Source organism: Sphingopyxis sp. YR583 (assembly GCF_900108295.1).
Classification (GTDB): Bacteria; Pseudomonadota; Alphaproteobacteria; order Sphingomonadales; family Sphingomonadaceae; genus Sphingopyxis.
This window is the reverse complement of the sequence record NZ_FNWK01000001.1, coordinates 515,614-571,593: the sequence shown is the minus strand read 5'-3', so window position 1 is coordinate 571,593 and position 55,980 is coordinate 515,614. Positions and strand designations below refer to the sequence as shown.

53 protein-coding genes and 3 tRNA genes (2 of these 56 cut by a window edge) are annotated in these 55,980 nt (G+C 63.0%); 26 read left to right on the top strand and 30 right to left on the bottom strand.

Annotated elements, in window-relative coordinates; all coding sequences use genetic code 11:
• From BLW56_RS02585 to BLW56_RS02575, 3 genes are all read left to right on the top strand, one after another.
• Positions 1 to 956, top strand: partial view of a FecR family protein gene (locus tag BLW56_RS02585; RefSeq protein WP_093509090.1) — the 3' portion only. The gene continues 4 nt to the left of window position 1, outside the view; the window shows 956 of its 960 coding nt (coding positions 5-960); the start codon falls outside the window, past its left edge; the stop codon is at positions 954 to 956.
• Positions 957 to 1,055: 99 nt separating this feature from the next.
• Entirely contained in the window at positions 1,056 to 4,484 is a 3,429-nt protein-coding gene (locus BLW56_RS02580) for a TonB-dependent receptor (protein ID WP_093509089.1), read from the top strand.
• 90 nt (positions 4,485 to 4,574) lie between these two features.
• Complete coding sequence (locus tag BLW56_RS02575; RefSeq protein ID WP_177175765.1) at positions 4,575 to 7,274, top strand: insulinase family protein; 2,700 nt, start codon at positions 4,575 to 4,577, stop codon at positions 7,272 to 7,274.
• 64 nt (positions 7,275 to 7,338) lie between these two features.
• Here BLW56_RS02575 and BLW56_RS02570 read toward each other — a convergent pair whose 3' ends face one another.
• Complete coding sequence (locus tag BLW56_RS02570; RefSeq protein WP_093509087.1) at positions 7,339 to 7,626, bottom strand: phytanoyl-CoA dioxygenase family protein; 288 nt, start codon at positions 7,624 to 7,626, stop codon at positions 7,339 to 7,341.
• Between the two features lie 388 nt (positions 7,627 to 8,014).
• Here BLW56_RS02570 and BLW56_RS02565 point away from each other — a divergent pair, with 388 nt between their 5' ends.
• The 4 genes from BLW56_RS02565 (at position 8,015) to BLW56_RS02550 (ending at position 11,857) form a co-directional block, all read left to right on the top strand.
• Positions 8,015 to 9,007, top strand: coding sequence for an ArdC family protein (locus tag BLW56_RS02565; protein WP_093509086.1), 993 nt, complete (start codon positions 8,015 to 8,017; stop codon positions 9,005 to 9,007).
• On the top strand, positions 9,004 to 9,423 hold the full coding sequence (locus BLW56_RS02560; protein WP_093509085.1) for a DUF2958 domain-containing protein: 420 nt from the start codon (positions 9,004 to 9,006) through the stop codon (positions 9,421 to 9,423). The genes BLW56_RS02565 and BLW56_RS02560 overlap by 4 nt, the downstream gene beginning before the upstream one ends.
• Positions 9,424 to 9,516: 93 nt before the next feature.
• Positions 9,517 to 11,241, top strand: a complete 1,725-nt coding sequence (locus tag BLW56_RS02555; RefSeq protein ID WP_093509084.1) for a ParB/RepB/Spo0J family partition protein — start codon at positions 9,517 to 9,519, stop codon at positions 11,239 to 11,241.
• A 160-nt stretch (positions 11,242 to 11,401) separates the two neighbouring features.
• Positions 11,402 to 11,857, top strand: coding sequence for a MucR family transcriptional regulator (locus BLW56_RS02550; protein WP_093509083.1), 456 nt, complete (start codon positions 11,402 to 11,404; stop codon positions 11,855 to 11,857).
• Here BLW56_RS02550 and BLW56_RS20290 read toward each other — a convergent pair.
• A complete protein-coding gene (locus BLW56_RS20290; protein ID WP_143043332.1) occupies positions 11,854 to 12,075 on the bottom strand; it encodes a hypothetical protein in 222 nt (73 codons plus the stop codon). The genes BLW56_RS02550 and BLW56_RS20290 overlap by 4 nt on opposite strands.
• 361 nt (positions 12,076 to 12,436) lie before the next feature.
• On the opposite strand from BLW56_RS20290, the gene BLW56_RS02540 reads away from it, so the two are divergent.
• The 6 genes from BLW56_RS02540 to rlxS all read left to right on the top strand — a co-directional run bounded on the left by BLW56_RS02540 (position 12,437) and on the right by rlxS (position 15,910).
• Entirely contained in the window at positions 12,437 to 12,760 is a 324-nt protein-coding gene (locus tag BLW56_RS02540) for a DUF736 domain-containing protein (RefSeq protein WP_093509081.1), read from the top strand.
• Between the two features lie 244 nt (positions 12,761 to 13,004).
• Complete coding sequence (locus BLW56_RS20505; RefSeq protein ID WP_177175764.1) at positions 13,005 to 13,142, top strand: hypothetical protein; 138 nt, start codon at positions 13,005 to 13,007, stop codon at positions 13,140 to 13,142.
• Positions 13,143 to 13,300: 158 nt separating this feature from the next.
• A complete protein-coding gene (locus BLW56_RS02535; RefSeq protein WP_177175763.1) occupies positions 13,301 to 13,510 on the top strand; it encodes a hypothetical protein in 210 nt (69 codons plus the stop codon).
• A gap of 10 nt (positions 13,511 to 13,520) precedes the next feature.
• A tRNA-Leu gene (locus BLW56_RS02530) sits at positions 13,521 to 13,605 on the top strand.
• 12 nt (positions 13,606 to 13,617) lie between these two features.
• A tRNA-Ile gene (locus BLW56_RS02525) sits at positions 13,618 to 13,693 on the top strand.
• A gap of 234 nt (positions 13,694 to 13,927) precedes the next feature.
• Positions 13,928 to 15,910: a relaxase/mobilization nuclease RlxS gene (rlxS, locus tag BLW56_RS02520; protein WP_093509079.1), complete on the top strand. Its 1,983-nt coding sequence runs from the start codon at positions 13,928 to 13,930 to the stop codon at positions 15,908 to 15,910.
• A 289-nt stretch (positions 15,911 to 16,199) separates the two neighbouring features.
• Here the strand turns inward: rlxS and BLW56_RS02515 are convergent, their stop codons facing one another.
• Positions 16,200 to 16,811 (bottom strand): TonB-dependent receptor domain-containing protein, encoded by a 612-nt coding sequence (locus BLW56_RS02515; protein WP_256203263.1) that lies wholly within the window; start codon positions 16,809 to 16,811, stop codon positions 16,200 to 16,202.
• 38 nt (positions 16,812 to 16,849) lie between these two features.
• Between BLW56_RS02515 and BLW56_RS02510 the strand changes: the two genes are divergently transcribed.
• Positions 16,850 to 17,458, top strand: coding sequence for a hypothetical protein (locus BLW56_RS02510; protein WP_093509078.1), 609 nt, complete (start codon positions 16,850 to 16,852; stop codon positions 17,456 to 17,458).
• Between the two features lie 155 nt (positions 17,459 to 17,613).
• Here BLW56_RS02510 and BLW56_RS20285 read toward each other — a convergent pair whose 3' ends face one another.
• Positions 17,614 to 19,230 carry an RNA-directed DNA polymerase gene (locus tag BLW56_RS20285; protein WP_143043330.1) on the bottom strand — a complete coding sequence of 539 codons (1,617 nt, stop codon included), beginning with the start codon at positions 19,228 to 19,230 and terminating at the stop codon, positions 17,614 to 17,616.
• Between the two features lie 400 nt (positions 19,231 to 19,630).
• Here BLW56_RS20285 and BLW56_RS02495 point away from each other — a divergent pair, with 400 nt between their 5' ends.
• From BLW56_RS02495 to BLW56_RS02475, 5 genes are all read left to right on the top strand, one after another.
• Entirely contained in the window at positions 19,631 to 20,809 is a 1,179-nt protein-coding gene (locus BLW56_RS02495) for a TrbG/VirB9 family P-type conjugative transfer protein (RefSeq protein WP_093509075.1), read from the top strand.
• Positions 20,806 to 21,975 (top strand): TrbI/VirB10 family protein, encoded by a 1,170-nt coding sequence (locus tag BLW56_RS02490; RefSeq protein ID WP_093509074.1) that lies wholly within the window; start codon positions 20,806 to 20,808, stop codon positions 21,973 to 21,975. The genes BLW56_RS02495 and BLW56_RS02490 overlap by 4 nt, the downstream gene beginning before the upstream one ends.
• On the top strand, positions 21,975 to 22,202 hold the full coding sequence (locus BLW56_RS02485) for a DUF2274 domain-containing protein (RefSeq protein WP_093509073.1): 228 nt from the start codon (positions 21,975 to 21,977) through the stop codon (positions 22,200 to 22,202). The genes BLW56_RS02490 and BLW56_RS02485 overlap by 1 nt, the downstream gene beginning before the upstream one ends.
• 171 nt (positions 22,203 to 22,373) lie before the next feature.
• On the top strand, positions 22,374 to 22,586 hold the full coding sequence (locus BLW56_RS02480) for a DUF6961 family protein (protein WP_093509072.1): 213 nt from the start codon (positions 22,374 to 22,376) through the stop codon (positions 22,584 to 22,586).
• A 96-nt stretch (positions 22,587 to 22,682) separates the two neighbouring features.
• A complete protein-coding gene (locus tag BLW56_RS02475) occupies positions 22,683 to 25,013 on the top strand; it encodes a bifunctional diguanylate cyclase/phosphodiesterase (protein WP_093509071.1) in 2,331 nt (776 codons plus the stop codon).
• Here the strand turns inward: BLW56_RS02475 and BLW56_RS02470 are convergent, their stop codons facing one another.
• The 13 genes from BLW56_RS02470 to BLW56_RS02410 form a co-directional block, all read right to left on the bottom strand.
• Positions 25,014 to 25,325 (bottom strand): excalibur calcium-binding domain-containing protein, encoded by a 312-nt coding sequence (locus BLW56_RS02470; protein ID WP_093509070.1) that lies wholly within the window; start codon positions 25,323 to 25,325, stop codon positions 25,014 to 25,016.
• Positions 25,326 to 25,410: 85 nt separating this feature from the next.
• Positions 25,411 to 25,689, bottom strand: coding sequence for a DUF3892 domain-containing protein (locus BLW56_RS02465; RefSeq protein ID WP_093509069.1), 279 nt, complete (start codon positions 25,687 to 25,689; stop codon positions 25,411 to 25,413).
• A 7-nt stretch (positions 25,690 to 25,696) separates the two neighbouring features.
• Positions 25,697 to 26,194, bottom strand: a complete 498-nt coding sequence (locus BLW56_RS20500) for a hypothetical protein (protein ID WP_218140477.1) — start codon at positions 26,192 to 26,194, stop codon at positions 25,697 to 25,699.
• Positions 26,191 to 26,577, bottom strand: a complete 387-nt coding sequence (locus BLW56_RS20760) for a JAB domain-containing protein (RefSeq protein ID WP_256203408.1) — start codon at positions 26,575 to 26,577, stop codon at positions 26,191 to 26,193. The genes BLW56_RS20500 and BLW56_RS20760 overlap by 4 nt, the downstream gene beginning before the upstream one ends.
• 137 nt (positions 26,578 to 26,714) lie before the next feature.
• Positions 26,715 to 27,200 carry a hypothetical protein gene (locus BLW56_RS20755; protein ID WP_256203432.1) on the bottom strand — a complete coding sequence of 162 codons (486 nt, stop codon included), beginning with the start codon at positions 27,198 to 27,200 and terminating at the stop codon, positions 26,715 to 26,717.
• 50 nt (positions 27,201 to 27,250) lie between these two features.
• Positions 27,251 to 27,595 carry a hypothetical protein gene (locus BLW56_RS02450; protein WP_093509067.1) on the bottom strand — a complete coding sequence of 115 codons (345 nt, stop codon included), beginning with the start codon at positions 27,593 to 27,595 and terminating at the stop codon, positions 27,251 to 27,253.
• 60 nt (positions 27,596 to 27,655) lie between these two features.
• Entirely contained in the window at positions 27,656 to 28,216 is a 561-nt protein-coding gene (locus BLW56_RS02445; protein WP_093509066.1) for a LuxR C-terminal-related transcriptional regulator, read from the bottom strand.
• Between the two features lie 394 nt (positions 28,217 to 28,610).
• Complete coding sequence (locus BLW56_RS20280; RefSeq protein ID WP_256203407.1) at positions 28,611 to 29,168, bottom strand: MarR family winged helix-turn-helix transcriptional regulator; 558 nt, start codon at positions 29,166 to 29,168, stop codon at positions 28,611 to 28,613.
• Positions 29,169 to 29,313: 145 nt separating this feature from the next.
• Positions 29,314 to 30,297: a Csu type fimbrial protein gene (locus BLW56_RS02430; protein ID WP_093509063.1), complete on the bottom strand. Its 984-nt coding sequence runs from the start codon at positions 30,295 to 30,297 to the stop codon at positions 29,314 to 29,316.
• Positions 30,282 to 32,636 (bottom strand): fimbria/pilus outer membrane usher protein, encoded by a 2,355-nt coding sequence (locus BLW56_RS02425; RefSeq protein ID WP_093509062.1) that lies wholly within the window; start codon positions 32,634 to 32,636, stop codon positions 30,282 to 30,284. The genes BLW56_RS02430 and BLW56_RS02425 overlap by 16 nt, the downstream gene beginning before the upstream one ends.
• 4 nt (positions 32,637 to 32,640) lie before the next feature.
• A complete protein-coding gene (locus BLW56_RS02420; RefSeq protein WP_093509061.1) occupies positions 32,641 to 33,381 on the bottom strand; it encodes a fimbrial biogenesis chaperone in 741 nt (246 codons plus the stop codon).
• A 13-nt stretch (positions 33,382 to 33,394) separates the two neighbouring features.
• Positions 33,395 to 33,952, bottom strand: a complete 558-nt coding sequence (locus tag BLW56_RS02415) for a Csu type fimbrial protein (protein ID WP_177175761.1) — start codon at positions 33,950 to 33,952, stop codon at positions 33,395 to 33,397.
• Positions 33,953 to 33,998: 46 nt separating this feature from the next.
• Positions 33,999 to 34,550, bottom strand: coding sequence for a Csu type fimbrial protein (locus BLW56_RS02410; protein WP_093509059.1), 552 nt, complete (start codon positions 34,548 to 34,550; stop codon positions 33,999 to 34,001).
• 629 nt (positions 34,551 to 35,179) lie between these two features.
• Between BLW56_RS02410 and BLW56_RS02405 the strand changes: the two genes are divergently transcribed.
• A complete protein-coding gene (locus tag BLW56_RS02405; protein WP_093509058.1) occupies positions 35,180 to 35,413 on the top strand; it encodes a helix-turn-helix domain-containing protein in 234 nt (77 codons plus the stop codon).
• Here BLW56_RS02405 and BLW56_RS02400 read toward each other — a convergent pair.
• The 4 genes from BLW56_RS02400 to moaA all read right to left on the bottom strand — a co-directional run bounded on the left by BLW56_RS02400 (position 35,404) and on the right by moaA (position 38,766).
• The gene (locus BLW56_RS02400) at positions 35,404 to 36,636 is read right to left on the bottom strand and encodes a tyrosine-type recombinase/integrase (RefSeq protein ID WP_093509057.1); all 1,233 of its coding nucleotides are present in this window, start codon (positions 36,634 to 36,636) and stop codon (positions 35,404 to 35,406) included. The genes BLW56_RS02405 and BLW56_RS02400 overlap by 10 nt on opposite strands.
• Before the next feature lie 156 nt (positions 36,637 to 36,792).
• Positions 36,793 to 36,867: transfer RNA gene (locus BLW56_RS02395), tRNA-Asn, on the bottom strand.
• A 61-nt stretch (positions 36,868 to 36,928) separates the two neighbouring features.
• Positions 36,929 to 37,699, bottom strand: a complete 771-nt coding sequence (locus BLW56_RS02390) for an NAD kinase (protein WP_093509056.1) — start codon at positions 37,697 to 37,699, stop codon at positions 36,929 to 36,931.
• A 44-nt stretch (positions 37,700 to 37,743) separates the two neighbouring features.
• Positions 37,744 to 38,766 carry a GTP 3',8-cyclase MoaA gene (gene moaA / locus BLW56_RS02385; protein ID WP_371262198.1) on the bottom strand — a complete coding sequence of 341 codons (1,023 nt, stop codon included), beginning with the start codon at positions 38,764 to 38,766 and terminating at the stop codon, positions 37,744 to 37,746.
• A gap of 53 nt (positions 38,767 to 38,819) precedes the next feature.
• Here moaA and BLW56_RS02380 point away from each other — a divergent pair, with 53 nt between their 5' ends.
• Positions 38,820 to 40,019: a GGDEF domain-containing phosphodiesterase gene (locus BLW56_RS02380; RefSeq protein ID WP_093509055.1), complete on the top strand. Its 1,200-nt coding sequence runs from the start codon at positions 38,820 to 38,822 to the stop codon at positions 40,017 to 40,019.
• Here the strand turns inward: BLW56_RS02380 and mfd are convergent.
• Both mfd and BLW56_RS02370 read right to left on the bottom strand, forming a co-directional pair.
• Positions 40,016 to 43,510, bottom strand: a complete 3,495-nt coding sequence (mfd, locus tag BLW56_RS02375; protein ID WP_093509054.1) for a transcription-repair coupling factor — start codon at positions 43,508 to 43,510, stop codon at positions 40,016 to 40,018. The two genes, BLW56_RS02380 and mfd, sit on opposite strands and share 4 nt — an antisense overlap.
• The gene (locus BLW56_RS02370) at positions 43,507 to 43,773 is read right to left on the bottom strand and encodes an FAD assembly factor SdhE (RefSeq protein ID WP_093509053.1); all 267 of its coding nucleotides are present in this window, start codon (positions 43,771 to 43,773) and stop codon (positions 43,507 to 43,509) included. The genes mfd and BLW56_RS02370 overlap by 4 nt, the downstream gene beginning before the upstream one ends.
• 74 nt (positions 43,774 to 43,847) lie before the next feature.
• Between BLW56_RS02370 and recG the strand changes: the two genes are divergently transcribed.
• Positions 43,848 to 45,914 (top strand): ATP-dependent DNA helicase RecG, encoded by a 2,067-nt coding sequence (recG, locus tag BLW56_RS02365; protein WP_093509052.1) that lies wholly within the window; start codon positions 43,848 to 43,850, stop codon positions 45,912 to 45,914.
• Here the strand turns inward: recG and BLW56_RS02360 are convergent.
• Complete coding sequence (locus BLW56_RS02360; RefSeq protein WP_093509051.1) at positions 45,911 to 46,252, bottom strand: PilZ domain-containing protein; 342 nt, start codon at positions 46,250 to 46,252, stop codon at positions 45,911 to 45,913. The genes recG and BLW56_RS02360 overlap by 4 nt on opposite strands.
• A gap of 74 nt (positions 46,253 to 46,326) precedes the next feature.
• The gene (gene tyrS, locus BLW56_RS02355; protein WP_093509050.1) at positions 46,327 to 47,553 is read right to left on the bottom strand and encodes a tyrosine--tRNA ligase; all 1,227 of its coding nucleotides are present in this window, start codon (positions 47,551 to 47,553) and stop codon (positions 46,327 to 46,329) included.
• A 41-nt stretch (positions 47,554 to 47,594) separates the two neighbouring features.
• On the opposite strand from tyrS, the gene BLW56_RS02350 reads away from it, so the two are divergent.
• From BLW56_RS02350 to BLW56_RS02340, 3 genes are read left to right on the top strand one after another with little or no spacing between them, the layout of a single operon-like run.
• A complete protein-coding gene (locus BLW56_RS02350) occupies positions 47,595 to 48,143 on the top strand; it encodes a DOMON-like domain-containing protein (RefSeq protein WP_093509049.1) in 549 nt (182 codons plus the stop codon).
• Positions 48,144 to 48,145: 2 nt separating this feature from the next.
• On the top strand, positions 48,146 to 49,345 hold the full coding sequence (locus tag BLW56_RS02345; RefSeq protein WP_093510746.1) for an exo-beta-N-acetylmuramidase NamZ family protein: 1,200 nt from the start codon (positions 48,146 to 48,148) through the stop codon (positions 49,343 to 49,345).
• 14 nt (positions 49,346 to 49,359) lie between these two features.
• Positions 49,360 to 50,604 (top strand): M24 family metallopeptidase, encoded by a 1,245-nt coding sequence (locus BLW56_RS02340; protein ID WP_093510747.1) that lies wholly within the window; start codon positions 49,360 to 49,362, stop codon positions 50,602 to 50,604.
• On the opposite strand, the gene BLW56_RS02335 is transcribed toward BLW56_RS02340, so the two are convergent.
• From BLW56_RS02335 to BLW56_RS02325, 3 genes are read right to left on the bottom strand one after another with little or no spacing between them, the layout of a single operon-like run.
• Complete coding sequence (locus tag BLW56_RS02335; protein WP_093509048.1) at positions 50,601 to 51,449, bottom strand: DUF817 domain-containing protein; 849 nt, start codon at positions 51,447 to 51,449, stop codon at positions 50,601 to 50,603. The genes BLW56_RS02340 and BLW56_RS02335 overlap by 4 nt on opposite strands.
• Positions 51,442 to 52,248 carry a lipid II flippase Amj family protein gene (locus tag BLW56_RS02330; protein ID WP_093509047.1) on the bottom strand — a complete coding sequence of 269 codons (807 nt, stop codon included), beginning with the start codon at positions 52,246 to 52,248 and terminating at the stop codon, positions 51,442 to 51,444. Before BLW56_RS02330 ends, BLW56_RS02335 begins: the two co-directional genes overlap by 8 nt.
• Before the next feature lie 31 nt (positions 52,249 to 52,279).
• Positions 52,280 to 53,458 (bottom strand): vWA domain-containing protein, encoded by a 1,179-nt coding sequence (locus BLW56_RS02325; protein WP_093509046.1) that lies wholly within the window; start codon positions 53,456 to 53,458, stop codon positions 52,280 to 52,282.
• A gap of 129 nt (positions 53,459 to 53,587) precedes the next feature.
• Here BLW56_RS02325 and BLW56_RS02320 point away from each other — a divergent pair, with 129 nt between their 5' ends.
• Positions 53,588 to 54,985, top strand: coding sequence for a methyl-accepting chemotaxis protein (locus tag BLW56_RS02320; protein ID WP_093509045.1), 1,398 nt, complete (start codon positions 53,588 to 53,590; stop codon positions 54,983 to 54,985).
• 8 nt (positions 54,986 to 54,993) lie between these two features.
• On the opposite strand, the gene BLW56_RS02315 is transcribed toward BLW56_RS02320, so the two are convergent.
• Both BLW56_RS02315 and BLW56_RS02310 read right to left on the bottom strand, forming a co-directional pair.
• Complete coding sequence (locus tag BLW56_RS02315) at positions 54,994 to 55,839, bottom strand: AAA family ATPase (protein WP_093509044.1); 846 nt, start codon at positions 55,837 to 55,839, stop codon at positions 54,994 to 54,996.
• Positions 55,840 to 55,930: 91 nt separating this feature from the next.
• On the bottom strand, positions 55,931 to 55,980 hold the 3' portion of the coding sequence (locus BLW56_RS02310) for a DUF6975 family protein (RefSeq protein ID WP_093509043.1). 622 nt of this gene lie beyond the right edge of the window; only the last 50 of its 672 coding nucleotides appear in the window; its start codon lies off the right edge, out of view; its stop codon occupies positions 55,931 to 55,933.

Sequence of the window (55,980 nt, the reverse complement as noted above, 5' to 3'; positions counted from 1 at the left end):
AGTTCAACGACGACGTAAGGGAAGAAGCTGCGAATTGGTTCGCTGCCCTTCGTCGTGGACCAATGACGGTCGAGGAGCGCACTGACTATGACGAATGGCGTCAGAGCCCGGTCAATCAGGCCGCACTGAACTCAATGCACGAGCTATGGGGAGAGCTTGCCGCGCTTAATCCCGAAGCCGTCAAACCGCAGCGGAGCCCGGCGCGGGCTTCCAGGCGTTGGTTGCCGGTCGCTGCCAGCGTCGCTCTGATGCTCGGTGCTGGCACGATCTACCTCGCTTGGCCTGGTACAGAGCCGACCGCTACCCAGATTGCGACGGCTGTGGGCGAGCAGCGCACGACGACCATGCCAGATGGCAGTGTCATCACAGCGAATGTCGCTACAAGGCTCGCCTTTGCCGATAAGCATCATGAGCGGATCGTTGATCTGGGCGAGGGCGAAGCCGTCTTTTTTGTCCGCAAGGACAAATCTCGGCCCTTCCTTGTGCGGACCGAAGATTATGAGGTGCGCGCCGTCGGTACGGCGTTCAATGTCCGAAATCGTGAAGGGCTGCTTGACGTCGCGGTTATTGAAGGAATCGTTGCGATCAAGGCTCTGTCAGGCCCACGTGAGGGGCAGGAGATCGCTCGGATCACGGCTGGTAAGCGCGTCTCGTTGGGTAACGCGGCCGCGCTTCCGCCATCGACGCCGATCTTGGCCGCTGCTATCCCGTCGGAAGGCATTGCCGAATGGCGCACGCGCACGCTCGATTACGAGGACGCCCCAATCTCGCGCGTTGTTGAAGACCTCAACCTCTTCTTTCCGCGGCAGGTCAAACTTGCCGATCCGAAGCTTGGAGATCAGCGAGTGACTATCCGGCTTCAGGTGGAAGATCGTGAGCGCGCGCTCGCAACTCTGGCGGATCTTCTGGGTCTCAAGGTGAACAAAGGTCGCGATCAGGAAACTCTCTCCGAATGAGCTGCGGCAAATTTCTTACAAAAATGTTTCGGGCGGCCACGTAGGGCGCGCGGGTCAGACGTCACTCCTACCAGACCACACAATAATGGGGGGTAAGAGATGAGGAAAGCGGGCTTTAAAAGTGGGCGTTTGCGTCTGGCGGCGGCAATCAGCACGGCGGCTGTCGCTGTGGCAACGACAACGCCGGCTGCATATGCGCAGGGCGCAACGCAGCGTTTCGATATTCCTGAACAGCAGCTCAGCAAGGCGCTTCTCCAACTTGGACGCCAAGCACGCATCTCGATCGCGGCACCCACCACTATGACAAAAGGGCGAATGAGCAAACCGGTGTCGGGGGACATGACGGCTCGCGAAGCGCTTGAGCGCTTGCTCGCGGGGTCGGGCCTCCAGTTTACCTTCACGTCCGCAAATGCGGTACGGGTGACGCAAGCGGGAAACGCTTCCGGCGCCGCTAACGGTGGCGCGCAGCAGGTGCGAGCCGGGCAAGGGCAGGGTGTACTCGTCGGCTCGGTACGTGATTACAGGACAGGGGCTGCTCTCAAGGGCGCGCGGATCGAGGTAGTGGAAACCGGCGAGAGTACGGCGACGGGCGATCTCGGAGACTTCCGCTTTGCGCGGCTGCCGACCGGCGAGGTGACGCTGCGGATTACCTACTTGGGCTTCCCAGAGCAGACGGAAACCGTGTCGGTTGTAGGTGGGCTTGCCAATCGGACTGATATCTATCTGGGATCGGGCGCGACGACCGAGATCGTGGTCATCGGCCAAGTGTCGGCACGGGCTCAGGCGCTCAATCAGGAGCGCGCGCGCGAAAATACGTCGACGATCATTTCCGATGACTTGACGGGTCAGTTTGACGGCACAACAATTTCCGATGCCCTTCGGCGTGCGTCAGGGGTAGCCTTCATCCCGAACGGCGATACGGGTGAGGGCGCCAATGTCATTGTCCGTGGACTCGCTCCGGATTTTAACACGGTAACCTTCAACGGCGTGCGTCTCCCCGAGGGTGGCGGCTTGGGGCGTTCGCCTTCTTTAGACAATATTCTCGCCGACTCGGTATCCAAGATCACGATCAACAAGACGCTGCTTCCGAGCCAAGATGGCTCGGGAACCGGCGGCCTCGTGGAAATCGAGACAAAAACGCCGCTTGATCGTCCGCCGACCTACGTCAGTGTTTCCCTTGATCACGCGCGTTCGGGCAAGGAGTTCGTTGAAGATACATCGATGTCAGGGACCGCATCAGTGCGCTTTGGGGCCGACAAAAATTTCGGCATCAGCGTCTCGGCGCAATATCGTGACAAAACGCTTCGTAGCTATTCAGTTAGCCCGTCCAGCGTTCTCCTTGAGTATTTGCCTCTACGCGACGACAATAACGAGCCTGCCCAATCTTTCGATTTCATCGATCCTAGGCGGACGCAGCCGTATGATGCCTCGGCGACTACCTTCTACGCGAGCACTTTGGGTGTGGGTAGCAGCGAGAATAGGATCAAAAATCTCTCTCTGAATGCCGCAGCCGCGTGGGATATCGGGTCACACACGCTGCTAAATCTCGATTTATTCTATAGTAGAGCGAAAACAGATACGGCAGGCACAAACGGAATTTTCGTAACAAATTCCGGCTATGAACTGTTGCCGGTTGACGAGCTCAACGGCGAGCAGCGGTATGCTGCTGTATGGCAAGGCGCCGACGGACGCCTTACTGGCAGTGTCGCCCGGTCGGTTGGCTTCTCTAAGCGTTCATCCGAAACATTAGTCCTCAATTTCAAGGGTGAAACCAATGTCGATTCTTGGCAGATAAAATATCGTGGGGGATATACAAAGGGTGAAAGAAAGATTCCTTACGCCGCGGGTATCAGCAATCAATCGCTGTCATTATCTTTTTCTCCTGACATGCTATTGCCCACCATCTCGGGTAATCGGATTGCCGGCAGGATCGTCTCGGCGTTTGCACCAGCTTCGCTCAATGCCGTCGACGGGCCGGGCCTCACTGAAGAAGGCTTTAACCTTTTAAATAATTTTCAATCTATTAACCATTTTGCGACTCAGTTCAATGCTTCTGCCGGCAAGAATGAGCGAGTGATGATCGCAGGCGACGTCAAGCGCGAATTCGATGGGAGTGCGCTGCAATACATTCAGGTCGGCGCATTTTACGAGGATTCTTCCAATTCTTTCGATACTTTGGAATCAACACGTTGGATTGGATTTGTCCCACTTTCAAGTCTTGGAATTGAACTCGATGACGGTGAGGTTAATCCACGGTATGGTAATTTTCGTCAACTGGATGTTGCCAGTGCAAAGGCGCACTTCCTGAAGTTGTACCAAGGTGGCAGTGCAACCGGACTCAACAAAAGGTCATCGATCATTGATCCACGGACGCTTGAGGACGGGACGAGTGAGCAAAACCTAGCGGCCTATCTGCAGTCGGCCATGCAACTAGGAAAATTCGATGTTATCGGCGGATTTCGTCTTGAGCGCTTCAATACCTCTTCAACCAGTTTGTACGGCGCAGACATATTTGACGAGTCTGGCATCGAAGATATTGCGTTTACGGAAGCAAACCGTAGGCTCGAGACGCTGAGCGCCTCGACGACCAATATCCTTCCACGCCTAATGATAAATTTCCGGCCCATGGAGAATGTTGTAGCGCGCTTTGGATATTACACATCAATCGCTCGCCCAAGAATAGATTTACTGAATAGTCAGATACAATCTACTCTACTTCAGCAACCAATATATGGCCCGAATGGAAATCAGCCATATCTTCTGGTTGTTCAGGGAAATCCGGATCTTAAATCTGCTACCACCCAAAATTTTGATATATCTCTTGAATGGTATTTCGATAACGTTGGTGCGGTAAAAATTGGGGCGTTTTATAAGCCGACGAAAAATTCGATTTTTTCAAATCCTTTCATAGTAAGTGAAGAAGTTCTGTCAGATATTTTGCCGAATGATCCTCGATATGACGATCCAAATATCTATGTGAGATTCGAAAAACCTGAAAATTCAAAATATAAATCATGGATATGGGGGCTAGAGGCTTCGGTGGAGCGCCGCCTTGATTTCCTTGGTGAGGCGTTGAAAGATTTTCGTATATATGCTAACGCAGTGTATACAAAAAGTAGAATTACTTCTACATTCTTTTATGCTCTTTCTCCGACAAATAGTGTAGTAATAGATGATCTCCGATACCCAAGTAATCCGAAATTTTCGGGTACTGTATCTGCGCGATACACTAAGGGAAGGCTTGACGCCAATTTGACTTACACATGGCAGGGTCGTCAGACAGGCGCTGGAGTTGCCCGAGGTGATTTCACGAATGCGATTTCAACTCTGGATGCGCGAGTCCAGTTTGAAACCAAATTGCTCGGGTCCGACCTGCGCTTGTTTCTCGAAGGTGCTGATCTGCTGCATGGCACAGGTTATGCCAAGGTGTCCTTTTCAAACCAATTTGGTCCCGACGCTGGCTATCGCTACGCTGAGGGTTACACCGGAGGTCGGACGTTGCGTGCCGGAATGACGGTCAGTTTCTGATGCGAGATAACGGAGAGAGGGAGTCCCTCTCCCTCTCTCCTTAGCGCATTTCCTGAGGACCGATTCCGAAAACACCCGTTGGAGATTATGATGAAGCGCTTCTTTCTAGCGATGCTTCTGTCCGCACTCACACCTTTGCAGGCCGCAGTAGCGTACAAAGATGCTCGAAAGGCTGAAGGGGATACGGCGCAGGAGATCTCTAATGAAAGACGTGTTGGGCTACTCGCCAACGGGTTTCAATATGTCGTCGAGCGGACGAAGGGCGACGGTCAAGAAGTTACAATTAAATTGGTCGTTCGTGCGGGAACGAACTCGGAGGATGTGAATGAGGCCGGCTTCGCTCATTGGGTAGAGCACGCCGTCGCAGCGCCTCCGGAAGGTGTGACTAGGCGAGATACGCTGCGGTTTCTTGAACGCGCTTCACCAAGCTTCACAGCTCAAACATCGTCCACTCACGCGCATTACACATTGCGATTTCAATCGAAAAATCCAGAAGATCTGGATCGCGCAATCGATGAGATTTACCGAATGGCATCGGTTCGTCTGACCGATGAAACGATTGCTGCTGAACGAAATCCAGTCCTCCGAGAAATGAGTGGTCTGCCCAACGAAGTGACCAACCGAAACCGCGAAGTAGCTCGGCAGATTTTTGGCAGTCAATATTTCGAAAGGGTTTTGGCTTCGCGGGAACGGACAATAAACGGTCGACCCGAAGACGTCAGAGCTTTCCATAATCGTTGGTATCGTCCTGATCGCATGATGCTGATCGTCGCGGGAGCGGTCGACGTGAATCGAACACGAGTGGAAATCGAAAAGCGATTTGGATCATTGCCAAAGCCTCTGGTTCACCTCGTCGAACCTGATTTCCCGTTGCATTTTTCCGATCATCCAAGGGTTTTAAATATCGACCCGAACATCGCCCCAACTCCGCAGTGGCAACTTGTAAATCTTATCCCGGATGTCGGTGAAATCGATTCAGATTCTCTTCGATCATGGGCGATCACGGCCATCATAAAAGAGGCGATGTTGAACCGTAGCAGCTATCTGAACTACAGCGGTGCGACTAAATCCAGCATTACATATTATGATCCCATTGAGTACGATCTGAATTATCACGCTGCGGGTGTTGTCGCTAACATCGATGCAACGTCTTCTGACGCGGCTATCAAGGATTTGGAAGCAACTATAACCGCGCTGGCGCAGCTCCGCCTTTATGGTTTCGGTGCCAATGAGTTCGAACGAGCCCGGCAAAAGGCTCGGCTTTATGCGACGCTTGTCGTTAGTGAGTCGGCGAGCCTTTCGACAGAATACGCCAGTGATTTTTCCGAAGGCCGATCCTTCCGGCCTATGGCGTCGAATGACAATAAAATTGCGGCACTCACTTCGGTTAGTCTTTCTGACGTTAATGACCGCGTGGGAGAAATCCTTGGGCCTGAAAGCGCGCTCTATCTGGCGGCAAGCTCAGGCGATGCAGAAGACTTACGAAGCGCTGAAGGCATTTTGCGTGTCGGGCTACCGCGGGAAGCCCCAGCGCTTGGAAAAATTCCATATGTTGCGAGCATTGCCGAGCCGGTGCCAGCGGCGAAGGTTCGCAGTATTGCAAGACAGGCAGATGGCGCCGCGGAAATATTTGAGATCCACGGGGGACCAAGAATTATTTTCGTGCGATCATCAGAGGGCGGACAGGCGCCGACCGTTCGCCTGGCCGTCTTCGATTTTTCAACTGGGCCGGGGCAATCTCTTTCCGTATCTCCTCATCGGCGAAATTTATACGCGGACATAAATTTCCATCCTGTTGGTGCCGATCGATGGGCAAGCGAGCAATTCTCGCGGGATAGGAACTTTCAGGCCAGCGCTATTATTGGGGAGGGCTATGCTGCACTTGATGTCATGGTTGCGAGAGAAAATGCAGAAGCCGCGTTTCAGTTCATCCGGGCAATATTAACGTCAAGGAGACCGAAAGACGAAATCCTGTTTGCGGATGTTAACGGTGAAGATCGAGGTGATCGCCGCTGCGAAAGCTTTCTAGGGCGCTCAGCCGGTCCGCAGGACGTCGTCGCTTTGAAAAGATATGTTACTTCCGTGCAGGCGAGTTCGATCCTCGTTGTTGGTAATCTACCTACAGATGAAGTCGAGACCTTGATCCGAAGTTACTTCGGCGATTTAAAGGTGTCACGTCAGCCGGCGGTTCAACGACCCCAGACGGACCCGAGTATAGCGCAGGCGTGCGATTTTGTTCCTACAGGTCCGAACCTTTCTGCAACACGTCGTTTTCTTTTTCAGAGCGATGTCGCGGATAATATGAAGAACCGGATGATCGTTGCGATATTGGGTGAAATCGCTCGGGCTCGCTTCAGCCAGCGTTTGAGAACCGATCTTTCGATCAGCTATTATCAGTCTGCCGGCGGAAGCGTTTCCGACATCGGGAGAAGAGATGGGATAGGCAAGGCGCGTATTTCAGCAAATTTCGATGCCGATGTGAAGCAATTCGAAAAGGCCAAAAAAGAAGCTAATGGGATTTTTTCATCTCTTGCTTTGGGAGTCATTGAAGAATCAGAAATAGACGATGCGACAGCTATTGTCAGAAGTAAGATTTCGTCACTTTCAAACACGGGAGAGCAATTCCGATGCATGAAGTCGTTATTGGTTAATCACTCCCTTGGAACGTGTGATGCGAGCGATCAGCGCAAAATTTTGGATGCCATTGTCAAGGATGACCTCTTGGGGCTGGCAAAAAAAATCTTTGGTCAGCCGGTCTATGTCGTTCAGAAAAATAACGAGGATAGCTGACGATCATTCCCACGAGCGGATGTTCGCTGCGGTTCGCACCGGCGCCATGCAGTGTCGAGCCGAGCTAGATCAACGCATCGCCCATCTTAAGGCTTGGTGCGATTAAGGGGGCTGCTTCGGTGATGCCCGCGTCGCGGTGGCTGCCGGGCCAGAGACATGTGCCGCCATTTTCTTCTGTGAACGGCACGAGCGGCCACATCATATTGACAAGATATTTGAACGAGCCCTTGGCGCCGGGCCAGAGGTCCTGATCGCGGTGTGGCACCTGCGCGGGCGCGCCAGGACTTATCTCGATCACCTGTGTGAGGTTGAGGTTCAGTCGGTCGCAGGCTGGTAAAAGGACAAGGCCCATCACCGCCCGGTCGCCACTCTTTTGGGCATGGACCTCTGGGAATAGCGTTCGGCACTATGAGAGGAAAGTCTTCCCCTGAGGCTCGGCCCCATGGTTCCCACGGGTCTCGACCTACCACATCTGCGGGGACACCCCGCCACACCCCTTAAGGTGACGCCGCGCCCCGCGCGGCGGCGTGTTCGTTCGGCCTTCCGACAGTCGCGTTGCTGGCCGGCGCTCCCCTCTGGGCGCTGCCCGGCGGGCTGCAAGTCGGCTTTGCCGGCTCCTCCGCTTCGCTGCGGCCTTCGGTTCCGCCCGCCTCGATGGCCGCGCCCGGCAGGTCGCATCTCGCCGCCCATCCCCGCTCCGCCGGGAGGCCTGTGGGATTTGGGGCGGGAATGGAGGAAATATGTCTGTCCAACCGAAACGCCGTGCAAGGCCGAGCCGCCGTCCAGAAGCAACGAACGCGCCGCGCGCATCGCTCTATGATGCGGTCACGAACAAGATCATCGCCGAACTGGAAGCCGGGCGCTTGCCTTGGGTGCAGCCGTGGAAAGCCGCGCATGGGGCGGGCGGCGGCGCATCGGCCGCGCTGCCGCGCAATGCCGTGACGGGACGGAACTACTCTGGCGTCAATATCCTGATCCTGTGGGGCGCGGTCATCGAGGCGGGGTATCCCTCGCAGGGGTGGCTGACCTTCCGGCAGGCGCTGGAGGCGGGCGGCAATGTTCGCAAGGGCGAGCGCGGGACGAGTGTCGTCTACGCTGATCGCTTCATTCCGAAGGGCGAGGCCGAGCGGGCGGCGCAGGATGGCGATGCGGCTCGGGCGGTGCCGTTCCTCAAAAGCTTTACCGTCTTCAATGTCGCGCAGTGTGAAGGGCTTCGCGTCGGGATCGGGATCGATCCGGCCCCGCTGCCCGAGCGCGAAATCGTCCCAGTCGCCGAGGCGGTGATCGCCGAATCGGGCGTCGAATTTCGGGTCGGCGGCGACAAGGCCTTTTATGTGCCCGCCCACGATTATGTGCAGGTGCCTCCGCAGCCCGCTTTCTTCGAGCAGATCAATTTCTATCGCACCGCGCTGCATGAACTGACCCATGCGACCGGCCACGCCTCGCGGCTGGATCGCAAGCTCCTGAACCCGTTCGGCTCGAAAGATTATGCGCGCGAGGAACTGGTCGCCGAAATGGGCAGCGCCTTCCTTTGCGCCTCGCTCGGGATCGAGCCGACCGTGCGTCATGCCGACTATATCGGCTCGTGGCTGGAGGTGCTCCGCGAAGATAATCGCGCCATCTTCCGCGCCGCCAGCCTTGCGAGCAAGGCCGCCGACTGGTTGCTTGCCCGGATGGAGGCGCCGGAGGGAGCCTCCGAGAAGGGGGCGCAAGCCGGGAGGCTGGCGGCATGATCCTCCTGACCCTTGAAATTTGCACCGCGCTTCGCGCCAATGACGAAGCCCGCCGCGCCGCCGTCATGGCAGGGGCAGACGAGCCCGACTTCGTCCCGCTCGTCAAATTTTTCAATCCGGTCGGCGCCGCGACATGGCTCGCGACCGAACTCGGCGAAGACGGCGACACATTGTTCGGCCTCGCCGACCTTGGCTTCGGCTGCCCCGAACTCGGTTCGTTCAGCCTTTCGGAACTCGCCTCGGTGCGGCTTCCCTTCGGTCTCGGCATCGAGCGCGACCTCGCTTTCACCGGGCGCGCGCCGCTCTCGAAATGGGCGATCCTCGCGCGCCGCGCGGGGTCGATCATCGCCGCCGAAACCCTGCTTCGCCGCATGGCCAATGCGGCGAACGACGACCTTCCATCGCTGGATGGATGACGCTGGCGGCCGTTCGCCGCTGAACTCGAAGCCGGTCCGTCCCAATCGCGAAATTCCGACGGACCGGCACCTTCCCTGAAGAAAGGTAGACACATGAAACTCGACTTTATCGACCTTGGCAAGCTGATCGTCAGCAAGACCAATATGCGCCACGGCAAGAAGGCGCCCGATGTCGCCGATATCCTGCCGACCGTCCGCGCGCGCGGCGTCCTCGTCCCGCTGATCGTGCGCCCGGCGGGCGCGGATGGCTTCGAAATCGTCGCGGGCGCGCGGCGCTTCACCGCCGCGACCATCGTTGCCGGGGAGCGCGGCGAGGCCGATCCGCTCCCCTGCGCGATCCTCGAAGAAGGCGACGATGCCGCCGCGCTCGAAGCCTCGCTGATCGAGAATGTCGCGCGCCGCGACGCCCATGAAGTCGTGCAGTGGGAAAGCTTCGCGCGGCTGGTGCGCGAAGGCCGCAGCATCGCCGACATCGCCGAAACCTTCGGGCTGCCCGAACTCGGCGTGAAGCGCATCCTCGCGCTCGGCAATTTGCTTCCGCGCATCCGCAGCCTCTACCAAAGAGACGAAATCCGCTATGCGACGGTGCAGCAGCTGACGCTTGCGACCAAGGGCCAGCAGCGCGCCTGGCTCGCCCTGTTCGACGATCCCGACGCCTATTGTCCGCAGGGCAACCAGCTCAAGGCATGGCTGCTCGGCGGCGACGAAATCGCGGTCGAGCGGGCACTGTTCTATGTCGAGGCAAGCGGCCTCGCGATCGTTGCCGACCTGTTCGGAAGCGACCGCTATTTTGCCGACAGCGACGCCTTCTGGACGCTGCAGAACGCCGAAATCGATACGCGGCGCGAGGCCTTTCTCGACGAGGGCTGGTCCGACGTGGTCATCGTCCCGCGCGGCGAATATTTCTCGGCTTGGGACTATCGCAAGGCACCCAAGCGTAAGGGCGGGCGCGTCTATATCGATGTGCGCGACACGGGCGAGGTGAGCTTTCACATCGGCTATGTCACCGCGAAGGAAGCGGCGCGGCTCGAACGCGGCGAGGCCATCGACACCGCGCCCAAGGCGGCGCGCCCCGAACTCACGTCGCGCCTCGCGGCCTATGTCGATCTTCATCGCCACGCCGCCGTGCGCGCGACGCTGACCGGCGAACCCGGCATCGCGCTCCGGCTCATGGTCGCGCACGCCATCGCAGGGTCGCCGCTCTGGCGCGTCGATGTCGAGCCGCAGACCGCCAAGGACGCGGATGTGCGCGAGAGCATCGAGACCTGCCGCGCCGAAACCGTCTTCGACGAGAAACGCCGCGCGGTGCTCGACCTGCTCGGCTTCTCGCCCGATGAACCCGCCGTCACCGGCGGGGGCGAGCTGTCGCTTGCGCATCTCTTCCAGCGGCTCGTCGAGCTTCCCGACCGCGCCGTCATGGACGTGATCGCGGTTGTCGTCGGCGAGACGATGAGCGCGGGGAGCGCCATCGTCGAGGCGGTGGGGCTCCAGATCGGCGTCGAGATGGACAAATGGTGGGACGCCGACGACGCGCTGTTCGAAGGCCTTCGCGACAAGGAGGTGCTGACCGCCATCGTTGCCGAGGTTGCGGGCGCCGAGGTCGCCGCCGCCAACGCCAAGGAGAAGGGCGCGACGTTGAAAGCGATCATTCGCGACCATCTGGGCGGCACGAACGGGCGCGCCAAGATCGCCCACTGGTTGCCGCGCTGGATGGCGTTCCCGCCCGCCGCCTATACGGCGCGCGGCGGGGTCGGAAGTGTCGCCGCGCATCGCGAACTGGCGCCGGTCGAGGCCGAGCCGCAGCGCGAAGCCGCCTGACGGCGAGGGGCGGCGCGGTGCGCCGCCCCTCGACTGGCTGGAAAAAAATCGCCGCGCCACGCGCCGCCATGCGGGCGCGCGGCGCGGTTCATTTCCGGATCAGATAATATTTGGTCCGATCCGGATTTGTCTCTAGAGAAGCGCGCGAAGGAGATGCGCGATGGCCGACGAAACCCAGGATATGCTGCTGACGCTGACCGCCGATATTGTTGCGGCGCATGTATCGAACAATAGTGTTGCGATGGCCGACCTGCCCGATCTTATCGGCCGTGTTCATGGCGCGCTCACAGGACTTGGCGGTCCCGCCGAAGCGCCGCCAGAGGAACTCAAACCCGCCGTTTCGGTGCGCGCTTCGATCAAGCCAGACTATATCGTATGTCTCGAGGACGGCAAAAAACTGAAGATGCTCCGCCGTCACTTGATGACGCATTATGGAATGACCCCCGACGACTATCGCGCCAAGTGGAACCTCCCCAAGGATTACCCGATGGTCGCGCCCAACTATGCCGAAAAGCGCCGCGCGCTCGCCAAGGAAATCGGTCTCGGGACCAAGGGACGCGGCGGCGGCCGCAAGCCGGCGGCCAAGCCTGCCGCAAAGCGTGGCGCCAAGACCTAGTCCGTACCGGAGCAGCTGCGGACGATCGTCCGCAGCTTCCCGCACTGCCCGCACACGTCCCGCCGCCGCTCATAACCGGCCTCGGCGGCGAGCGACCGCGTGACAGCATTCGCTTGGCTCGGAACCGACAGGCGGAGCCGGTCGGTCAGACAATTGTCGCAGATCGAGGTGCCGCCGAGGCGGCGTACCAGCGCCCTGATCTCTCTCGCTATCGTCATCGTCTCTCGCCCTAGGGGGATGTTTTCAGTACGCTCGAACGCGCATGCCCCTCCGTTGCAGACGCGCGGCGGCGCCGATTCCGCATGGCAGGGCCAGGCTTTCTCCTCGTCCGTACCGCACCCGGAACCGCGCGGGGGATCGGCCTCGAACGGCGACCGCCCCTCCAAAACCATCGCGCCGGACCGATTTCCCCGGCGGGCGATGCCCGCCTCCTCGCGGCCGCTTCGCTCCAAATCGGCCCGACGCTCCGGTCCTTCGCTGCGCTCCGGCCCAAGGGTTCGGAAGGGACGGAGGTTCGCCGTTCGCTGGCATCTCCGTCGCCCGGAACGGGTTCGGGCAGACGCTTTGAGGAGAAAGAAAATGCCTGCAATCGGTTATGTCCAGCGCCATCCGGACGGCGGCTTCAACGGAAAGCTCCAGACGCTCGCGGTGAATACCGACATCCAGATCGCCCCCAATCGCGGCAAGGTCGGCGAGCAGCCCGACTATAAGGTTCGTGCTGGCGGCGTCGACATCGGCGGCGGCTGGATCCGCACCGGCGAAGTCTCGGGCCGCGAATATGTCCGGCTCACCATCCTGCATCCCGAACTGTTCGGCGGTCGCCCGCTCTACGCCAATCTCGGGCGCGCGGCGGGGCAGGATGACGAGGACGCCTATGCGATCATCTGGAACCCCGGCGACTGAGCCGCACTCGCCCCGCGCCGCTCTTCGGCGCGGGGCATTTGGCCGTGAGGGAAGGGACTTCCACCGCTAAGGCTGGCGATGATCCGGCGGGGTGCGCACCGCGTCAAGGACGACGGGGCCCCACCATTTTGCTGCGCAAAATCGTTGCCCCCATCGCCGCTTCGCGGCCCGCTTTCGCGGGTCCCTGACCCGGCGCGCACCCCGCCGGGCGATGCCTCTTCTTTACCGTGAAGAGGAGGTTTTCATGTCCATCGAAGCCCAGATCGAGGAACTGCGCGCCGAGCTCAATGCCTGCACCCGCAAGGCTGAAAGACGCCGGATCGCGCGCGAACTGGACGCGCTGGCCGAGCGTTATACAGCCTGGAAACGGGCGAATGACTAGCGCACATCGTGCGTGCGGCGCGGCAGCAATTTGAGGCCGCGCCATGTAGCTTTTTGCGCCACCGGCATGCGGAAAATGCGCGCTCGCGCGTCTGATAAAGGACGGTGCGACAAGATGATAAGGCAGGACATCGTCGCTTTTCGTGGATGGGAGAAACGATGATGGGGCTCAGGCTTTCGCTTATGACATTGGTAATGGCATTCGGTGTCGGCTGCTCCGAGGTTCCGCCCAGACAGGCGCCAGAGAAGGAAGACGACACGCTCTTCAGCATGGCCGCTACCGAGCGGAGCGTGAACCGCGAACTCGAGCGCATGGTCCAGCCAAAGGGGGGCGGCGGCGAGGAGCCGGAACCATTTCTCTACGACTGAAACTTGCCGGGCGGACGTGGCGAAACCGGTAGACGCAGCGGACTTAAAATCCGCCTGAGAATTCAGTGCGGGTTCGAGCCCCGCCGTCCGCACCAGCGCATTTTAGTGGGCCCGTAGCTCAATGGTCAGAGCTGGCCGCTCATAACGGCTAGGTTGCGGGTTCGAGTCCTGCCGGGCCCACCAATATTGCACTCGCAAGTGGGGAAATTGGAAGGCAAGATAGAGAAGCTATGGCACCCTTGGCGCCATAACTATTTGTCTGCACGTCTTTTTTTGGGCGGCGAAACAGTGCCGGTCGCCACCGGGCAGTGCCGGCTCTTCCCTAATCGGCCTGTTTACGTGTCTTTCGGCGGCACCGCTTTAATTTGCCGAGGCGCTCGGTCATCACTCGCTCGGAATCTTTCAAAGGCAGGTGGGATGGCGTCCGACGATGCGTTCGAACCGCGGCTCGGCCGCATGCGGGCCCGCGGCAAAGCGCCCAAGGCGCGCAAATTTCTCCATCGCATCCTTGCGGCTGCCAATCTGGCACGCGGAGGCGCGCCCGGACGGCGCGGCGGCAGCGATTTTACGGGTAGCCGCACGGGCAGGGGAAGCGGCGCCGGCCGATTGCTCGCATCGCGCGATCGCTTCGCGGCGTTCCGGCAGCGCCGGGTCATCGTGAAAGCGCGCATCGTCCGCCTCGCCGGCAAGGGGTTCGAGGCGGCGAAAGCCCATCTGCGCTATGTCGAACGCGACGGAACGACAAGGGGCGGCGGGCGCGGCTCGCTCTACGACCGCGACGGCGAGAATATCGATGCCAGATCCTGGGTGGCGAAGGCGGCGGGCGACCGGCACCAGCTCCGCCTGATTGTGTCGCCCGAAGACGGTCTCGAATATGACGATCTGAAGCCGCTCACGCGGCGACTGATGGCGCGCGTCGAGGAGGATTTGGGAACGCGGCTCGACTGGGTCGCCGTCGATCATTTCGACACCGGCCACCCCCACATCCATGTCATCGTGCGCGGCAAGGATGAAAAGGGCAAGGATCTGGTCGTTGCCCGCGACTATATCGCTCATGGCATTCGTGAGCGCGCGTGCGAGATCGTCGATCTCCATCTTGGGCCCCGGTCCGATCGCGCCATTGAGCAGCGCCTCCGCGCAGAGATTGAGCAGGAGCGGCTAACGTCGATCGACCGGACTTTCTTGCGCGAGGCGGCGGGAGATGTGCTGGTCAGCGCCGAGGCGCGCGGGGCGTTTGACGCGGCCATTCGCACGGGGCGGTTGCGCAAACTCGAACGGCTGGGTCTCGCGGTGCGGGAAGGGCGGTTGCATTGGAGCCTCTCGCCGCACCTCGACGCGACGCTCCGGCGGATGGGAGAGCGGGACGATATCATTCGCACGATGCAGCGCGAATATGCGGGACGGGCGGAGGCGCCTGCGGCCGCAGACCGCTCCATTTACGATCCGGGAACGGCAGGCGCCTCACGGCTCATCGGGAGGATCGCATCGCGCGGGCTTTCTGACGAGCATGGCGACCGCTATTATATGATCGTCGACGCGATCGACGGGCGCTCGCATTATGTCGATATCGGAAGCGGCGAAGACGCACGATCGTCCCCGCTCGGCGCAATCGTCTCGGTAACGCCGGCGGAGCTCGCCATCCGCGCCTCCGACCGGACGATCGCCGCGATCGCGGCAGCCAATTCGGGGCGCTATTCGCTCGATGCCCATCTTCGTCAGGATCCTTCGATGTCCGAGGAGTTTGCGATCGGGCATGTGCGCCGGCTGGAAGCGATGCGCCGCGCAATGCGCGAGCCGGTGCGCGAGCCCGATGGAAGCTGGGTCATTGGATCCGACCATCTCGAGCGTGCTGCGAGCTATGAAGCGATGCGGGCGCGTCAGGCGCCGGTCCGCGTCGAGATGCTTTCGCCGGTGGCGCCCGAGCAGCTTGTCACGGCGCACGCGGCAACATGGCTCGACCGGGAGATTGCATCGGGCAGCGATTTACCGTGCCGCGAGGCGGGCTTCGGAGCGGCGGTGTCGGCCGCGCTGGCATCGCGGCGTGCGTGGCTTGTTGCCGAAGGTCTCGCAGTAGAGGGCAGGGGGCGTTTTCGATTCCGGACCGGCATGCTCGAACGGCTTCGCATCCGCGAGGTCGAAACGGTGGCCGCCCGGCTTGCGCAAGAGCTCGATAAGCCCTTCGCACATGCCCGTGTCGGCGACCGCGTCGACGGCCGCTTGATCCGGTCGGCCGAGCTGCTGAGCGGTCGCCACGCTCTTATCGAGCGCGCCCGCGACTTCACGCTTGTACCGTGGCGGCCGGTGCTCGAACGCCACATCGGCAAGCCGGTAGCCGGGATGATGCGGCCCGACGGCATCAGCTGGCGGATCGGCAGAGAGCGCGGCCCGATCCTATCCTGATAATGGCCGTCCGAGCCTGGCTGTTCGTAAAACGCGCCGCTTCGGCTTTGCGAGCGCAAGAACGCTCTATGGCAGTGCGGCAAGGTTACGACCGCCGAGCTTGCCATAGCACGGCGGCCAGGCAGTCCGGGTCGAGCAACGCGACGTCGACGCTTGGCCTGTTGGAGACCGTCGGCTCTTTAGCGCAAAATTGACCAGGCGGATGCACCTAGATGTCGCTTCGGTTCGTCGAAAACTGGAAGTATTCGAGATAGGCCGACCCGACAAAGGGCCGGCCCCCTTTATAATCCTAGAAAGTCTTGCGAGCTGTTATGCCGAAAGTGCGCGGCTGCCCGACGGTGTAACCCAGCCGTGCGCGTCCGCCACGTTCGCGATCAAACGACAGAAGGGCATTTTCGTCGAACAGATTATTGACGTAGGCGATCAGCGACAGACCATTGTCAAAGTCGATACCCGCGCTGAGATTGACCAACTGATAATCGGGAAGTTCCAGATCGATCGTCGTCGAAGCGCTCGCCGGAGCGCCGCCGAACGGCGTCCCATGGACAAAGGTGCGCGGATTATTCTCCTGGTCGGACGGCTGCGTATAGCGCGCGCCGACATGCTGAACCGACGCCGAGACATACATGTTCGCAGCATCGCCGGTCGGCCATTCATAGCTGCCCGAAGCCGATATCTGGAACTTCGGCACCGAGGGCAAACGATTGCCTTCGCGGATGCCAGTCGCGAGGGCTTCTTGGCTTGTCTGAAATCCGCGTGGGCAGCAGCCGGCGGAAAATAGCCCGTCCATAGGCGCGCCGCGCGCTATCGAGAGGTACTCTCTGCTGACCACGACCCTGTCGGAAAGCCGCAGCTGGCAGCAAAAATCGCTTTCAACGGATTGACCTAAGGCCTCTTGCACCGCAATTTCGGAGCATCTCAGCGGGGCGGGCGGAACATATGGGCGGATTTCAAAAACATGTCGTTTTGGGCCTGGCGGCCTCGAGTGTGGCCGGACTTTTCCTCGCGGCGCAGACCGCCATGAGCCAGCAGGCGTCAGACGGTCTGCCGGAGCAATCCGACCTTAGCTATCAAGGCAGCTACGAGCTTACCGCGAGCGATCCGTCTGCGAGGTCACGGCCGACCTCGCTTCGCAATGTCATCAGCGGCAGCGGGGCGAAGCGTATCACCGGAGCCCTCACCTTCAATCTCGAGAGACGCGGCGCGGAGCTCAACGGCACAATGATCATCACGGGCGGAAGCCCGACCCACAACAGGGTGACCGGGACCTATCAGGATGGCCGCTGCAAGCTCTTCACCAACGAGACCGTCCACGAAGGAACTTGCAATTCGCAGGGCTTCTCCGGCCAGATCAGCAGCACGGGGGCGATTACACAAAAAGTCGAAGGGCGCTTCACAACCAGTCCGCTAAAGATTGTCGATGTCGACGCCCAGGAGCGCGCACTGACGCAAGCAGCCAAGGAGAAGGCGATGTCTGCACCTCCCGCGCCGCAACCGATGCCCAAAAGGCCGACCGGTTCCGCGAGCACCCCCAAAGCCGACGCATGATCGGTCAGTTTGCGGCTATGCCTTCTTGTGCTGGCAACGGCGCCGCGTTTGGGGAATATGGAACTAGGCTGAAGTTGCTCGCGATGGCTATTCTGAGAGAATTCCTTCAACCTGGTGATAATACGTGACCATTTCTCTTGGCGTGCCGGGTCCTCTTAGAAAGGTTCGTCATTGTCGTCCTCGTCTCGATCGAACTCGAAATCGAAATCGTCGGCATCATAGCCATATCGCGTACGACTAATTGCTTTTGACTGAAATCCACGCATGGCACGCATATGGGCTTTGAAATCGATTAAGCGGACCCGCTTGGCAGCCAAATGTTGGAACTCGTTTGCCAAGGGTCCGCTAAACGAGGCGTTGGTAAAACCTCCCGCGCGAGCGACAATATTAAGCAGCCAATTGTCATCGGTAGAAGCTAGCCGCGAGCCGAGCCGGATTTTCGGCCGTTGGGCTACAAGACCCTCCAGATGAGCGGCTATTAGTAGCGAGCGAATGTGTGCGTTCCCGCTTGCTGACAAGGCTTCAACCAGCTCGTCAGAGAGATCGATTTTCGCGATGAGAAGCAACCAGAGCAGCCAGACAACTTCATGATGATGCCCGAGTGGAAGATGGCGGCAGATGAGGTCAAAGCAGGCATTCCGCCAACCATTGCTGTCGATCGGATGGCCGGTTGCGATACGCTTTGCTACCAGCAGTGCGACGTAGTCGATGGCATGCGGATGATGAAATAAGATGCGCTGTAGATAGTGCTCCATTAGGTCCCAGCGGTGCATATAGATTCGAATTTGATCAAACGTTCGCAGCGCAATTTTCACAGGACTGTCCGAGCGTAGTTCGCGGGCAACCGTAAGAGCGTTGTCGAGGAAAAGAACGATGTCTTCTTCGCGCGTGCGATATACATTCTGCAGTTCGCGAGACTGCTGACGAAGCTTCTGTGCCCAAACCTCATTAAGCGGCTCGACGCCCACCATGGTTCGTGTTTTCGCGTCGTTAATATGAAAGCTGAAACGCTGCAGAGTGTCGCGAAGCACTGCTAGGGCAGCGAGCGCTTCCGGTTGACCGCGAACACCGATGTAATAGTCGTCGACGTGTCGTGCACCGCCGACAATCGTATTGCCCATTGCTGCATGAACTTCTGTGTCGAGTCCGGCAATAACAAATTCAGCGACAAGCCGGAATGCGTCAGGCCCGACAATTACGCCGCGCGTTTCCGCACGCTGACAATTCCGAACGAAAAAATCCAAGCGGTTGAAATAGTTCGTGTCGGATCTGTCCTTTTGATCCGCTTTTGCCGGCTCCACGCCGTGCGCGGACCACGGGATTGCATGCGTGTAAAGGCTTGGAAAAAACTGAGTAATGTCGGTTTTTAAGATATAGGCTGAGTGTCCAAGTTTATTCGAGGCGACGGTCGTCAGTTCTGACAGTGAAGGGATGATAACCGGACGATCATCGGTGTCCCGGCCAACCCGTGGCCGACTTACGGAAAAAGGCGAGCTATCGAAGCGATCCTCGAACGTCTGCCAATGCCGCGCGATGAAATTTGCGACGTAGAAGTAAGAGATCGGATTGGGCGTACCGAAATAGCGCCGCGTGCCATCATGTTTCGTACCGTTATAGCGAACATAATCAGTCTGTCGGGCAGAATGAAATTCGCGCTCCTGTAGCGGCCTAACAAGGCCAGAAAACGCGCGCTTGAGATCGACTGACGAAAAGCATGGCGGAAGGGTTTCGGGGAAGAGACCGCGCTGCATTAGCCCCCAACGATCGCGCAATTTTTTTCCCCTTCCCGCTCCGGTTTATGACGGGTGAGATACATCAGCAAAGTCTTTTTGACGTAGTATTGCGCGAGAAGCTTATCACTAGGCGCGAGCAATAAATTAGCTCTACCAATTGAACTAAGTTGTCGAGCCGAGGTTTGAAATTACCATCCGGGAGGCCCTCAAAGCCGGTAGGGCCGACAGCAGGTACTTTGTTGACCCCTGTTCTCACATGCGTGAAGGGCAGCTTTCAGGGCGCAGTCCAGCGACCGGCTACGACTGAGATCAGGCGCATTTCTGACGCGCGCCGTGGATACGTGTCGGTTGGTACGAGCATCGTTCCGACACTCGGACCGTCGGAAAAATAGACCCATTGCTTCGTCGCGGGCTCTCCTGCCCATGACGGGGCACAATCATGACTCCCACGAAATTGCTGATCGGGCAGATACTCGCCGTGTTCGCGATCATGATCGCGGGCGTGTGGGCGGCGACCCAGTGGTGCGCAGCGATGCTGGGAAATCAGCCGGAACTCGGTTCACCGTGGTTCCGCCTGTTCGATATACCGGTCTATGAACCTTGGGCTTTGTTCTTCTGGTGGTTTCGCTTCGAGGCCTATGCGCCCGAGGTCTTCGACAAGGCGGGCAGCCTGGCTGCAGCAAGCGGATTTCTGGGCTGCGCGGCGGCGGTGTCGGCATCGCTCTGGCGCGCCCGCCAGTCCCGGCATGTCACGACTTATGGCTCGGCACGCTGGGCTCGTTTCGGCGAGATCGACAAGGCCGGGCTGTTCGGCGGCGCAGGCGTCTTTATCGGCCAGTATCGGGGCCGCTACCTGCGTCATGACGGGCCCGAGCATATCATGGCCTTCGCGCCGACGCGGAGCGGGAAGGGGGTCGGTCTCGTCGTTCCCACCTTGCTCGGCTGGACGGGAAGCGCCGTCATTCATGATATCAAGGGCGAGAACTGGAAGCTGACCGCCGGCTGGCGAGCGAAACTCGGTCATGCGCTGCTGTTCGATCCGACCGATCCGGCTTCGGCCCGCTACAATCCGCTGCTGGAGGTGCGCCGCGGCACCCATGAGGTACGCGACGCGCAGAACATCGCCGACATTTTGGTCGATCCCGTCGTGACGACCGACCGGCGCGCCTATCATATCGAGCTCGAAAGCCGGCCCGGCAGCGCGATGGCGGCGCTGAGCTGGACCTATGCCGAAGACGAGATGGTCACCCTGCGGCAGGCAAAAGTGGAGGCCGATGCGACAGCCCCCATGGCGGCGGGGCTCGCGGTGGAAGCGCTGAGCTTCGGCTATGCGATATCGGGGGACCGGCCCGCCTGGCGTCCGCTCCGCGCCTTCGACGACGGCCGCCAGACCTATATCGAATTTCCGCCGTCGCTCGCGGTCGGCGAGGCGCCGCCGTTGTTCGTGATCGGTGACGATGGCGAGGCGGCGCTCGTCAACTACCGGGTCGCCGGGCGCTTCTATGCCGTCGACCGGCTGTTCGCGCGCGCAGAGCTTCGGCTCGGCACCAAGAAGCAGGCGATCGTGCGGATCGACCGGCTCCCGGTCTCACGGCGCCGGGGCGGGCGGGGCGCATGACGATGGAAGCGACGCAGGACCCGCCGCGACCGGCGAAGCTCGATCCCGAGACGCTCGTGCTGCGGGGCGCGCCCGCGCGCGTCACGCGCTTTCGGCGCGGTGCGATCATCGGTCTCGCGGCAGCCGGCTTGGCGCTGATCGCCACCGTCGCGTGGATCGCGCTGCGACCCGCGAGCCTTGCGCTCGTCGCCGATACCGAGGATCGCAATCTTGCCGCAGCCAAATCGCCCGGCGACGCGCTGGCGGGCGCGCCATCCTCCTATGGCGATATTCCGAAGCTCGGCCCGCCACTCCCCGGAGATCTCGGGCGGCCGATCCTGAAGCGGCAGGATGAATGGACAGCGGACGATCCCGCGGCCGCCGCGCGGCTTGCCGAACAGGAGGCCGAGGCCGAACGGCAGCGCATCGCGGCCGAGGAACGCGCCGCGCTGAGCTCGGCGGTGATGATGGCGGGGAGCGGAACGGCAAGAATGGCCGGTGCGACGGCGCCGGCGGCTGCGTCCCATCTCCCGGAAACGGCGCCCGCGCCGACCGCATCGGCGCCGCCGGCACCACCCGACGTCAGCGCGCACCGTCTCGCCGCGCCGGCCTCGCCCTGGATGCTGCAGGCCGGGAGCGTCATAGCGGCAAGCCTGATCACGGGCCTGAACTCGGATCTGCCGGGGCTCGTCACCGCGCAGGTTACCGAAAATGTTTATGACAGCGTGACGGGACGGACCCTGCTGGTGCCGCAGGGCGCGCGGCTCGTCGGCCGCTATGACAGCGCCATCGCGCATGGCCAGAGCCGCGCGCTGCTGCTCTGGGAGCGCATCATCCTGCCCGACGGCTCGTCGCTGCGTCTCGACGATCTCCCGGGCACGGACAGCGAAGGCCACGCGGGACTTGCCGACCGGGTCGATCGGCACGGCGGACAGCATCTCAAAGGCGTCCTGCTCTCGACCCTGCTCGGGGTCGGCACCGAGCTTGGCGCGGCGAAGGAGGAGAGCGAGATTGCGCGCGCGATCCGCGAATCGGCGCAGCAAGGCGGCGCGCGTGCGGGCGACCAGCTCGCGCTGCGCAGCCTCGATATCCCGCCGACATTGCGGGTGCGCCCGGGCTGGCCGCTGCGCGTGATCGTGAACAAGGATATCGTCCTCAGGCCCTGGCGGCAGGGAGGCGCACGCTGATGGCGACGCTCAAGCTCGGACGGATTCCCGACCGCACGCCGGTGAAGATGGGAATCGCCTTGTCCCCCGATCTCAAGGCCATGCTCGACGATTATGCCGATCTCTATGAAGCAGCCTATGGACGGCGCGAGGAGGTCGCCGAGCTCATCCCCTATCTGCTCCGCGCCTTTCTCGAGAGCGACCGCGATTTCCTCCGCGCCCGCGCCGCGCGCGCACGGTCCGGTTGATCGAAGCATCTGGTCGCAGCGGGCACTGTACGCGCCGACCCGAAAACGGCATGATCGCGCCATGGCCGAGGAAAAACCAGGCAGGCGCGACCGCGCGCTCCTCGTGGAATTCTGGTTCGCGGCGTTGCTGACCGGGATCATGCTTGTCGTCGGTATCGCCGGATGGTTCGGATGAGTCCCGAGCGCCATGTCTGGGCTTGCGCCGCCGCGGTCGAGCGGTTGCACGGCGAGGGCGCCGCGCGGTTCGTCGCCGAGCGGATCGGCGCGCTGGCGCTGGCGGGCGATGCCGCAGGCGTTGCGATGTGGAAGGCGATCGCTGCGCGTCTCGACGCCATGACGCAGGGCGCGCTTCCGAAAGGGTGCGGTTCCAACGCCGCGAATTGATCCGTAAACGGTCCGAACCGGACACGGTTGTTCCGCGTGGTTAAGGCGCGCCTTTACCGCTGCTGGCAAAGATGATCCCTCAAAACGGGGGTGTCCATGTTCCGGGTTATCGAATGCATCGTTGGCGAGCATGATCTGAGGCTCGTTCTGCTTGCCGCGCTCGTCTGGCTTCTCGGCAGCGCTGCGCTCTTCTTTCTCCTCAAGCGGTCGATCGATTGCGTCGAGGAGCGCCGTCGCCAGTGGCTTGCCGTTGCCGCGCTCGCTGCGGGGGTCGGAGTGTGGGCGACCCATTTTATCGCGATGCTCGCCTATGACGGGTCGATGCCGCTGCGTTTCGACCCGGCGATGACGACGCTCTCGGTCGGACTGGCGGTGTTGGGCTTCTGGCTGTCGTTTCTCGTCGCGGGCCGCGGGTTCGGGATGACCGCGAGCCTTGCGGCGGGCATGGTTGCCGCGCTCGGCGTCGCGGCGATGCATTTTACCGGCATGGCGGCGATCGAGGCGCCGGCCTCGGTGCGATATGATGTGCCGGCGATCGCCTCGGCAATCGCTGTCAACGCGGTCTGCTTCTTCCTCGCCTTCGCCGCTTTCGGTCGCCTGACCGGAGCGTCGCGGATCGCGTTGCCGACTTTGCTCGCGGTGCTCGGCGTCGTCGCGCTTCATTTTACCTCCATGTCGGCGACTATGCTCGTTCCCGATCCAGCGCGGGGTCTCGCCGAAGCCGGTTCGGGGCATGGCTGGCTCGTCACCGCGATCGTCGTCGCGGCGCTCAGTCTCATCGGGTTCGTGCTCGCGGGCGCCTTTCTCGATCGTATGCTCACCGATCTGCGCGGCTTCGCCGAGGCGACGCTCGAAGGCATTGCGATCCTGAGCGGCGGACGCATCGTCGAGGCCAACGCGCAGCTCGCCAAATTGCTCGGCGTCTCCGCTGACGATCTCGTGGGCACCGATCCGACGATCTGGCTCGCGCCCGGCGATGGGCGCCCGCTCGCCGAGGCGCGCGAGGAGCCTGCCGAGGCGCTGGTAACCGGGCTCGATGGCGAGACGCGGATCGTCGAGGTCGCCGCGCATGCCGTCGAATATCGCGGCCGCCAGTGCCAGGTGCTCGCCGTGCGCGACCTCACGGCGCGCAAGCGCGCCGAACTTCAGGTCGAGCATCTCGCGACGCACGACGCGCTCACCGGACTGCCCAACCGGACGCGGTTCACTGCCATGCTCGATACGCTCATGCGCTCGGGTGAGGCGTTCGCGCTGCTCGCGCTCGATCTCGACCGGTTCAAGGCGGTCAACGACCTGTTCGGCCACACGGCGGGCGATGCCATTCTCTGCCGCGTCGCCGCGCTGCTTCGCGATGCCGTCGCCGAGCGCGATCTCGTCGCGCGGATCGGCGGCGACGAATTTCTGATCCTCCAGCGGGGCATTGCCGGCGAAGAAGATGCGCAGCAGCTGGTGCGCCGCATACTCGCCGACTTCGCACGCGAACTGGACATCACGCGCGACCCGATGGCGGTAGGGGTGAGCATCGGCGTCGCTCTCTATCCCGCCGACGCAGACGATCCCGCTGCGCTGCGTCACAATGCCGATGTCGCGCTTTACCGGGCGAAGGAACGGGGCCGCGGAATGGCCTGCTTCTTCGACCTTGAAATGGACCGGGTGGTGCGCGAGCGGCGCGAACTCGAACATGATCTGCGCCATGCCATAGCGCGCCGCCAACTGAGCCTCATGTTCCAGCCGCTCGTCGCGACCGCGGGCGGCCGGATCGTCGGCTATGAGGCGCTGCTGCGCTGGGCGCATCCGACGCGCGGATCGGTGCCGCCGGAGACTTTCGTGCCGATCGCCGAGGATGTCGGTGCGATCATTCCGATCGGCGAATGGGTGCTGCGCGAAGCCTGTGCGGCGGCGATGCAATGGCCCGAGGACATCAGCATTGCGGTCAATGTGTCGGCGGTCCAGTTCCAGCTTCCGAACCTGGCCGCGATCGTCGAGGATGCCCTCGATTGCAGCGGGCTCGATCCTTCGCGGCTCGAACTCGAAGTCACCGAGAGCGTGATGCTGCGCGACCGGGCGGGGGCGCTGGCGACGCTGCACAGGCTGAAAGCGCTGGGTGTGCGGATCGTGATGGACGATTTCGGGACCGGCTATTCGTCGCTGTCGAACCTCCAGGCCTTTCCGTTCGACAAGATCAAGATCGACCGCAGTTTCGTCAGCCATGTGACCGACGACCAGTCGGCGCGGTCGATCATTCGCGCGATCGTCGCACTCGGCAAGAGTCTCGACCTGCCGGTCGTCGCCGAGGGCGTCGAGACCGAGGAGCAGCGGCGGATGGTGCTGGAGGAAGGCTGCCCGCAGGCGCAGGGTTTCCTGTTCGGCAGTCCCGCCGAAGCGGTGGTGGGTGTTCCAGGACTGCTGCGCGTCGTCGGCCGCTGATTATTCGCAGCCGATGCCGTCGCCGTCACGGTCGAGATGGCGCGCATAGCCCGGTGCGCCCACGCGGACCGGCGCGGCTCCCGCTGCCCGCGCCGCGGCGCAATTGGGATAATAGACATCGCCCCCGCGCAGCCGCTGCGGACGTTCGGCGGGCGGGGCGGCGCGCGCGGGCGCCCGATGGCAGTGGCGCGTTCCGGTGCGGCTGTCGCGGTGACAGCCATCGGCGGCGAGCCCGCCGGGATGCGCGGCCGCCGGTCCGCAGGGAACAGGAAGCGCCGCGGCCGCGAGCGCGACTATCGAAAATCGTACCATGTCTTTCCCCCGCCGCGGATTTAACTCCATTATGGTGCTACCCGCGCAAAAATATCTCCGATCCGGATCTATCGGCATCCGGCGATCAGCATATGTGGCGCAGCGCAAGGAGCTCGTCCGGCGGGAAGCCGCCGCCCTCGCTGGTCAGATACCAGACGCCCGAGACCCAGTGCCGGGCTGCAACAAGGGCGACGCGCCGGCCTTCGACCTCGATCCAAAGCGCGTGGACATCATTCCTTATCCATTCGATTACCTTGTCGATCGGCCACAGCGTGCCTTCTATCTGGAGCGCGTCGATGCAGCGGTCGGCGTCGCTCCCGTCGAGGCGGACGGCGGTAACCCGGTAACCCGATATCTTGTGCATGCCGCCGTCAGCTGAAGGATGGTGCCCGGGTGGCCGAGAACCGACCGAGCTGGCCGCGCAGATATTCCTCCATCAGCGCGAGCCCCTCTTCGCTGAGCGCAACATGGACGACGCGATTGTCGCTCTGGCAGGGGCGGCGGACGATCATCTTGCTTGTCTCGAGCTTCCCGATCCAGCGCAGCGCCGTCGTCTGCGGTACGGCGGCGGCAACGCATAGACTGTGAATGCTCACCGGGCGGCCGTGGTGGCGCTGGATATAGAGATCGAGAAGCATGTCCCACGCGGGCTCGGCGAACAGCGACCGACGGAACAGGCCATTGCGGCGTCGGCGGCTCGCATATTCAGCCTGCGCGACCGCGGCGAGACGGCCCGCGCCATCGTCGCCATCGCCCGCTTCGGCTCCCCGTGTTTCGTTGGTGTTTGCAGCGCTGGACAGTCCGCACTGCTCGCCCGCGGCCGACACGGCGAACCCCCGTCCCGCCGACTTTCGCAATTCCCCCCTCATAGCAGCTTTCTTTCCTTCATGCTGACGATCGTCCCCCCGCCGACGATCAGATGGTCGAGAAGTTCGATGCCGACCGCGCGCGTGAGCGCCGCGAGGCGCCGCGTCAGCGCGATGTCGGCGTCGCTCGGTTCGGCCGAGCCCGATGGATGGTTGTGCGCGAGCAAGATGCCATGCGCGCCGACGTCGAAGGCCCGCCCGAGCAGGAAGCGCAGGTCAGGCTCGACCTGCCCGGCGACACCGATCGCGACACGGTCGTCGGCAAGATAGCCCCAGTCGGGCGTGACGAAGGTCGCGTGCAAACACTCGACCGCCGCATGGCCGATGCGCAGGCGAAGATAGTTGCGATAGGCCGGGTCGTGCGGCGAGACGGGCGCCCGGCTGATCCGCTCGTTGAGCCCCGCGGCGATGAGACGGCGTGCGGCGACCAGCCGGTCGGCGAGGTCCGGATCGTCGGGAAGCGCGGCGCCAAGCTGGTCGCGCGAGGCGGCGAGGGCGCGTCCGAGCCCTCCGAAATGGGCGATCAGCCGATCGGCCGCGGCTCCCGACCGCCGCCCGGCGAAGGGCTCGAGAAGGTCCGCCAGGACCGATACGGCCCGAGGTGTTTCCGGCGCCTCGCATGGAAGACCAGCCCGCCCGTCATGATCGCGAGGATGATGTAAAAAGGCCCATAGCTCATCATTCCATAAGCGAGCTTTGGAAAGGAGTCGGTCACCTCGCGCGCGAAGTGCGACAGCACCGAGACCAGCTGGAATGCCGCGAGCCATAACGGATAGACCCTGTTCGCCCGGAGTGCGACGCCGACGAAAACCAGCGCGACGCCCACGTCGATAACAAGGTGACCAATGTCGACCGATCCGTAGACCGGAGCCCTTTGCACCAGAAGGTGGTAAATGGGATCGCCGAAGGTCACCGCGAAGAGCGTTGCGACGCAAATCCGTTCGGGAGCGGCCCCCCAGCGCAGCACGGCCACGCTGAGAAGGCTTACCCACAGATAGTTGGTGATCATTAACGGGCCCACTGAAAATCAGTGGGCGCCGCCCGCAACGCCGTCAAGTGTCAGGCTGCGGCCTGAACAGTTTCGGCCTGCTCGACGAAAGCCCAGGTGTCGTCATGGCCGGGGCCGCCTGTGATCAGCGTCTTGGCATCGACAAGCGCGTTGTGCGAGCGGAACATGTCGTTTGCCGAGCTGATGTCCGACTGGATCGCGCGGCCCATGCGGATGATCGCGTCCTGCCCGACATGCGGTGCGGGGATGTCCTCGACCTGGCGAGCCCGAAGGATCGAACTCATGACGTCGAGCTTCGCGAGAAGGCTTTCGTCGGCCTTGGCTTCCGCGGCGCGGATCTGGTTGCGGATGCGGGCCATATAGGCGGGGACCGGTGCGGTCGTTTCGATGGTCATTGCTTACCCCCAAGCCGCGGCGCTCGCCTTCCGCGGTCTCGAACTTTCGTGCAGGGGCGGCTAGCTCACCGCGTCCGCGAGCGCCTTCGCCGCCGCAAGGGCAAGGACAAGGCTTGCGATGATCGCGACCAGAAGGATCGCGATCGCCGCACCGCGGGCGAGCGTGGCATTTTCGCCGTCGAGCACCCTGGGGACGATGCGAGGCTCTTTCCAGTCCTTCCAGGGCGGCTCGACCGTGATCGCGACCGGGTCCTCGAAAGCTGTCGGGTCGCCTGCAACGTCCCGCCGCTCTTCTGGCGCGTCGATCGGGTCTGCGGACAGCTGGAGAATTTGGGGTCTATTTTCTCCACCCCCCGTTGCGCGGCTTTTCAAAGGATTGCCGCTCGTAGCGGGCATGCGCTCGTCACACCAGTCGCGGTAACGGCGACCGAGTTCGGCGCGTGTCACCCCGCCGAGGCGTTCGCGCAATTTGTCGATCCGGCGATTGACGGCGGTCTCTGACAGGCCGAGCGCATGCGCCATTTCCTTGCTCGTCCGGTTCTGTGCGAGGAGGTCGAGAACCTCCGCCTGCTTCGCGGTAATGAAGGCGAATTCGCCGTGCCGGCCCCTATTTCGTGTCATGACGTCCGTTCCGTCCAAGTCAGCCGATTCCGCCGAAACCAAGAGAGGGAGGTCGAAGCCATAAAAGAGGTTAACATGAATCGAACCATGTCCCAAATCACCAGGACGAGTAGCCAAACCGGTTGCCGCGGCTACCGGTTCTGCATTTCAGATTTTTTCGTTGTTTTTCATTTGCATTTGCCATCCCGGAATCGAGACTGCATCTGCCACGGTACCGGGCGTTCTTTAACTTTGTCGTGATCAGCATCGTGCGCCCGCGTCGTCCCGTTCCCCGCTTTCAAATTATCCCAAAGTGGAGCAACCGGCAATTGCTTCTGCCCATTATTCAAGACGCACGGAGCGCCCGAAACCGCACAGGCGGATGGGCAGGGTGCCCGATCGACGGGCGCGGGACTCAGCTGCCCAACTGGTCGAAATAGGCGTCGAGCTCGGCGCGTCGGGCTTCGCTGATTCGCAGGAAGATACGGCGCTTGTCGCTGGGATCGCGCTCGCGGATGAGGCAGCCTTCGCGTTCCATCGTCTCGATGGCGCGCAGCGCGGTGGTGGCCGGAACCCCGGAGGCGATGCACAGGCTCGACACCGAAACGGGCTTGGATTGATAATGGGCGGCGTAGAGGTCGAGCAGCATATCCCAGCCAGGTTCGCCGAAAAGCGAGGGGGGAAGAAACTGGCTGCGCAGCTGGCGCTGGCGTATGAGTTCGCGGGCGCGGGCCGCTCGTCCTTGCGGGAAGCTTTTGAGGTCAGCGATCCTATGGTCGGGCGGATACTCATCGTTGCGGGGCGTTCCGGGGGACGGACGCAGGGAGGTCTGGGATTGCCCGCCGATACGGGGCCTCTCGGCGAGAAGTTCCTCGAGCTGCAGGATGAGTGTCGAGACATGGTGCTCGAAGTCTTCGGGCTTTCCGCTACGCCTATCATTCATATCGCGCGCCGCCAGGCTGGACTGTCCCATCTCGGTCACCTTTCAACGAAGATGACGACGCAAATATCCTCGATTTTAGTCCGCTCCGGCTGGCTTTCGTGTCCGATCCGGATCGATTGCGATCCGGACGATCTGACGCCTTCCGATCGGCTGAGGTGCCAGGAAGCGCGGCGATTCAAAACTCGACATCGAGGATGACGGTGTCGCTGTACGTCCCCGCGGGCGGCGTGGGCTGCGAAGGATCGATGGCGGCGCGGTAGGTGAAGCTCTGGGTCGTCGCCGAATCATAGATGCCCGCGTTGACGTCGGCGGCCGAACTTGCGCGCCGTTCGGCACCCACCTTGCCCCAGCGATCTGGCGACGTCGCTGATTTATAGATTTCATAGGCGAGATACCCGCCGCTCCCCTGCATCCGGCGCACCGAGCCGAGCGCATGGCTGCCATTGTCGAGCCCGACCGAATAGGCCGCGCCCGCGCTGCAACGGATCTGGATCGTCCGGGTGACAGGGTTGAAGCTTCCGGCGAGCGGCGCGGCGCCGAAGTCGGCGTCGGGCGCCTGGATGATGCAGTCGTTCGCGATCCTGAGCTCGATCGAAACGCGCACCGCGGTTCCCGTTCCCCAATCGATCGGGCCGATCAGCGGCCGGTTGAAGCCGGGGCTCGACGATTGCGCAAGGCAGACCGCGACCCCGAGCGAGCAGACCGAATAATACCAGCGCAGGTCGATATGCCCTTTATAGGTCCCGGCGCGCAGCCCTGACGTCGGAATGGTGCGGATGTAGATCGGCACGCTGCTGTTGGTTCCCGCGAAGAGGCTGAGAATGCTGATCGACGAGAGGTTCACGAAATTGCCGGCGGCAAGCGCGGTACCATTGGGGGTCAGCGAAGCCTGATAGGCGATGCTGCTTCCGCCGGGACCCGTGAGCTGGAAGGTCGAGGCGTCGACGCGGAGCGCGACATAATGGGCCGAGAGAACGGCGAGAAGCACGTCGCAGCTCAGGCCCGCCGAGCCGCTGCCGGTTCGGGCGCTCGCCGCCGCAACATAGCTGCTGTGACTCCCAAGGTCGGTTGTCGCGCCCGCGACGGTGCAGGCGAGAGCGCTTCCCGGCGCGAATGCGAGGGCAGCCGCAACGGCCAGTTTGCTCAATGCAACGCGCATGTCCGCTCTCCCAGATCGATGATGGACCCTGCGTCCGACGATTTGGCGGGCAGGGCGAGGTCGAGGCGGCAATGACGGCCCGCGATCTCGATCTCTGCAATCGCGCCCTCATCGAGATTCTCGATGAAGAGAAGCCCGTCCCAGCCGATGATCGCCGCGCTTGCGCCAATCCGCACCGAGGTGCCCGCAGGAAGTACACTGCCGTCCGCATCGCGTACGACGAGCCGTGCAGCGCGCATCCGCGTGACCGGGAAACGGACGATATGACCGCTGCCGCGCGCGACTGCGACGCGCTGGCTGACCAAGGGCGCGGCGACATCGGCATCGAAATCCAGCGTGTCGATCTCATACTGCCCGGGATAATAGGCCGTGCCCCAGGGGATGAGGAGCTTTCCGTCGGCGTTGGTGCGTCCCACCAGCTGGTTTTCGTAGCGAACCGGGATACCGGCTTCGCCGCCGGTGCTCACGATCACGAACGCATCCGGGACGCGGTTGGCGGCGAAGACGCTGTCATCCATGAAGACAAGCGAACCGCTTGCGCCCGCCCACCAGGTCGCGTCACCGCTGCCATAGGCGCCGGCGCGCAAAAGCACGGGGTCGGTGCGCCAGGCGACATCGCCGCGAAGAGCAAGGTCGCCGCGCTGGCCGGCGGCGCTCGCGCTCCAGCCCCATCCGCCGTCGCTCGGGATGGCACGCGAATAATCGGCGCGCCAGCCGGCCCCGCCACCCGGCAGGTCCGTCAGCCCCGCCGCGACAGTACCGCGGTTGCCGCCGAGCGGAACCGACAGGGTGAGGGCGCCTGACCAGCTCTGGTCTTCGAATTCGTGCGAAGCGCTGGCGTTGATCCGGCTCCCGCGCCACACCGGTAGCGAAAAGGAGGCGTTGCCGATCCGTGTGTTGCGGCCGTTATCTTCGCGGATCGCGAAATAGCCGAGTCCGACCGTGCCGCCCGGTCCCAGCGAGAGGCTGAGCGTCGCCGAGCTGATGTCGCGAGTAGCATGCGCGCGGATCGTCTCGATCAGGCCGAGATCGACATAGCCGGCGCTCTCGCGGCTGTGACGGAGCGCGACCGAAAAGCGGCGCGCCTGATACTCATACCCGACCGTCCATTGTTCGCCGTTGCCGCCGTCCGTTTCGCTCCTAAAACTGCGACTGTAAGAGCCGCTCACGACGCCGCCGGCGCCGAGACGGACGACCGCGCCGCCGCCGGCAAGTTGCATGTCGTCGGCGATCTCGGCGCGCACTTCGAGCGTGACCGCATCGGAAAGCCCGTGGCGAAGCGAGGCCGAGCCGGCGACGCCGCCATAATCGAAATTCCTGACGCCATAATTTTCGCGAAACGCGCCCATGGCGAGCGCGAAGTCGGTAAGCCCCGGGTGGAGCAGGGCGCTCGAAACATAGAAGGGCATCGAGGTCGAGATGCTGCGGCCGTGCATATCGGTGACGACGAGATTGGCTTCGCCCGCGCCGGTGATCGGCGGCAGATTTTCGATAGCGAACGGCCCCGGGTTAACGGCGGCGCCTCCCACGCGCTGTCCGCTGACGATGAGATCGACCGTCGAAGGGAGCGCCGCACGGCCGGCAAAGGCCGGTAGCGGATAGGTGATGATATCCGGGCGGACTGCGAAGTCGCGCGAGACCTGGATGCCGCCGAGCCGGACGGCGGAGGCCCAGGGCAGCGTGCGCGTGACAAGGTCGCCCGCCTCGAGCGTGACGGCGGTCGCCTCATCGGACCGGCGCCAGCTCGTATCGTAGCGGACATAGGCCTTGCCGCCGCTGCGTAAGACCCCGGTCGTCGAGACGACGCCGGCGCCGCTGAACATGCGCGCCTCGTGCCAGAGCGAGGCCTGCGGTTTGCGGTCGCCGCCTCCGCTCACATAGACATCATAGTTGAGCAGCGCCCCCATGTCGTAGGATGCCGGCTCGAACGTCCGCCGCGCCTTCCCGACGCGCTGCACGGGGAAATAGTCCGGCGCTGCGGTCAGCCGCAATTGCTGTGAGGGGACGTCATAGGCGGCCGCCATGCCCGGGAGCTCGTCGATATAGACACTCGCCGTCTGCGCGCCGACCTGGAGCCCCGCCTTGCGAAGATCGGCAAGCTCGACGCGAAAGCGGCTCCCGGCGAGCTGCACCGGCGCCACGATGCCGCTCCGCCGCTCATTGACGATGAGTTCGAGGAGCAGCTGCTGGTCGGCGCCGCTCGCGACGCTGCGCGGCGGCGGCGGGAGGTCGCCGAAGCTGGCCAGTCCTTCGCTTGCGCATGATGCGGATACCGGCACCATGATCGCCAGCGCGCCCAGAATCCCGCCTAGCGAATATATCGCGCGGTGGTTCGCCATGGCATCAGTCCGCAGCCCGCTCGATCGGCGTCGAGGGGAGGCCGTTCACTGCCGCGCGCAGGGACGTGGGGGTAGCGCGATCGGGAAGCGGCCAGCGCATCATGCGGCCGGCAAGCACATAGCCGAGCAGGCCTTCGCCGAGCGGCATGGTGCCGTCGATAACCGCCTCGGTAAGCCGGGCGTGCACCGGACCATCGTTCCGGACCTCGACAAAGCGTGATCCCCCTTCGGCGACCACGCGCCAGACCAGTTTCGGCATCGGTGCGGGAGCATTTTTTGCCGGTACCGCGCCCGCGACGAACAGCGGCACCGAATATCGCATGCGAAACGAGATTCCGGCTCCGGGCGCGGCAGGCTCGCGGGCTTCGACCGGCACTTCGTCGATGATGATGCGGTAGGGCGTCTCGGCACTGGCGGGGATGGCGCCCATACGGGTCAGACGAACAAGCTGCTTCGTGCCGGGCGCGATCGTGACGATCGGCGGCGTGCCGACAACGGCGTCCTGCGCCGCATAGACATTCTTCCCGTCGGTCTGCTCCCACGCATAGACGCGCACCTGAAGTGTGACGGAGCTCTTGCCTGGATTTTCCAGCCATAGCGCAGCCGCCTTCTTGTCGGCTTCGATGACCGGATTGACCGGCCAGATGAGGACCGAGCCGGGTTGCTGGGCACCCGCCGAAGGGGAAATGATGAGGAGAAGGAGCGCAACGAAGAGAAGCGCGAGCGAGAGATAGATGGTCTTCATGATCTGGTCCCCTTCACCATGACAATGTGACCGTGAGCCGATCGGAATAGACTCCGGGAATACGGCCGCCGGGGAGGGTGAGCGTCGCATAGACGGGCAGGCGGACGTCGTTCGCATTGGCCGCCGTTACGGTGACGCCGCTCGTGCCGCCCACCGGGATCGGCTGGGTACAGCCCGCGTCGCGGCAGAGGCTGTAGGCGACGCGTGAGCCGGTATCGCCGCCGCGCTGCAAGTGACGCGCGCCGGATGCGAGATGCGTGCCGCCATCGATACTCATCGTCAGGCTGACGCCGGGCGTGCAGCGCAGACGAATGGCCTGCGAACCGGTCGTCGTTGCATTATGCGTCGCCGTCGAGAGGCTCGAATCCTCGCCGAAGTCGAGCGTGCCGATCGTCCCGGCATTGCCGGCGGAGCCGAGGCCGTCGACAAGACAGCCGGGTTCGATCCGCGCCGTCACGTCGAAATCGGCGGTCGTCTCGGCTCGCGCCGGAAAGGAAAGGCCGCCCCCGCTCGCGACCATAACGAGGAGGGCGGCCAGCGCCCGGCGCCTTTGTTCCAGAGTGTCCGTCATGGGTAGGGCCATGCCAGTCTGAGTGCCGCGCTGAGGGTTCTGGTTGTCAGAGCTCGAGGACGACGGTGACCGTGTCGCTGTAGGTGCCGGGGATCAGTCCGGCTTCGCCAAAAGCGCGGCCATAGACATTGACCGTCTGCACCGCGCCGGTCGACGCGAGGACGATGTCGCCTCCGATCGGGATCAGCGTCGATCGGCCCGAATCCGCGTAGAGATTATAGGTAACGAACTGGCCGGGGGTGCCCGAATGCGCCATCGCGCGAAGGCCGACGCCGGAGCCTTCGCCGTCATTCTCGCCCGCTTCGAACGACAATATAGGGGTGATGCCGGGGCTGCACTGGATCGAAAGCGCGCCGCCGCCGTTCAGCACCTCGGCGTCGCTCTGAACGAACAGCGTGTTCTCGGTTCCGAAGTCGATGGTGCCGAAATCTGCGCCGGTCGCGCTGTCATCAAGGTTCTGACCATTGATGATGCAGCCCGCTTCGAGGGTGATCGTCGCGTCGATCGTCCCTGTAATGTCGGCGTGCGCCGATGGAGCCACGCTCATCGCAGCAATGGCGAAGCCGGCGGTCAGCGCTTTGCTGAATTTATAAGTCATAAGACGCATCCCCTTACTGACCTTGTTCCTGACTAGGGTGGAACAAGAACTGTATCGATGCGTCGATGATATGGATCAGGCGTTAATAATGTATTTGTGTCGTATCGGGATATATTTAAATGATACTTATCGGAAATAAGTAATGGCTGCGCATGAAGCCTGTTCATTGCAGCATCTTGTTCGGGCCATTTATGTACATTGCAGATTGCACCCATTCCGTGCGGATGTCGCGCGAAGCCGTGTCCGCTTCGGAGTGATCGCGGCGGTTCGGGGAGGTGGTCGCGCGGCGAGGCGCCAAGGCCTGCGGTTCGCGCGAGCCCCAGCTCCGCACTCTAGTGTAAGAAAATCAAGACGTTACGCGGGGTGCAATGTCGAGGCAGGGCGCGTCTGCCTCAAGCGTCAGGATGGTCCGGAGCGGACAAGATTGTCTCTCGGGGTCGGCGGGTCGATGGTGCAGATCGACACTGTCGGGCACGGGGCCGTGCGGAGATACCGGTCCTGGAGAGGTCCGAACAGGTTGAAGCAATGATGCCTATCGCCAGCTCGCCGGTTGCTCTCCTCGCGGCATGTCACGCAATCTTCGAGGGCCGGACCCCCGTAACCCACGCATTTGACGAGATGAAACCCGGATGAGGAAGCGGCAACGCAAGTCTTCGACAGTCGGCAATTCGGACGCGGCGGCGATTCGTCCGCTTTGCGTGACGATCAACGAAGCGGCCGATATGCTCTCGCTCGGCCGGACGAGCATTTATCAGCTCATCGCGGAAGGCGCGCTCGTCGCGATCAAGATCGGAACCTGCACGCGGGTAACCACCGCCAGTCTCGACCAGTTCACGGAACAACTGGCGTCGCGTCAGGCGTGACGCGGTGCGCCGCGCTTCGGCGCCCCGCGCCGCACCATCTTCGGCTGCACCACTGCGGCTATCCTGGCGCCCGGCAGGCCGCTCGTCACGAACTCCACCCATCCATCCATGAGCTCGCGGCGCTTGTCGAAAAAGTCGGTGCGACGGTAAGCGGCCTCGACGGCCTTGGGCACGGCATGTGCGAGTGCGGCCTCGGCGACCTCTCCGGGAAGGCTGGTCTGTTCGGCCGCCCAGTCCCGAAAAGTCGACCGGAAACCGTGCACGGTGCCGTGGACATTCATGTCGCGCAATATCTTCGTCAACGTCATGTCGCTGAGCGGCTTGCCGCTTGCTGCAGGAAAAAGAAGGTCGCTGCCTCGGCGCCGCACAGGGGCGAGGGCGCGGAGATGTTCGACGGTGGCCGGCGCGAGCGGTACGCGGTGCCGGCGCCGCCCCTTCATTCGTTCGGCCGGAACGGTCCAGACCGCCGCATCGAGGTCGAACTCCTCCCATCGCGCACCGCGGACTTCGCCGCTTCGGGCCGCCGTCATGATGACGAGATGCAAAGCCAGCGGGCCCATGCCTCCCTTGCCCGCAAGCTTCGTCATGAAGGCGGGCATTTCGGCGTAAGGCATCGCCTCGAAGTTTCCGCTTCTGGGCTGCGCGGGCAGGCGATCGGCAACGGCCGGCCCCAGCGTGCCGATAAAGAGCGCGCCATCGGGCCGTGCGAATCGCAGGGTGCGGATAATGAGGCTACGAACCTTCCGCGCCGTCTCCGGCTTTTTGGTCCAGATCGGGCGGAGGCACGCGGCGATCGCATCGGCGTCGATGCTTTGGACCTGATACCGGCCCAGCGCAGGAAAGGCATAGGTCTCGAGCCAGGAGATTTGCTGCAGCTGTTTGCTGCTGCCGGCCTCGGCGTCCGCCGCTTTGGCCTCGAGAAAGGCGAGGGCGGCTTCACGGAAGGTGCGGGTCATTTCCTTGGGCGGTCGCAGTGCCTGATAGGGATCGCGCCCTGCCACGAGCGCGGACTTTATGAGGGCCGCTTTTTCGCGGGCTTCGCCGAGTTTTACCGCGCGCAAGCTGCCAAGGCCATATTCCCGGCGCTTCCCGCCGTGCTGGACGCGCGCGATCCAGCTGGCCGATTCGTTTTCGCCAACCACGAGAATCAGTCCGTTTCCGTCGTGATATTTTCCGGAAAGCTGTAGCGCCGCCCGGATATGCGCCTGCGTCAATCTGCCCATTTTCGCCTCGGAATCGCTTGTTTTTTACCCCCATTCTTCCCCCCACCATATCGCGAAAAAGGACGAAAAGCAACAGATGCGGACGGACGCCGAAGTCCAATAAGTCTATGATTTCTGGGAAAAAGTGGTCGCGGACGAACAGCGACAAACGTGAAATGGCTCCCCGGGTAGGATTCGAACCTACGACCGATCGATTAACAGTCGATTGCTCTACCGCTGAGCTACCGAGGAACACGCCGCCGAAGCGAGCAAGGCGGTCCCTTTGCCGCCGCTTGCGGGATTAATCAAGCCCTCAAACGATAAATTGTTCCATGGCGATGCGTTCGTCCAACCCCTGATCGGGGTCGAACAGCAAAGTCAGCGGTCGGCTGCGGTCCGTCGTTACGAGCACGGTCTTCACATCGCGGATTTCTCGCTGGTCCGCGACCGCGCTGACCGGACGTTTCGCGGCCTCGCGGACGTTGAAACGGATACTCGTCGATTCGGGGACGAGCGCGCCGCGCCAACGCCGCGGGCGAAAGGGGCTGATCGGTGTCAGCGCGAGCATTTCGGATTCGAGCGGCAGGATCGGGCCGTTCGCGCTGAGGTTATAGGCGGTCGATCCGGCGGGGGTCGACACCAGCACGCCGTCGCATGCCAGTTCCTCAAGCATCGTCTTTTCGTTGATCATCACCTCGAGTTTTGCCGCCTGACGCGTTTCGCGCAGCAGCGAAATCTCGTTGATCGCAGGCAGTATGTGGCGCTCGCCACTGATCGTCGTGATGTCGCCGCTCAGCGGATGGATCAGGAAAGGGCGGGCGGCAGCGAGACGGTCGATCAACCCCTCGACGCGAAACTCGTTCATCAGGAAGCCGATCGTGCCACGGTTCATCCCGAAAACGGGAAGGCTGCGGCGCTGGTCGAGCAGTTGGTGCAACATATGCAGCAGGAAGCCGTCGCCGCCGAGGGCGATCAGCAGGTCAGCCTCCGCCAGGTCGACGAAGTCATAGAGCGGACGCAACTCGGCTTCCGCTTCCATCGCTGCGGGCGCGTTCGACGCGACTAGCGCAATCTTGCGATGCATATTGGTCCGGTTCCCCCCGTGCCTTCAAATAACGGGATAGCCTGTCAGCCGCCCGTTGCACTCATATGACGCGCGACCGCCGGTTTGGACTTTCGCTCGATCTGAAAGTCATGCGCGCGGGGTTTGCCAGCCAACGCCGCATCAATCAAGCCGTCGACATCGCCGTCCTCGCGCAAGGCGGCGCGCAGGTCGACATGATCGTCCTGGCCAAGGCACATATAGACGCGCCCCTCGACTGTCAGGCGGATGCGGTTGCAGGTCGCGCAGAAATTGTCACTGAGCGGGGTGATCAGCCCGAGCGTTACGGGGCTGCCCTCGATCGCGAAATAGCGTGCAGGGCCGCCCGTCCGCTGGTCAACGGGATAGATGGCGCGCGTTTCGCGAAGCGGCGCGATGAAATGATGGAGCGGGATATAATGGTCGCTGCGGTCCTCCTCGACCTCGCCGAGCGGCATCGTCTCGATAAGCGTAAGGTCGCATCCGGTATCCGCACAATAATCGAGCATCGGCAGGAGCTGGTCTTCATTGAGCCCCGCGAGCGCGACCATGTTGATCTTGACCGCCAGCCCGGCATCGCGCGCCGCGTCGATTCCGCGCAGCGCAACCAGGAGGTCACCGACGCGGGTGATATGGCGAAAAGCAGCGGGGTCGAGCGTGTCGAGGCTGACGTTGATGCGGCGCACACCAGCCGCCGCCAGCATCGGTGCATGCTCGACCAGCCGCATCGCGTTGGTAGTGAGCGTGAGTTCGTCGAGGCCATGGCCGATCAGCGCGCCCAGCCGCATAGCCAGCGTGTCGATCCCCCGCCGTACGAGCGGTTCGCCGCCGGTCAACCGGATACGACGAACCCCGCGAGCGACGAAGCGTTCTGCAAGTTCGCCCATTTCCTCTATGCTGAGTACCGCCGACTTGGGCAGGAAACGCATATCTTCCGCCATGCAATATCGGCAGCGCAGATCGCAGCGGTCGGTGACCGACAAACGTAAGTAACTGATCCGCCGACCAATGCCGTCGATCAGGGGTGCCGTCGATGCGGCATTGTGGGAAAATGTGACAGCCACGCGCACATTGTGATGCAAAAGACGAGCGCTTGGCAAGCAAAGCCTGCTAGGGGAATGCGATGAATCGCCTGTCCGAAATCCTGTCCGCCTGTGCCCGCAAGCTTGAAGTCCTGCACGCGCGGTACGATGCCGATGCGGGCGTCATCCTTGTCCAGGTCGACCAGATGGCGCGCATCAATAACAGCGCGGGGACTGCGACGGGCGACTCGGTGCTCGATGAAATCGGGCGGCGGCTGGAAAATTTTGCGAGCGACGAGTTCGGGCAGGGATCGTGCGTCGACCGGCTCGATGGCCCGCGCTTCCTGATCGTGCCAGCGGCTCCGATGTCGCTCGGCGCCCTGCGGGCGCAGGAACGCGCGCTGCACGTCGCGCTCGCGGAGCCGATCGTTGGGGATCCGAACGGTCGCCTGTCGATCCGCATCGCCGCAGCGCTGGTCACACGCGACGAGCCGGTTGATGAGCAATTGCGAGCGGCGGGGGATCAACTTGCCCGCCCGGCGTCGGCCCGCGACGGGGTGATGGTACACGCCGCGCTGTCGCGGAACGAGGTGGTGATCCACTATCAGCCCCAATATGACGTCGCCACCGGCGAGATGACGGGGGTTGAGGCGCTGCTTCGCTGGCAGCACCCCGAACTCGGATTGCTCGGCGCCGGGCCGCTGGTGACTGCTGCGCGCGCGGCACGGCTCGAATGCGAACTCACCGAACATGCGCATCGCGTCGCGCTCGCCGAAATGGCGACTTGGCCAAAGGCGCTCGCCAAGCTTCGCGTGTCGCTCAACATCACCGCCGCCGACCTTGGCGACCCCGAATTTGCGGGCCGGTTCGCTGCGATGGCAAAGGCCGCAAAAATCGACCCCGACCGGCTGACACTCGAATTGACCGAACAGGCGATGCTGAGCGATCCCGCGAGCGCCGCCGACCAGTTGGCGCAAATTCGTGCGCTCGGTGTGGCCGTCGCGATCGACGATTTCGGTACCGGCTATTCCAGCCTGTCGCTGCTCGCGCGGCTACCGATCGATTATCTCAAGATTGACAGCGGCTTTACCCGCACGATCGACGGCAGCGATCGCGATCGCATCGTCGTGCGCGCGATCGTCGACCTCGCGCGCGCACTCGGGCTGCTCGTCGTAGCCGAAGGGATCGAGAATGAGCGCCAGTTGGACCGCCTTTCCGAACTCGGCGTCGCGAGCTGGCAGGGCTTCCTGAAATCGGGGCCAGTCCCTGCCGGCCAGCTCGTGGCGTTAATGGAAGCCTAAGCGACCTGTTTCGCAAGCTTCCCAAGACCTTTCGATAGCTGCAACGCGCCGTTGAGGCGCGCGCCCGTGCTCACCCAGTCGCCGCTGATCGACAGCTTGTTATCGGGGCGAATGCGCGCGCGTCCCTTCAGCCGTTCGACATAGGCGATCAGCCCCGGAACGTTCGCGAACGCGTCGCCGTGGAAGCTGACGAGCGCGCCCTTGGTGCCGACGTCGAGCTTCGCAATGCCCGCCAGCTTGGCGTTCGCCTTGATCTCCATGAGCTGGATCAGGTTCGCCGTCTCGGGCGGCAATGGGCCGAAGCGGTCGATCATCTCGGCCGCAAAGGCATCGAGCGCCAGGCGGTCGCCGGCGTCGTTCAGGCGGCGATAGAGCGCCATGCGAAGCGGCAGGTCGGGAACATAATCTTCGGGGATCAGGATCGGCGCGTCGACGGTGATGACGGGCGACAGGGCTTCGCGCGGCGGCAGCTTGCCGGCGCCCTCGGCCTTGGCGACGAGGATCGCCTCTTCGAGCATCGACTGGTAGAGTTCGAAGCCGACCTCGCGGATATGCCCCGACTGTTCGTCGCCGACGAGGTTGCCCGCGCCGCGGATGTCGAGGTCGTGGCTCGCAAGCTGGAACCCTGCGCCCAGCGTGTCGAGATCGCCGAGCAGCTTCAGCCTTTTCTCAGCGGTGTCGGTGATCGCCCCGCCTTCCATCGTCGTGAGATAGGCATAAGCCCGCGTCTTCGAGCGCCCTACGCGGCCGCGAAGCTGATAGAGCTGCGCAAGGCCGAAACGGTCAGCGCGGTGGACGATCAGCGTGTTGGCGCTCGGGATATCGAGCCCGCTTTCGACGATGGTGGTCGAGACAAGCACGTCATATTTGCGGTCGTAGAAGGCGCTCATGCGCTCCTCGACCTCGCCCGGCGCCATTTGTCCGTGCGCGACGACATATTTGATCTCGGGCACCCGCGTGCGCAGGAATTCCTCGATGTCGGGCAGGTCCTTGATTCGCGGCGTGACGAAGAAGCTCTGCCCGCCACGATCATGCTCGCGGAGCAGCGCTTCGCGGATAACGACCGGATCCCACGGCGCGACATAGGTGCGGACGGCAAGACGGTCGACCGGGGGCGTCTGGATTACGCTGAGCTCGCGCAGGCCCGACATCGCCATTTGTAAGGTGCGCGGGATCGGCGTCGCGGTGAGGGTCAGGACGTGGACGTCGGTCTTGAGTTGCTTCAGCCGCTCCTTGTGGACGACGCCGAAGCGCTGCTCCTCGTCGACGATGACGAGGCCGAGATTCTTGAACTCGACCGATTTCGCGATCACCGCATGGGTGCCGACGACGATGTCGATCGTGCCCGCCGACAGGCCGTCGCGCGTCTTCTGCGCTTCGCTGGCCGGCACGAGACGCGACAGACGGCCAATGTTGATCGGGAAGCCTTTGAAGCGTTCGACGAAATTCGTGTAGTGCTGGCGCGCGAGCAGCGTCGTCGGCACGACGACCGCGACCTGCACCCCCGCCATCGCCGCGACGAAGGCGGCGCGGAGCGCAACCTCGGTCTTGCCGAAACCCACGTCGCCGCAGACGAGCCGGTCCATCGGACGCCCCGACGCCATATCGGCGAGCACATCGCCGATCGCGCGGTCCTGATCGTCGGTTTCCTGATAGGGAAAACGGTCGGCAAAGGCCGGATAGGCTGCGTCTTGCGCGAGCAGTTCGCCCGACCGCAAGGCGCGCTGCGCCGCGGTAGCGAGCAGTTCGCCCGCGATCTCGCGGATGCGCTCCTTCATCCGCGCCTTGCGGCGCTGCCAGGCTTCGCCGCCTAGCTTGTCGAGGCCGACGCCGTCGCTTTCGCCGCCGTAGCGCGAGAGGACGTCGAGGTTTTCGACGGGAACGTAGAGCTTGTCGCCGCCGGCGTAAGTGAGTGCGACGCAATCGTGCGGGCTGCTCCCGACCGGGATTTGCGTCAGCCCCTCATAGCGCCCGATGCCGTGATCGAGGTGGACGACGAGGTCGCCGACGCTGAGCGTCGCGAGTTCGGCGAGGAAGGCGTCGGCGCTCTTGCGACGCTTCTGCCGCCGGACGAGGCGTTCGCCGAGGATATCCTGTTCGGTGAGCAGGCTGACCGCGTCGCTTGCGAAGCCATGATCGAGTGGCAGCACGACCATCGCGGTTGCGCCGCCGCTTTCCGCCGAGGCGGTGCCGAGCGCGTCCTGCCAGCTATCGACCGGTGCGAGCGAGGTGACGCCATGGTCGCGCAGCAGCCCCGACAATCGTTCGCGCGCCCCGCCCGAATAGCTGGCGATGATCGTGCGGCGACCCTTGCGGCGCTCGTCCGACAGATGATCGGCGACCTTGTCATAGACGTTGAGGTCGGCGGTGCGTTCGGGGGTGAAATCGCGCGCGGCGAAGGTTTCGAGGTCGACCACCGTCACAGCGGGCGGAACGTCGAACGGTGTCACGATATGGATCGGGCGCTCGCTGGTCGCACCGGCCCATTCGCCTTCGGTCAGATACAATGTTTCGGGCGCCAGCGGGCGATAGCTGCCCGGCGATTCGCGCTCGGCGGCGACGCGGTTGGCGTGATAGTCGGTAATCGCGGCAAAGCGCGTTTCGGCGGTCGCTTCGGTGCGGTGACCGCGCAGCACCGGCGTTGCCGGGTCGACATGGTCGAACAATGTCGCCAGCCGTTCTTCGAACAAAGGCAGCCAATGGTCCATGCCCGCCTGCCGGCGCCCGTCGCTCACCGCCTGATAGAGCGGGTCGCCCGTCGCCTGCGCACCGAACAAGTCGCGATAGGCCGAGCGGAATCGCTTGATCGTCGTTTCGTCGAGCAGCGTTTCGGATGCCGGGAGCAGTTGCAGTGCCTTGGCAGGGCCAAGGCTACGCTGGTCGGCGGGGTCGAAACGGCGGATGCTCTCGACCTCGTCGCCGAAGAAATCGACGCGCAGCCCGGTTTCCTCGCCCGCCGGGAAAAGATCGAGAATGCCGCCGCGTACCGCGAACTCGCCCTGATCGGCGACGGTGTCGACGCGGCTGAAGCCGTTCGAGACCAGCAGTTCGGCGAGCGCATCGCGGTCGATCCGCTGTCCCGGCGCGAGTGTCGTCGCAAGCTGGCGGATGCGAAACGGGGTCAGCGTGCGCTGCGTGATCGCTGCGACGGTGGTCAGGATCAGTTCGCCGCGCTTGGGAGGCAGTTGCAATGCCGAAAGCGTCGCGAGCCGGTCGGCGCTGACACGCATCGACGGCCCCGCCCGATCATAGGGCAGGCAATCCCACGCCGGGAAACGGTGGACGATCAGGTCGGGTGCGAAGAAGGGCGCCGCATCGGCGACCGCCTGCATCGCGCTATCGTCGGTCGCGACATAGACGAGGCGCTTTTCGCTCGCCCGCGCCAGATCGGCGAGCAGCAACGGCAGGAAGCCGTCGGCGGCGCGCGCCAGAGTGAGCGGCGTCGGCGCCGATCCGATCGCGGCAAAAATGTCGGCGGCGCTCCGGGTCATGGCAGCGGGATATAATCCAGTCGGCGCATCGCGGCGATCATATCGGGACGGTCGAGATGCGCGGGCGGCTCGCCGGTGCCGAGCGCCCATGCCATGATGTCGACGTCATCCTCCTCGACGACGACCTCGTACCAGGCGATCTCTTCCTCGCTCCAGCCCGCAGAATAGCGGTCGAAAAAGCCGCCGATCATATAATCGGCCTCGCGCGTGCCACGGTGCCAGGCACGGAATTTCAGGCGTTTGAGGCGGTCGGTGTGCGGCACGGGAAGAATCCTGACGGCCCATGCGGCAGGGTGTGGCGCACGGGGAACAATCTCTATAGTCAGCCCAGATAGTCATGCGACCCGAGATACTCAATCCGCTCTTTGCTGCGCTGACCGACCTGAAGGGCGTCGGGCCGCAGCTTGCCAAGCCGCTGACGCGGCTGGGGCTGGAACGCGTCGTCGATGTGCTGTTCCATTTGCCGACCGGACTTATCTCGCGCTTTCCCGTCGACCGACTCGATCAGGCGCAGGCCGGACAGACGATCATCGTCGAACTGACCGCGCAGGATTATCGCCCGGGGCGCAGCCCGCGCGCGCCTTTCGGGGTCGAGGCGTTCGACGATGCCGGCGATCATGTGCGGCTCGTCTATTTCGGGCGGACGTCGGGGCTGGCGCGCAAGCTGTTCCCGCTTGGCGAAAAGCGCCGCGTGTCGGGCCGGCTCGACCTTTACGGCGACATGCGTCAAATCGTGCATCCCGATCAGGTCGTCGAACCGGGCGACGAGGCGGGGATCGCCGAGCATGAGCCCGTCTATCCGCTGACCGAAGGGCTTACCAATGCGCGGTTGTCGCAGCTCGGTCAGGTCGCGCTCGAACGGCGGCCCGAACTCGCCGAGTGGATCGATACGCCCTTGCTGGCAAGCCGAGGCTGGCCCGCATGGCGCGAAGCGATGGAGCGCGCCCACGCCAGCCCACGCGACGAGCCGGCGCGTGACCGGCTGGCCTATGACGAGATTTTCGCAAGTCAGGTCGCGCTGATGCTGATCCGTGAAGGGCTGAGGGCCCGCAAGGGAAGGGCGATCGTCGGCGATGGGCGGCTGACCGATGCGCTTCAGCTTCCGTTCGGGTTGACCGGCGCGCAGGAGCGGGTCGGGCGCGAAATTGCGGGCGACATGGCGCAGGACAAGCCGATGTTGCGCATGCTGCAGGGCGACGTAGGATCGGGGAAGACGCTTGTTGCCCTGCGCGCGATGCTGGCGGCGGTCGAGGCGGGAACGCAGGCGGCCTTGCTCGCGCCGACCGAAATTCTGGCGCGCCAGCATTATGCGACGCTGCAACGCATGCTTGGCGGGCTGCCGGTCAATCTCGCGATCCTCACCGGCCGCGACAAGGGCAAGATACGCGAATCGACGCTGATGGGGCTCGCCGACGGCAGCATCGACATCCTCGTCGGAACGCACGCGATTTTCCAGCAGGCGGTCGCGTACAAGGACTTGGCGCTTGTCGTGGTCGACGAACAGCACCGCTTCGGCGTCGCGCAGCGGCTGATGTTGACCGCGAAGGGACACCGCCCGCCGCATCTGCTGGTGATGACGGCGACGCCGATCCCGCGCACGCTGCAACTGGCCAACCATGGCGAAATGGATGTGTCGCAGATCGACGAGATGCCGCCGGGGCGCACCCCGGTCGATACGCGCGTCATCTCGCTCGACCGGCTCGACGATGTCGTGGACTCGCTCGACCGGCATCTGGCGACGGGCGCGCAGGCCTATTGGGTGTGCCCGCTCGTCGCGGAGAGCGAGGGCAGCGAGCTGGCTGCCGCAGAGGACCGCGCCGTCCTGCTCCGCGAGCGGCTGGGCGATGCCCGCGTCGGGTTGGTCCACGGCCGGATGAAGGGGCCCGAAAAGGACGAGATCATGGCGCGGTTTCAGGCCGGCGAGATCGGCGTCCTCGTCGCGACAACCGTGATCGAGGTCGGGGTCGACGTGCCGGCAGCGAGCCTGATGATCGTCGAACATGCCGAGAATTTTGGGCTTGCGCAGCTTCACCAGCTCCGCGGCCGGGTCGGTCGCGGCGCCGCGAAATCGGTGTGCCTGTTGCTGCGGTCGCAGAATCTGTCGGAGACCGCGCGAGAGCGGCTCGCTCTGATGCGCGACACCAACGATGGTTTCGTGATCGCCGAGAAGGATCTGGAACTGCGCGGCGGCGGTGAGTTGCTCGGGCTCAAGCAGTCGGGTGACGCCGATTACCGGCTGGCAACGCCCGAACAACTGGTCCGCCTGCTGCCTGTCGCGCACGACGATGCGCGGCTGTTCGTCGAGCGTGACGGCGGCATGGAGGGATCACGGGCGGAAGCGGTTCGCCTCTGCCTCTATCTCTTCGAACGCGATGCGGCGGTGCCGCTGCTGCGAAGCGGTTAGTTTACGTCGCCTCTGGCACCCATGGCGCGGATCATCGGCAGATAATCTTCGACCGAGATCGACTTGTCGAATTGTACGCCGGTCTTGCCGCCGATCGACCAGACGACCTTTGCCGCGATGCGGCCGACGATCGGCATGCGGAACACGACGAGGTCGCCGATCTCCAGCCCACGCTCGAAACGCATCAACATGCCGTCGGCGCTGATGTTGACGCAGGTGCACATTTCCTGTCGCCCGTCGGGCATGACGAAAGGCAGGCGGCAATAGACGTCGCTACGCGGTGCGATCCGCTGGTCGAGGCCGACATAATGGGCCTTGTTCGTGTCGATCTTGCGCATTTTCGTGGACCTTGTTGATTTGGCCATGACGATCCACCCGATTGCTGAAAAAGTCGTAAATAGGTTTGTGAGCGTTAACGGGTCACAAGGCCATGTTTTTTTGACCCGAGGCTCACTGGAACGGAATCCGCGCCGGGCTGGATCAGGTGTGCGGGGTCGCGAACGACCACGCCATCGACCTTTACCGCGCCCTCGTCGAGCTTGCGGCGGGCCTCCTTGTTCGACGCGGCGAAACCAAGTTCGCGCAGCGCATCGACGACGCTGATCCCTTCGGCGGGCGCGGCAGCCTGTGGAAGGTCGCCACCGATCTGTCCCTTTTCAAAGGTTTGCGTCGCGGTCTCGGCGGCGGTCTTCGCGGCGTCCGCGCCGCGGCACATCGCGGTCGCCTCGTTCGCGAGGATCTTCTTCGCCTCGTTGATCTCTGCGCCTTCGAGCGCTTCGAGCCGTGCGATCTCGTCCAGCGGCAGGTCGGTGAAGAGCTTCAGGAACTTGCCCACGTCGCGATCGTCGCAGTTGCGCCAATATTGCCAGTAGTCAAAATGGGACAGTTGAGCAGGATTAAGCCAGACCGCGCCGGCGGCGGTTTTGCCCATTTTGGCCCCAGCGGCGGTCGTGAGCAGCGGAGTCGTGAGGCCATAAAGATCGGCGCCGTCCATCCGGCGGCCCAGCTCCATGCCGTTGACGATGTTGCCCCACTGATCGGAACCGCCCATCTGCAGGCGGACGTTCATGTCCTTCGACAGGTGGCGGAAATCATAGCCCTGCAGGATCATGTAATTGAATTCGAGGAAGGTCATCGGCTGTTCGCGATCGAGCCGCAGCTTGACCGAATCAAAGGTCATCATGCGGTTGATCGTGAAGTGCGTGCCGACTTCCTGCAGCAGTTCGATATAGCCGAGCTGGCCGAGCCAGTCCTGATTGTCGACCATCACGGCATCGGTCGGCCCGTCGCCGAAGCTGAGGAATTGCTGAAAGATGCTGAAGATCGACGCGATGTTCGCCGCGATCGTTTCGTCCGACAGCATCTTGCGGCTCTCGTCGCGCCCGGTCGGATCGCCGATCCGCGTCGTCCCGCCGCCCATCAGCACGACGGGCTTGTGCCCCGTCTGTTGCAGGCGGCGCAGCATCATGATCTGGACGAGGCTGCCGACGTGCAGGCTGGGTGCGGTCGCGTCGAAACCGATATATCCGGGGACGACCTGTTTGGCGGCGAGCGCATCGAGCCCTTCCGCGTCGGTCATCTGGTGGATATAGCCTCGCTCGTTGAGGAGGCGCAGCAGGTCGGATTTGTAACTGGTCATAGCGGGCGGGCGCTTAGCATGGGGTTTGATATTTGGATAGCATGCGCAGGGAACTGATCTGTCACCCCGATACGCCGGGCAAGGCGGTGCGCGCGGTTGCGGTCGAAATCACCTTGTCGTTCGACGATGGCTTTGCCCTGCGTTTCCTGGTCGACGGGGCGATCCCGGCGCTGGTCTTGCCCGACGGACAGGGCGAACTCGTGATCGCCGACAGCGCGACCGACGGCCTTTGGGAAAGCACCTGTTTCGAGGCCTTTCTGACCGAAGATGGCGAACCCGATTATACCGAGTTCAACTATGGCCCCGATGGCCGCTGGGCCTGTTACCAGTTCGACGATTATCGCTCGCTGCTGCGCACGGATGATCTCGCGCCGTGGGAGATGGCGGCCGAGAAGGGCGAGCAAAGCTATGCGCTGCGCATCGAGCCGGGGATTTTCCCGGACAATGGCGCCAAGCTGGCGCTGTCTGCGGTGATCGAGGAACTCGACGGCACGAAAAGCTATTGGGCGCTCGCGCATCCGCCGGGCAAACCCGACTTCCATCATCCCGATTGCTTTGCACTCACGCTTGGGGCACCCGACGCGGCATGACTATTCTCTTCGGTATCGACCGCCTGCTCGCCGATCCGGCGCTTCGCAAACCGCTCGAAGGAAAGCGCGTCGCGCTGCTCGCGCATCCCGCTTCAGTCACCGCCGACCTGACGCACAGCCTCGACGCGCTCGTCGCTGCGGGGCTCGATATCACCGCGGTGTTCGGACCGCAGCATGGTGTGCGCGGCGACCTTCAGGACAATATGATGGAGTCCCCCGACTTCACCGATCCGACCTATGGCATGCCGGTATTCAGCCTTTATGGCGAGGTGCGGCGGCCGAGCGGTCAGTCGATGCACACCTTCGACGTGATGCTCGTCGACCTGCAGGATCTGGGCTGCCGCATCTACACCTATGTGACGACGCTTCTGTATATCCTCGAAGCCGCCGCCGAGCACGGCAAGGCGGTATGGGTGCTCGATCGGCCCAATCCCGCGGGGCGTCCCGTCGAGGGTACGCAGCTCCTGCCGGGTTGGGAAAGCTTCGTCGGCGCGGGGCCGATGGTGATGCGTCATGGCCTCACGATGGGCGAGATCGGGCATTGGTTCATCCGTCACTTCGGCCTCGACGTCGATTATCGGGTGATCGGGATGGAAGGGTGGGATCCGAGAGGCACCGGCTTCGGCTGGCCGACGGACCGCGTCTGGATCAACCCCAGCCCCAACGCCGCGAACGTCAATATGGCGCGGGCCTATGCCGGCACGGTGATGGTCGAGGGCGCGACGCTGAGCGAGGGCCGGGGCACGACGCGTCCGCTCGAACTGTTCGGCGCGCCCGATATTGACGCGAAAGCCGTGATCGCCGAAATGCAGCGCCTCGCGCCGCAGTGGCTCGGCGGATGCAAGCTGCGCGATATCTGGTTTCAGCCGACCTTCCACAAGCATGTCGGCCAGCTCAACAGCGGTGTCCATATCCATGCCGACGGGCCGTGGTACGATGATGAGGCGTTCCAGCCCTGGCGTGTGCAGGCATTGGGCTTCAAGGCGATCCGCAGCCTCTATCCGGACTATCCGATCTGGCGCGGCAAGGATTTCAAATATGAGTACACCGACGATGTACTCGCGATCGATGTGATCAATGGCGGACCGGGCCTGCGCGAATGGGTCGACGATGCCGGCGCGGATGCGGGCGATCTCGATGCGCTGGCAATGCCCGACGAGGCGGGTTGGCGGGGCGAAATCGCCGACCTGCTGATTTACTGACGAAGGGGACGATGATGCACCGACGGCAATTTCTCGGGACGGCGACGCTTGCTGGCCTCGCCGCAACATTGCCCGTGTCGGTGCTCGCCGCCGATACGGCGGGCCTCCCCAATCTTGCCGCCAAGGCGGTGCCAATCGGCAAGGCAGAGCGGATGGCACGCATCGCCAAGGCGAAGGATCTGATGCGCGCGAATGATATCGGGGCGCTGCTGATCGAACCGGGATCGAGCCTCATTTATTTCACTGGGGTCAGATGGGGGCGCAGCGAGCGGCTGACCGCTGCGGTGTTGACGCGCGAAGGCGAGGTCGCGATCGTGACACCTTTCTTCGAGGAGCCATCGGTGCGTGAGAGCCTGGGTGTCGAGGCCGAGGTGCTGACGTGGAACGAGGATGAGAACCCGCTCGCCGCGGTCGCGGCATGGCTCGGCAAGCGCGGGCTGACCAAGGGCCGCATCGGCGTCGAGGAAACGGTGCGCTATTTCGCGGTCGACGGGCTTGAGAAAGCGATGCCCGGCGTGACCGTGGTCAATGGCGCGCCGGTTGTGCGTGGATGCCGCATGCACAAGTCGCCCGCCGAAATCGCGCTGATGCAGATCGCTGCGGACATCACGCTCGCCGCCTATCGCCACACCGCGCCGCGGGTCGAGGCAGGGATGACGCCCGCCGACATCGGCGCGATCATGAAGGCCGCGACCGAAGCGCTCGGCGGCAGGAGCGAGTTCGAATTGATCCTGCTCGGCGAGGCGAGCGCCTATCCGCATGGATCGGGCAAGCCGCAGGCGGTGAAGAGCGGCGAGGTCGTGCTGATGGACTGCGGTGCGACGGTGCACGGCTATCAATCGGACATCTCGCGCACCTTCGTTTACGGCAAGGCGACGGCACGCCAGCGGCAGGTCTGGGACCAGATGCGTAAGGGGCAGGATGTGGCGTTCGCCGCGGCCAAACTCGGCACGCCGGCAGGCAAGGTCGATGATGCGGTGCGCGCCTATTATGAAAGCCTCGGCTGGGGGCCCGGCTATAAGCTGCCCGGCACCTCGCATCGCACCGGCCACGGCATCGGGCTCGACGGGCACGAGCCGGTCAATCTGGTACGCGGCGAAACGACGAAGCTCGCGCCCGGCATGTGCTTCTCGAACGAACCCGGCATCTATATTCCCGGCGAGTTCGGCATAAGGCTCGAGGATTGTTTCTACATGACCGACAGCGGCCCGGAATGGTTCAGCGAACCGCCGCCGTCGATCGACAATCCGTTCGGTTAATCGGGCGTCTTCGGCCGCTGGACGAGGCTGACGAGCACGAAGCTGATGATCATCAACAGATACCAGCTGCCGAGCTTATCGAAACCGACCATGTGCCAGCCGTCGTTCTGGCTCGGATAGGTCCAAGCGCGGGCGAAGGTGCCGATATTTTCGGCGAGCCAGATGAACAGCGCGACGAGGCCCCAGCCGACGAGCAAAGGCATCCGACGATGCACATGGAGCGGGCGGAACCACACCTGACAGCGCCAGAAGAGCAGCGCGGTCGCGGCGAACAGCAGCCAGCGGATGTCGTACAGCCAGTGGTGCGCGAAGAAATTGACGTAGATCGCGGCGGCGAGGAGATAGCTCGTACAGATCGGCGGATAGCCGGTGTACCGGAAATCGAAGATGCGCCAGACGCGCGCGATATAACTGCCGACCGCGGCGTACATGAAGCCCGAAAAGAGCGGCACCGCGCCGATGTGGAGCAGGCTCGCCTCGGGATATTGCCACGACCCCGCAGCGGTCTTGAACAATTCCATCACCGTGCCGACGATGTGGAAGATCAGGATAACGATGGCTTCTTTCGGTGTTTCCAGTCGGAAGGCGAGCATGCCGAGTTGGATCAGCACCGCGCCGATCGTAATCGCATCATAGCGGTGGAGCGGCGCGCCCTCGGGCCAGAAGAGATGCGTGCCGAGCAGCAGAGCGAGCATCAGTCCGCCAAACAGGCATGCCCACCCCTGTTTGAAGCCGAAGACGAGAAATTCGAGAAACCAGCCGCGTGGCCCCGGCTCGACCGCCATCGCTTCCAGTCGCGCGCGGACGGCATGGAAGCGACTGTGGCCGCGCGGCAGTTCAGACATAGACGGCGACGTAGGCGATCAGTGCGGCCGCAGGCAGCAAGAGCGCCTGCGCGAGAATCGTGCCGGCGAGGCGGCTTAGCGAGATAAAGGTGATCGCGCGGCGGAAATCGGCCTCGTCGACTTTGCCCTCGACGGCATCGTCGGTCATCACCGACAATTGCGGGTCGATGAAGGCGAAGAGCAGGATCGTCGCGAAGCCGTTGATCAGCGCCGAGAGCTGCGATGCGGTGACGCGAAACTCGGGCGCCAGATAACCGGCGTAGAGCGACGCGACGACGCCGACCGCGAGCAGCGACTGCGCAAGGCAGTTGGCGATCAACACGCCCCAGCCGATCCCCTTGGGCATCTTCCAGCTTTTGAGGTGCGACAGGCTGGGGACGGTCAGCGATCGGCCTAATGTGCGCAGTCCGCTCGGGCTCGCGGCCTTCAGCGCCAGCTTCGTCGTCGAACGGTTGTTCTGGTACCAGCCGATCGCGGTGGCGAACATGCGCTGGCCCGTCGGCACCAGCAGGATGCCGATCAGCGTCGCGACGCTCGCCGCGGCGAGCACCAACTGCATGTCGATGAACAGCGATGCGCCGCTGCCGTCATGGATGCGCGTCTCGATCCTTTTGGCGAGAAAGGGGCCGAGGAAGCTGTTCGAGGTGCGCGAAAAGAGCACGAGGATGTTGAACAGCGCGAAGGACATGGCGATGCGCCGCGTGCGAACGCCGGCGATGCGCGCCGCATAGGCCAGCGCGCCGATCAGGTTGATGAAGCCGGTGAGCAGCAGGATGGTGACGAGGGGGAGGTCGATCATATTCGCGCCCCTAGCGGTCGCCCACGCCGCGTCAATGCTTTCGCGTCAACTCGCGCATCGCATCGTCCAGCCCGGCGAGGCTGAGCGGGTACATGCGATCGTTCATCAGCTGTTTGATCAGCTTCACCGACTGGGTGTAGCCCCAATGCGCCTCGGGCACGGGATTGAGCCACACCGCGGCGGGATAGACGTGGGTGATGCGCTGGAGCCAGACCGCGCCGGACTCTTCGTTGAAATGCTCGACGCTGCCGCCGGGATGGGTGATTTCATAGGCCGACATCGACGCATCGCCGACGAAGATCACTTTGTAATCATGACCATATTTGTGGAGGATGTCCCACATTTGGTGCCGTTCCGACCAGCGGCGCTTATTGTCCTTCCACACGCCCTCATAGGGGCAATTGTGGAAATAGAAGAATTCGAGATTCTTGAACTCGGTCGTCGCCGCGCTGAACAATTCTTCGCAGAGCTTGATGAACGGATCCATCGATCCGCCGACGTCGAGGAACAGCAGCAGCTTGACCGCGTTGCGTCGTTCGGGGCGCATCTTGATGTCGAGCCAGCCCTGGCGCGCGGTGCCGTCGATCGTGCCTGGAATGTCGAGCTCGTCGGCCGCGCCTTCGCGTGCGAATTTACGCAGGCGGCGGAGCGCGATCTTGATGTTGCGGGTGCCGAGTTCCTTGGTGTTGTCGAGGTTCTGGAACTCGCGCTTTTCCCAGACCTTCAATGCGCGCTTGTGCTTGCTCTCGCCGCCGATCCGCACGCCCTCCGGATTATAGCCCGAATTGCCGAACGGGCTGGTGCCGCCGGTGCCGATCCACTTGTTACCGCCCTCGTGGCGCTTTTGCTGTTCCTCGAGCCGCTCCTTCAGCGTCTCCATGATCTTGTCCCAGTCGCCGAGCGACTCGATCGCCGCCATTTCGTCGGGCGTGAGGAATTTTTCGGCGACCGCCTTCAGCCAGTCGGCCGGAACATCGACCGGATTCTGGCCGTAATCGGAAATGATGCCCTTGAAGACCTTGTTGAACACCTGGTCGAAACGGTCGAGTAGGCCTTCGTCCTTCACGTAAATCGCGCGGGACAGATAATAGAATTGCTCGGGGCTGCGATCGATCACCTCGCGGTCGAGCGCCTCCAGCAGCATCAGATGCTCTTTCAGGCTTGCGGGAATGCCCGCAGCGCGAAGCTCGTCGAGGAAGCCGAAAAACATGGGGCAGGCGTATCGCGTTCGCGCGGCGCGCGCAATCACTTTACGTGAACGTAAAGCTCTGGCGAGTTGACGCCCCATTAACCATTGCCCGCCATATCTCCTCGATCATTCAGGGACGCGGGCAAGCCAATGAAATATGATCCGATCAATCCGGCGGCGCCGATTCTCGACCAGTCGGTCGCGAGCGATTGCGGCGAACTGGCGGTGGGATGCAGCGATGCCGCGGGACGGATCGAGCGCGCGACCGACCAGATGGACCGCCAGATCAGCGAGCTTGGCCGTCTCGAGGATTATGTCGTCAGCCTTGAAGCCGACCAGCGTCAGATCGCCGATTCGACCGATGAGGCGAAATTGCTGTCCGCGCGGGCGTGCGAGCAGCTCGACGCCGGCGCTGAACGCGTCAATGCCGCGGTCACCGAATTCCGTTCGGTCATCGACCTTGTTGCGCGGCTCGGCACGCATGTCACCAATTTCGCCGCGGTGATGGAACAGGTGCAGCAGGTCAGTCAGTCGATCGAGTCGATCGCCAAGACCACCAACATGCTCGCATTGAATGCCGCGATTGAGGCGGAGCGCGCCGGCGATGCCGGACGCACCTTTGCCGTCGTCGCCGCCGAGGTGAAGAAACTCGCGCAGAACACGCGCGGCGCCACCGACGAAATCCGTCGCAGCATCGGCAGCCTCGCCGCCGAGGCGAGCGGGCTCGTCACCGAAATCCAGTCAGGGGTCGAACAGTCGAGCCGTGCCGAGGCGCAGTTCGAAACGATCACCGACGCGCTGCACGATGCGACGCATCTTGTTGCCCTGCTCGACGACCAGAGCGACCGCATCGCGCAGAGTTCGGCGATGGTTCATGCGAACGGGGCGAAGGTGCGCGAGGCGCTCGACCGCGTCGTCACTTCGGTGCGCGACAATAGTTCGACGCTGGTGGGGACGCGCGATTCGATCCTGTCGATGGAACATGTGTCGAACCGCATGTTCAACGCGGTGATCTCGGCGGGCGTATCGCCGCAGGATTCGGCGATCGTCGCCTTGGCTGCAAAGGTTCGTGACGAATTCGTCGGGCTGGCCGAAACCGCGATAGCGCGCGGCGATCTGTCGATGGAGCAGCTCTTCGATACCAATTATGTACGCGTTCCGAACTCGAATCCCGAACGTTTCCGCACGACGCTCTGCGACTGGGCCGATGCCAACTGGCGCCCGCTGTTCGATCGCATCGTTGCCAGTCATCCCGAAATCAAGATGTCGTCGGCGGGCGATATGAACGGCTTCCTGCCGACACACATCACCGAATGCTCGCGTGCGCCCACGGGCGACATCGAGCATGACACCGCGCATTGCCGCAACGGCCGCCTGCTCTATGACGAGACCGACGCCGCCGCGAAGCGCAGCACCGCGCCCTTCTTTATGACCGTCTATCGTCAGGAAGGTGACGGCATCAATTATCTGACGGTGCGCAACGTCTATATGCCGGCGGTGATCAACGGCCGCCGCTGGGGCGACGTCGAGGTCGCCTACCAGCTCTGACGGGCGGCTTAGCTGCCCTGACGGCGCGCCATGAAGGCGAGCTTTTCGAACAGCATCACATCCTGCTCATTCTTGAGCAGCGCGCCGTGGAGCGGGGGGATCGCCTTGCCGACATCGCGGTTCTGCAAGACCTCGAGCGGCATATCCTCGTTGAGGAGCAGTTTGAGCCAGTCGATCAGCTCGCTCGTCGACGGCTTTTTCTTGAGGCCGGGGACGTCGCGGACTTCGTAGAAGATATCCATCGCCCGGCTGACCAGCGTCTTCTGGATGCCGGGGAAATGGACCTCGACGATCGACGCCATCGTGTCGCGGTCGGGAAATTTGATATAGTGGAAGAAACAGCGGCGCAGGAACGCGTCGGGCAGTTCCTTTTCATTGTTCGAGGTGATCACGACGATCGGGCGTTCCTTCGCGCTCACCGTCTCGTCGGTCTCATAGACGTGGAAGGCCATGCGATCGAGTTCCTGAAGCAGGTCGTTCGGAAATTCGATGTCGGCCTTGTCGATTTCGTCGATCAGGAGGACTGGCATCTTGGGCGAGGTGAACGCCTCCCACAATTTGCCCTTGCGGATGTAATTGCGGATGTCGTGAACGCGCTCTTCGCCGAGCTGACCGTCGCGCAGGCGCGCGACCGCGTCATATTCGTACAGGCCCTGCTGCGCCTTCGTCGTCGATTTGATGTTCCAGGTGATCAGCGGCGCGTCGAACGCTTTCGCAATTTCCTCGGCCAGCACGGTCTTGCCGGTGCCGGGTTCGCCCTTCACGAGCAGCGGACGGCGGAGCAATGTCGCAGCGTTGACCGCGACCTTCAGGTCGTCGGTGGCGATATAGGCGCTGGTACCTTCGAAACGCATCGGCTCGCAGCCTTTCCCTTAACGTGAACGTCAAGCAGGCATAGCGATGGAGCGGGAAGGGCGCAAGCGCGCCCGGGCACGCTGATGGGCTTTATGGGTGCAGGCGACTTGCGGCGCGGGCGGCCATGAGATCCCACAAGC

Excerpts from the sequence above, each read along its gene's own strand:
- BLW56_RS02580 (WP_093509089.1), top strand. The coding sequence starts at position 1,056 with ATGAGGAAAGCGGGCTTTAAAAGTGGGCGTTTGCGTCTGGCGGCGGCA.
- BLW56_RS02575 (WP_177175765.1), top strand. The coding sequence starts at position 4,575 with ATGAAGCGCTTCTTTCTAGCGATGCTTCTGTCCGCACTCACACCTTTG.
- BLW56_RS02570 (WP_093509087.1), bottom strand. The coding sequence starts at position 7,626 with ATGGGCCTTGTCCTTTTACCAGCCTGCGACCGACTGAACCTCAACCTC.
- BLW56_RS02565 (WP_093509086.1), top strand. The coding sequence starts at position 8,015 with ATGTCTGTCCAACCGAAACGCCGTGCAAGGCCGAGCCGCCGTCCAGAA.
- BLW56_RS02560 (WP_093509085.1), top strand. The coding sequence starts at position 9,004 with ATGATCCTCCTGACCCTTGAAATTTGCACCGCGCTTCGCGCCAATGAC.
- BLW56_RS02555 (WP_093509084.1), top strand. The coding sequence starts at position 9,517 with ATGAAACTCGACTTTATCGACCTTGGCAAGCTGATCGTCAGCAAGACC.
- BLW56_RS02550 (WP_093509083.1), top strand. The coding sequence starts at position 11,402 with ATGGCCGACGAAACCCAGGATATGCTGCTGACGCTGACCGCCGATATT.
- BLW56_RS20290 (WP_143043332.1), bottom strand. The coding sequence starts at position 12,075 with ATGACGATAGCGAGAGAGATCAGGGCGCTGGTACGCCGCCTCGGCGGC.
- BLW56_RS02540 (WP_093509081.1), top strand. The coding sequence starts at position 12,437 with ATGCCTGCAATCGGTTATGTCCAGCGCCATCCGGACGGCGGCTTCAAC.
- BLW56_RS20505 (WP_177175764.1), top strand. The coding sequence starts at position 13,005 with ATGTCCATCGAAGCCCAGATCGAGGAACTGCGCGCCGAGCTCAATGCC.
- BLW56_RS02535 (WP_177175763.1), top strand. The coding sequence starts at position 13,301 with ATGATGGGGCTCAGGCTTTCGCTTATGACATTGGTAATGGCATTCGGT.
- rlxS (WP_093509079.1), top strand. The coding sequence starts at position 13,928 with ATGGCGTCCGACGATGCGTTCGAACCGCGGCTCGGCCGCATGCGGGCC.
- BLW56_RS02510 (WP_093509078.1), top strand. The coding sequence starts at position 16,850 with ATGGGCGGATTTCAAAAACATGTCGTTTTGGGCCTGGCGGCCTCGAGT.
- BLW56_RS02495 (WP_093509075.1), top strand. The coding sequence starts at position 19,631 with ATGACTCCCACGAAATTGCTGATCGGGCAGATACTCGCCGTGTTCGCG.
- BLW56_RS02490 (WP_093509074.1), top strand. The coding sequence starts at position 20,806 with ATGACGATGGAAGCGACGCAGGACCCGCCGCGACCGGCGAAGCTCGAT.
- BLW56_RS02485 (WP_093509073.1), top strand. The coding sequence starts at position 21,975 with ATGGCGACGCTCAAGCTCGGACGGATTCCCGACCGCACGCCGGTGAAG.
- BLW56_RS02480 (WP_093509072.1), top strand. The coding sequence starts at position 22,374 with ATGAGTCCCGAGCGCCATGTCTGGGCTTGCGCCGCCGCGGTCGAGCGG.
- BLW56_RS02475 (WP_093509071.1), top strand. The coding sequence starts at position 22,683 with ATGTTCCGGGTTATCGAATGCATCGTTGGCGAGCATGATCTGAGGCTC.
- BLW56_RS02470 (WP_093509070.1), bottom strand. The coding sequence starts at position 25,325 with ATGGTACGATTTTCGATAGTCGCGCTCGCGGCCGCGGCGCTTCCTGTT.
- BLW56_RS02465 (WP_093509069.1), bottom strand. The coding sequence starts at position 25,689 with ATGCACAAGATATCGGGTTACCGGGTTACCGCCGTCCGCCTCGACGGG.
- BLW56_RS20500 (WP_218140477.1), bottom strand. The coding sequence starts at position 26,194 with ATGAGGGGGGAATTGCGAAAGTCGGCGGGACGGGGGTTCGCCGTGTCG.
- BLW56_RS20755 (WP_256203432.1), bottom strand. The coding sequence starts at position 27,200 with ATGATCACCAACTATCTGTGGGTAAGCCTTCTCAGCGTGGCCGTGCTG.
- BLW56_RS02450 (WP_093509067.1), bottom strand. The coding sequence starts at position 27,595 with ATGACCATCGAAACGACCGCACCGGTCCCCGCCTATATGGCCCGCATC.
- BLW56_RS02445 (WP_093509066.1), bottom strand. The coding sequence starts at position 28,216 with ATGACACGAAATAGGGGCCGGCACGGCGAATTCGCCTTCATTACCGCG.
- BLW56_RS20280 (WP_256203407.1), bottom strand. The coding sequence starts at position 29,168 with ATGGGACAGTCCAGCCTGGCGGCGCGCGATATGAATGATAGGCGTAGC.
- BLW56_RS02430 (WP_093509063.1), bottom strand. The coding sequence starts at position 30,297 with ATGCGCGTTGCATTGAGCAAACTGGCCGTTGCGGCTGCCCTCGCATTC.
- BLW56_RS02425 (WP_093509062.1), bottom strand. The coding sequence starts at position 32,636 with ATGGCGAACCACCGCGCGATATATTCGCTAGGCGGGATTCTGGGCGCG.
- BLW56_RS02420 (WP_093509061.1), bottom strand. The coding sequence starts at position 33,381 with ATGAAGACCATCTATCTCTCGCTCGCGCTTCTCTTCGTTGCGCTCCTT.
- BLW56_RS02415 (WP_177175761.1), bottom strand. The coding sequence starts at position 33,952 with ATGACGGACACTCTGGAACAAAGGCGCCGGGCGCTGGCCGCCCTCCTC.
- BLW56_RS02410 (WP_093509059.1), bottom strand. The coding sequence starts at position 34,550 with ATGACTTATAAATTCAGCAAAGCGCTGACCGCCGGCTTCGCCATTGCT.
- BLW56_RS02405 (WP_093509058.1), top strand. The coding sequence starts at position 35,180 with ATGAGGAAGCGGCAACGCAAGTCTTCGACAGTCGGCAATTCGGACGCG.
- BLW56_RS02400 (WP_093509057.1), bottom strand. The coding sequence starts at position 36,636 with ATGGGCAGATTGACGCAGGCGCATATCCGGGCGGCGCTACAGCTTTCC.
- BLW56_RS02390 (WP_093509056.1), bottom strand. The coding sequence starts at position 37,699 with ATGCATCGCAAGATTGCGCTAGTCGCGTCGAACGCGCCCGCAGCGATG.
- BLW56_RS02380 (WP_093509055.1), top strand. The coding sequence starts at position 38,820 with ATGAATCGCCTGTCCGAAATCCTGTCCGCCTGTGCCCGCAAGCTTGAA.
- mfd (WP_093509054.1), bottom strand. The coding sequence starts at position 43,510 with ATGACCCGGAGCGCCGCCGACATTTTTGCCGCGATCGGATCGGCGCCG.
- recG (WP_093509052.1), top strand. The coding sequence starts at position 43,848 with ATGCGACCCGAGATACTCAATCCGCTCTTTGCTGCGCTGACCGACCTG.
- BLW56_RS02360 (WP_093509051.1), bottom strand. The coding sequence starts at position 46,252 with ATGCGCAAGATCGACACGAACAAGGCCCATTATGTCGGCCTCGACCAG.
- tyrS (WP_093509050.1), bottom strand. The coding sequence starts at position 47,553 with ATGACCAGTTACAAATCCGACCTGCTGCGCCTCCTCAACGAGCGAGGC.
- BLW56_RS02350 (WP_093509049.1), top strand. The coding sequence starts at position 47,595 with ATGCGCAGGGAACTGATCTGTCACCCCGATACGCCGGGCAAGGCGGTG.
- BLW56_RS02340 (WP_093510747.1), top strand. The coding sequence starts at position 49,360 with ATGCACCGACGGCAATTTCTCGGGACGGCGACGCTTGCTGGCCTCGCC.
- BLW56_RS02335 (WP_093509048.1), bottom strand. The coding sequence starts at position 51,449 with ATGTCTGAACTGCCGCGCGGCCACAGTCGCTTCCATGCCGTCCGCGCG.
- BLW56_RS02330 (WP_093509047.1), bottom strand. The coding sequence starts at position 52,248 with ATGATCGACCTCCCCCTCGTCACCATCCTGCTGCTCACCGGCTTCATC.
- BLW56_RS02325 (WP_093509046.1), bottom strand. The coding sequence starts at position 53,458 with ATGTTTTTCGGCTTCCTCGACGAGCTTCGCGCTGCGGGCATTCCCGCA.
- BLW56_RS02320 (WP_093509045.1), top strand. The coding sequence starts at position 53,588 with ATGAAATATGATCCGATCAATCCGGCGGCGCCGATTCTCGACCAGTCG.
- BLW56_RS02315 (WP_093509044.1), bottom strand. The coding sequence starts at position 55,839 with ATGCGTTTCGAAGGTACCAGCGCCTATATCGCCACCGACGACCTGAAG.